Origin of the sequence: Bacteroides sp. K03 (assembly GCF_019734355.1) — a bacterium.
GTDB classification, from domain to species: Bacteria; Bacteroidota; Bacteroidia; order Bacteroidales; family Bacteroidaceae; genus Bacteroides; species Bacteroides nordii.
This window is the reverse complement of the sequence record NZ_JAASHC010000043.1, coordinates 1-43,488: the sequence shown is the minus strand read 5'-3', so window position 1 is coordinate 43,488 and position 43,488 is coordinate 1. Positions and strand designations below refer to the sequence as shown.

Genomic DNA, 43,488 nt, shown 5'->3' with positions numbered 1-43,488 from the left:
AAGGACATATCTTTCGTAGTTAACATTTATTAAAGCAATATTCTGCGGAAACATTTGGTTTTAATAGAGTATACGAGCAAAAACACTCATCTGTAACACGCTGACAATTAACAAATTAGAAAACGTCAAATTTGTTACTTTTTTTATAAAAAAATATATCGTATTTTCTTATTACCAAGTAAGGACTGCTAATCCAAAATAATTACATTTACAACATGCGAAAGAGAAATAATTTCAGATGATACAACAACATATACTCTTGTTAAATTGAAAATGATGACAGAAAGTTTAACATGCCAAAATAGGTTTTTAACAAAACACTTTCCATTGAATGCTGTTGTATTAAACAATAAACGAACAAAATAGAGATATAAACCTAAACAACTTAATTATGGAATGGATTATAAATCAACTAAGAGAGCACCCCGAACTAGCTATCTTCCTGACACTTTTCGCGGGCTTCTGGATAGGTCGGCTAAAAATAGGCAAATTCTCCCTTGGAACAGTGACAAGTGTACTGCTGGTGGGTGTGCTGGTTGGACAATTGAACATCACGGTAGACGGTCCGATGAAAGCTGTGTTCTTTCTGCTCTTTCTTTTTGCTGTAGGCTATAAAGTAGGACCACAATTTTTTCGCGGATTGAAGAAAGACGGTCTACCGCAAGTGGGATTTGCCGTATTAATGTGTATTGTCAGCCTTGTATCTGCCTGGGCACTCGCCAAAATAATGGGTTATCACGTAGGTGAAGCTGCCGGATTACTCGCCGGTTCACAAACTATCTCTGCTGTTATCGGTGTAGCTGAAGATACTATCAACGGGCTGAGCATCAGCGATGCACAAAAAGCAACTTTCATTAATGCTATTCCTGTAGCCTATGCCGTAACTTACATTTTCGGTACCGCTGGCTCTGCCTGGATTCTGGCTTCACTTGGACCGAAATTTCTTGGCGGATTGGAAAAGGTAAAAGCTGACTGTAAAGAACTGGAATCTAAAATGGGAAGTTCGGAAGCTGACGAACCGGGCTTCGCTCCTGCTTTGCGTCCCGTCGCATTCCGCGCCTATCAGATAACCAATGAATGGTTCGGAAAAGGAAAACGTGTAACTGACCTTGAAAGCTACTTGTACGAACAAGGAAAACGGCTCTTCGTAGAACGTGTTCGCCAGGAGGGTATTATAAAAGAAGTTACTCCAAATCTCATTCTGAAAGAAAAGGACGAAGTAGTACTCAGCGGTCGCCGAGAATTCGTGATAGGTGAAGAAGACTGGATAGGCCCTGAAGTAATAGACGCGCAACTACTCGACTTTCCAGCCGAGACACTACCGGTAATGATCACACGAAAAACATTTGCCGGAGAAACAATAAGTACCATCCGGGCACAGAAATGTATGCACGGAGTGAGTATTCGCAGTATCAAACGTGCAGGCATCAACGTCCCCGTACTGGCACAGACCGTAGTAGATGCAGGTGACATGCTCGAACTCACCGGAATGAAACGTGAAGTAGAACTTGCTGCCAAACAAATGGGATACGTAGATCGTCCGACCAATCAAACGGATATGATATTCGTTGGTCTGGGCATTCTCGTCGGAGGTTTAGTAGGTGCATTAACCATCCATTTGGGAGGTATCCCAATAAGTCTCTCTACCAGTGGAGGGGCACTTATTGCAGGATTATTCTTCGGATGGCTTCGCAGCAAGCACCCTACTTTCGGAGGCATCCCCGAGCCCTCTCTATGGGTATTGAATAATGTAGGTCTGAATATGTTTATTGCCGTTGTGGGTATCGCTGCCGGACCAAGTTTTGTCACCGGATTCAAAGAAGTAGGTGCCAGCCTGTTTATCGTCGGTGCACTGGCTACGGCTATTCCACTTATCAGTGGATTATTGATGGGAAGATATCTGTTTAAATTCCATCCCGCATTAACATTAGGATGTACCGCCGGAGCAAGAACTACCACAGCAGCACTAGGAGCTGTACAAGATGCGGTTGAAAGTGAAACACCCGCACTGGGATATACTGTAACCTATGCTGTAGGTAATACACTACTTATTATTTGGGGGGTATTTATTGTATTAATGATGTAATAATGTGCTAATGTGCCAATGTGCCAATTGGCTGCGCTATCGCCCGCACGGTAATTGGCACATTGGCATATTAGCACATTATTAATTGACACATTATTCATTGGCATATTATCTAAATTATTTAATTATGGAAAAGAAATCAAATGGCACAGCCATAACCAAAAGTTTTGCAAAAAAGATGGAGGGCATCAGTCCCTTTGAATTAAAAAACCGCCTGATCGACATGGCGGACGAGAGCGTAAAGAGAATGGCCCACACAATGCTAAACGCCGGACGTGGTAACCCGAACTGGATTGCTACAGAACCTCGCGAAGCATTCTTCCTATTAGGAAAATTCGGGCTCAGTGAATGTACCCGTGTTTCCTCTCTTCCCGAAGGAATAGCCGGCATCCCCCAAAAAGAAGGAATTGCCGCACGTTTTGAAGCCTTTCTGAAAGACAATATCAAAGAACCGGGCTCCAGATTATTAAAAGACAGTTATAACTATCTCCTCATGGAGCATGCCGCAGACCCGGATACACTTGTTCACGAATGGGCAGAAGCCGTCATCGGTGATCAATACCCTGTCCCCGACCGTATCCTACATTTCACCGAACTCCTTGTACAAGATTACCTGGCACAGGAATTATGTGACCGTCGCCCTCCGAAAGGAACTTTTGATCTTTTTGCTACCGAAGGCGGAACAGCGGGTATGTGTTACCTTTTTGACTCTCTGCAAGAGAACTTTTTGCTGAATCAGGGAGATAACATTGCCCTCCTGGTTCCGGTATTCACACCTTATTTAGAAATCCCGGAACTACGCCGATACCAATTCAATGTCACCGAAATCTCAGCCGATAAGATGACGGAAGACGGATTGCATACCTGGCAATATAAAGATGAAGACATTGACAAACTGAAAGATCCGAAAATAAAAGCACTCTTTATTACCAATCCGAGCAATCCCCCCAGCTATTCACTGAGTCCGGAGACAGCTGCACGTATTGTCAATATAGTAAAGAATGACAATCCGAATCTAATGATCATCACCGATGATGTATACGGAACGTTCATCCCTCATTTCCGTTCACTTATGGCGGAGTTGCCACACAATACCCTATGTGTATACTCCTTCTCAAAATACTTTGGAGCAACCGGATGGCGACTTGCTGTCATAGCCCTGCATGAGGATAATATCTATGATAAAATGATAGCCCGCCTCCCGGAAGAGCAGAAAGCGATATTAAATAAACGTTATTCCAGCCTTGATCTTCATCCGGAGAAGATGAAATTTATCGACCGTATGGTAGCAGACAGCCGTCAGGTAGCATTGAACCATACTGCCGGACTTTCATTGCCGCAACAGATGCAGATGAGTTTGTTTTCCGCCTTTTCTCTGCTCGATAAAGGTGATTACTATAAAACAAAGATGCAGAATATCATTCGCCGCCGCCTGAATGCATTGTGGGACAATACCGGTTTCTCATTGGTAGAAGATCCTTTACGTGCCGGATATTATTCAGAAATAGATATGCTCGTATGGGCACATAAATTTTACGGAGACGAGTTTGTAGACTATCTGAAAAAGACCTACAACCCTTTGGATATAGTATTCCGCCTGGCTAACGAAACCTCACTCGTTTTACTGAATGGCGGCGGGTTTGCCGGTCCGAAATGGAGTGTCCGCGTTTCTCTTGCCAATCTTAACGAAACCGATTATGTAACAATTGGAAAAGGTATTAAGAGAATACTGGATGAATACTATAAGCAGTGGACAGTGGACAATTGACAGTGGACAATTGACAGTGGATAGTTGACAGTGGATAGTTGACAATTGACAGTTACTATACAGTATTACAGCGCAGCTAACTGTCAATTGTCAATTGTCAACTGTCAATTAAATAACATTCTAAATCTCGTCCACCCGTCCGCATACGTACGGAGTGAGAACGAACATCCGTGACGCATCAGGACTTCACGGATAAATATCAGGCCGATTCCCTGCCCGTTCGGCTTGGTAGAAAAGAAGGGACTGAAGAGTTTAGCTTCAGTCTCTTTTGTTATACCTTTACCATTATCTGCCACCTCAATTCCGCCCGGGAAATAAGTACGTATCTTGATTTCTCCATTCTGCTCAATACTCTCAGCCGCATTCTTTATGATATTCACCAGTACCTGTTCGAATAAAGCAACGTCAAGTTTCACTTCTCCCAATTCCTCATCAATATCCAGTGTTATGGTAATATTACGGTCGGCACACATACCTTCCATAAAACGTTTACAGGAGAATACAAGATCATTGAGATTAACCGGAGCCAAGTGAGGTTCAGGTATTTTTACCACATCTGCAAAACGGGTAATAAAGCGGCTCATAGAGAAACAACGGTCTGTACATACACGCATCACCTCACAGATATCTTCCATCCCTTCCGACTCGGAAAGTGCCTGTTCTACGGTATCCAACGTAGAAGTTATACCTGCTGTTGTATTATTCACTTCATGCGCAATCATACGAATCACTTTCTCATACGCCTTTTTCTCAGCTTTCATCACTTCATCCGTCAGGCTTTCTATCAGGAAGAAAGGATGCTGGAATCCCCGGTCGATGAATGAAGAGTGCGTACATTTATAAATATTCGAATCATTCAAACGGACAGTTACTGTCTCTCCCTTAGCAACACGCCCCAATTCCGCAGCCAACGGAGAATCAATAGCAATCAGTTTTTTCCCCTGAACCTCTTCGGGACGAACACCCAGCATTTTAATAGCCATCGGATTTAATTGAGATATTTCATCATCAAGGGTAGTAATAATCACTCCCATTGGAGAAGCATTAATCATCAGATCGAGGAAATGATTCTGTTCCCGAAGCCGGAGACGCTCATTCTTCAACTGCTCCATCATTCTATTGAAAACATTGACCACGCGATCGGCCTCATACTGCCCAACAAGAGTCAAACGACTGCTGAAATCCTGTTCGCGTAATAGCTCCATACCACTACCAATCGTATCCAACGGTTTTATAATCTTGCGATAAAATAAAATCAAATATACCAACAGAAAAACGATCAGAACTTCCGAAATATATAACAAAGGCTTATACACCCATCCACCAAAGTAGAGTATCACTCCACCAAGAGCAGCCAGAAACAAAGCCAGTATAAAAAAATATCCTTTTAGACGCACGATAAATAGTGATTAGTGATTAACGATGAGTGATTAGTGATGAGTGATTAGTGATTAACGATTAGTGATGAGTAATGAGTGGTTAGTGGGCTGCGCTATAATCCGCATGGCACTAATCACTTATCACTAACCACTCATCACTAATTACTCATCACTAATTACTCATTACTAATAATTGATTCCATATTTTTCCAACCTCCGGTAGAGGGCAGCCCGGCTAATGCCTAAGGCGGTAGCTACCTGACTGAGGTTCCCTTTACAACGTTCCAGAGTCTGCAAAATAGTCTGACGTTCTATTTCATCCAGTGTCATTCCGGAAAGCGAAGTACCAGTAGCCTTCGGATCATCCTGACGAAGATATTGTGCATCAAAATCCGAAGCATCAAGAATAGCTTTTCCACTGACCAGTATGGTTCGTTCCACCAGATTTTTTAGTTCACGGATGTTCCCCGGAAAGGGCAAACGGCTGAGAAACTGAAGTGCATCAGCAGAAAATTCAGTACGGGGCAAATTATTAACTTCGGCCTGGCGATCGGCAAAATGACGGGCAAGTAACGGAATATCTCCCCTCCTTTCACGCAAAGCCGGAAGTTTAACTGTTATAAGATTGATACGATAGAATAAATCTTCACGGAAAGTATGTTCACTTACCATCTTACGCAAATCGGCATTGGTGGCAGATACCACCCGGATATCAGTCTTACGGGGACGGCTGTCACCCAAAACTTCAAACGTCTGGTCTTGCAGGACACGAAGCAATTTCACCTGGCAAGAAGGGTCCAGATCTCCTATTTCATCCAAAAATATAGTACCTTTGTTTGCCATTTCAAAACGCCCGATACGATCAGCACTGGCATCAGTAAATGCGCCTTTCTTATGCCCAAACATCTCACTTTCAAACAAGCTTTGAGAAATTCCACCCAAATTTACCTTGATAAATGGCTGTTTGGCACGTTGGCTATTTATATGAATAGCTTCGGCTATTAATTCTTTCCCCGTTCCACTTTCTCCGGTAATCAGAACAGAAGCATTGGTACGGGCAATACGGGCAATAGTATTCAAAACATCTGTTAACTCCTGACTCTTACCGATGATATGGTCGCGTTTCAAAGCATCACTCTGTTCTTGTGGTACTTCTGCAGGTGTAGCAGTCAGTTCCAAAGCTGTTTCAATGCGTTGCAACAAGGCAGCATTATTCCAGGGCTTTGTTATAAAATCAAAAGCTCCTGCCTGCATTCCCTGCACTGCCAATTGAATACTTCCCCATGCGGTCATCAGAATAACCGGAACATCAGGACGGAATATTTTCACTTGTCTGAGCAAAGTCAACCCCTCTTCGCCTGTTGTGGAAAGCGTAAAATTCATATCCATCAGAATAAGGGCGGGAGCTTCAGAACGTACTACATCCATAGCTTCACGAGGTCCGGGAACTGTTTGCACCTGATAGCCGGCACGTTTTAACATAAAACTGAGAGAGGAACGAACGGCACTGTCGTCATCAATGATCAATATCATAAGCGTGTGTTTTTATGATCGCAAAATTAATAATAATATAGCAAATAGTTATTAATAAGCGCATGATAAATGATAAACAGCACGCAATATTACAGCACAGTCTACTAATCACTTATCACTCTACCCATTAATCACTATTTTTTCACTACCTCTTCAAAGTCTGCTTCCAGTTCCGTATCCCTCTCGAAGTCCCACAGCGTAAGGCTGCGAATCTGATAGAAGTAAGACCAATAATTATACAGTTCTGATATATGTTTCTGCCGTGCCTGATCCTTTGAATTCTGCGCATCATTCAAGTCGAGTGTATTGATCTTACCTATCAGAAAAGTCTCAATACTGGTTTTATAACGCTGCTGAGCAATAATATCGGCCTCTTTGGCTATGCTTAGCTGTTGTGCCTGATTATTGAAATGCTCCACAAGCAAGAAGATATCCTGATTAAAGTTCATCTGTTCCTGACGAATTTTGGAAAGTACCACTTCACGATTACTCTTTGCCACACGTACCTTACCACGACGCTTTCCCCAATCCAGAATAGGAATCTTCACACCCACTTTCACTATCTGGTTATCGAGCAGATGATTGTAGGCAGAGGCAAACTCTTTGTCAAGCCCTGTATAGCCTACACTGGCAAAAAGGTCTACACTACGCAGATCGCCACGTGCGGTAGCTACCGCATAGTCCGATTCAAGCTGCCGACGACGAATATTCTGTGCAAAAGAGTTACGTTCCAAAGCTTTGCTAAGCACTTCGTTATATTCCATTCGTATGTCCGGTGCCGATTCGGGAACCACTGGTTCCAGCTTTTCATCCTCATCCATTCCCAGAAAAGCGCGAAGCTGGAACATATTGGCATTCAGATTACTCACTGCTTCTGTAGTAGCAGCCTTGGCATTCAGAGCAGAAAGTTTCAGTTGTAACAACTCATTTTCTGATATCTGCCCCATCTCACGCTTAGCTCCGGCTACCTTATATAAATGTTCGGCATTCAGCTCATTCTGCCGGGCAGTAGCCAACGTTTCCTTTGCCAACAGCAACTGAAAAAAGTAAGTAATGGTTTTACGCGTCACATCTTCCGTGGCAGAGATAAAAGCAGCCTTTGCCTCTTCATAGCGTACGGGTTCTATACGACGGTCCCACTTCAGCTTATTCACGCCAAAAACAGGTTGGGTCAGTTCCAGATTGATCGGTACGGACATGAACTGTTCTTTCCCGTTTCCCCCGAACTGCCTGATATAATCCAATGAAGTTGAGAGAGAAAGTTTACCACCTGTCAGCCATATATTCTGATCAATAGACAAGTCTCCGGATAGTTCCAGGTAGTTGTTACGGACAAACCCGTAAGTACCATCCGAATTTTGATAAGAGCTGTACGATTTTTTATAGTTTGGCAATGTCCCTGTTAGATTCACTTCGGGTAGAAGATCAGCACGAAAAGTACGATATTCCCAATAAGCTGTTTTCAGTTCATTCAAGGCCACCGCCGCATCTACGGATTGAGTACGTGCCAAGGCAATAGCCTCATTAAGAGTTATTTCCCGTTCATTCTGTGCCGTAAGTATTTGCGAAAAGGCAAAAGTCGCTAAAACAAGCAGTATATTCTTCTTTTTCATAAAAGTATTATTTTCTACAATTTAAGAAGTCCAAACGGCGTGCCAAAAAGATAAGTAACTAATTCTCCGATAATTAATACATTCGGTAAGTGTCCGAAAACGAACACTTTGTACACAAATGAACGTCTTTAACATCGTTTACTCACAAACATCCGGGATGCGTACAGTAAAACGTGTTCCCTTTCCTACTTCAGACGTAACACGGATCGTTCCATTAAGCCGCATCACGATTGTCTGACAAATACTAAGCCCTAATCCGGCTCCCTGCGTGAAATTATCCACTTTATAGAAACGTTCGAAAATATGATCCAATCCATCCTGAGAAATTCCCTTACCGGTGTCTTCCACAAATAAAGAGGTATAGCCGGGTTCATCTTCAGTATATCCCACTGTAATAGATCCACTTGTTGTGAACTTAGCAGCATTGTTTATAAGATTATTCACTACCTGCTGCAAGCGTACATTATCTGTCACCATATACTTCTTACTACCTGTCGGGATATCAAGTTTAAGTTCTACCCCCGATGGCATGTTCAACTGCTGGGAGTCATGTACGTTCTTCAACAGCAAAGGAAGACTATGACGGGCAAACTGGAAGTCCATCGTCCCCGACTCAATACGAGACAAGTCAAGAATATCATTAATTAATGCCAACAACAGACTACAGTTCTTATTAATTGTAGTAATAAACTGGGAAACCTCTTCTTCTGTGAAAGCACTTGTATCACTCAACAAGTCGGAGAAACCGACAATAGCATTCAAAGGCGTACGAATTTCGTGACTCATATTGGCTAGGAAGGCAGACTTTAACTTATCAGCCTGCAATGCCTTATCGCGGGCTATGGTCAACTCTTCCTCTGTACTTTTATAACGTTGAATACTCTGACAAACACCAAGAATACTATAAGGCTCATCTGATGTCAGTCCACTAAGCACGGAAGTACGATATTCCCACCACTCGTAATGCCCATCTGCATTACGCTGACGGAAACTCATCCGGGTATTCTGATGTACTCCTGTAAGGGCAGCATCAAATAGAGAACGTATGTGTTCCAACTCTTCCGGATGCACCATCTTTTCCATATTCTCACGCGTAATAGTAGTTGCCGATTCATCAAAACCAAATTGCCGGAGGAATCCTAACGGAAAAGTAAAAATGTTAGTACGAATATTAAATTGCCACGGATAGATAGAACTATCCTCTATTGCCAGGTCAAAAAAGCGTTTCCGCATCTCTTCATCAGATACATTGTGGCAGGAAAGGGCAACGCCGGTAATCTCTCCACGTGAATGAATAGGAACCATCTCTCCGGAAATCGGAAAGTAATTGCCACTATGTACTTCCTGCATAAAAGAGTTGGAAGGAATTATGCAGCTTTTGCCTTCTTTAATTACCTCTTTCAGCATGTCATGCAATACATCTTTACCCTTAGAATATATTTTGAAGATAGAACCGGCAGGCAATCCCTCGTAAGGCCGGACAGTAACATCGACCGGAAGATGCAACATACGTAGCAAAGAGAGATTAGTGAAATGAATACGAAAATCAGTATCATACGTTATTACTCCCTCGCGAATAGAATGGAAAATATTATCAAATTCATCACGCTGGGCCACTAAACGGTTTTGTACCAAAAGACGGGTTTGTGCATGCATTCTCCGGCGTGCCTCCCGTCGATTAGCACGTATCAGCCAAACAACAATAAATACCAATAGCCCAAGTATGGAAGCATAAAGCAAAATGAAAAAGAATTTATACTTCTCCCAATGGGGCTCATTAAGTATAATCCCCGGCTTCACCCGATCTTTTGCCACATGAAAAAAATCGAGTTGCTTATAATCATAATAAAAATCAATCGGGCTTTCAGTAATCCCTAAATCTGTCGGAGAAGTTCCTTTCAGCACTTTAGCTGCCCTCACACCTACCATCCGCGAAGAAGCATACGGATCAGCATCATAAGCACAAAAAACTCCGTTAGTCAACGCCAGGCTCTGGCAGGAAAAAAAAGGCGCTTTAGAGTTCTTGCCGATAAATGCCATAAAAGGAGACCATTTAGGTACTACCACAATACGCCCGTGGCTATTACGCGGGTAACATACAGAAGAGATAATACTATTTGTAGTTCCGGTTTGTACATTGTAAGTCTGCAATTTATAATCAGGATGACGCTTTACAAACTGTCCCCACTCATTCATAAAATCTTCTTTTCCTTTCAAACTTAAAAAGCTGTTATCATTCACACAAACAACCTCTTTACGTTCGGGAAATACCTTATTGGCCTGTTCCAGTAAAAGAAAAAAATCGGGATTGGAAGTGAAACCGCAAATATTAGGTAAAGTAGCCATAAGAGCTTCATCCGGATATTTGATACCGTAAAAAACAACCGGAATCTGACGTGGCAAAGAATCACCACAAGCAAACAATGTATGAAAAGCCTCATCACCAGACGTCACAATTAAGTCTACACCACGTCCTCTTGCCCGTTCGCAAATACGGCTCATAATAACTTTTTCTGAACTATATGCCCAGTAATCGGCATCCAGATATTCGGTGATAATATTAATCTTCAGTTTCTCTTCACCAAAGCCATCACGAAGTCCACGGGTCAGTTCACTATGCCAGGGAGTCTGATTAGTATAAGACTGTATAAAAAGGACATTATAATTCTGTTCAGCAGCAGTTATCGGTAGAAATACTGTAAATAACAGGAACAAAAGTGTGTTATAAAATCGTTGAGTCATAGAATTAAATACTGCGTTGTTTCACGATTGTGCGCACAAATATACGCTATTATCTTGAAAGCAACGCAGATATATAATTTAATTTTCACTCTTCATGCAAAGCTTCTGCCGGTTGAATACCCATTGCCTGCCGGGCAGGGAGCCAAACAGCTATAAATACGGTAATAGCCAACAAGATATAGGTAACGGACATACCTGCCAGAAAGCGAAGTAACGTAAACTCTACAGGATAGTTGGAAACAACTTCCGCAAAGCCCAAATTAGCTCCCACTATTATTGCCGGAATAAATGCCAGAGTCAACAAAATCAGTCCTTCACCTAAAAGGAGTTTACGCAGACTTACCCTGGTACTGCCTAATGCTACACGCAACCCCAGTTCCGCACGGCGTTGTTGGGTACGGAACCAAAAAGTACCCAGCACAGCAAGAAAAGCATTCATTAAAAAGAATACAGCCACTGAAAGATAGGTATACAAATCATTGCGAGGCTCTTTCAACTGTATATTTCTATAATCACTCATCGGGCGCATATCTCCAAGATAGAAATTTCCTATCATCAATTGTTCACGCATCTCTTTACGAAACTTACGAATAAAATCTTCTCCGTCGGAATCAGGACGTACCCGGATGTAAACACCTAAATAAGGAGCATCCAGATAATAGAAAGGATATTTTTTTGTGTAAATCAACGGAATATAAGTAGCCGACTGATGAGCGGTAAACTCATTGTACTTTTGGCTTTCACATACAGCCGCTATACGTACACTGTCTCCGTTTAAGTTATTCTTTACCCATTCGCCCACAGCAGGACGATCCGGAAAAAGTCTCCGGGCCAGATTATCCGTTATAATAATATCCGTAAAATTTGCCTTACCCGACAGTTGCTCCGGAGAACTCCCATCTGCTCCTTTCACTCCGAATACCCGGAAATAATCCGAACTAACGCCACGCATGTAACTATTACAGGTAATTGTATCATGCACAAGTGAAGCTGTTTGGTTCATCCAGACATAGTGTTTATGCATGTTTGTATAGCAAACAGATTCCACCGCCGGATGATGTTCCAAGCGGTCTATGAATGCATAGAAATCATCTGTAGCATTCTTTGTATGAAGACTGTCCGGAAGAAATTTTGCACTTTCAGGAGTAAGTACACCAATATTGAGAGCATATACATTGTGCCAGTTGAATCCCAAAGGACGGGTTTGATTAACGGTAATAACATAAACGTAATCTACCGCATACCACATGCAAGTGGAAATAACAAACAACCCGGCTATCAACCATCCATTATGCCGCCGGTTGTTCCATATTATTGTAAAGATGTGCTTGAACATATTGATTACCTTTCATTTAATGCATTGACAATGGTTGTACGAGCCACACGCTCTGCCGGAATCCCTGCAGAAAGTAAGTTGAGAACCAGACAGAAAAGAAGTGCCACAAAGAATATCCACGGACTTATCATGGAAGCATTCATTGTTGCCGTTCCACCATCCGACAACTCAGATGCCAACAACCAGTCTGCCAGTAACCAAAGAGCAAAATAAGAGAACAACAATCCTACTAATCCTCCGATCAGCGTAAGTAGCAAATTCTCGGTAAGAACTTGCCAGAGCAATCCCGAACGGGTAGCCCCGAAAGCTTTACGTACTCCAATCTCCGAAAGACGTTTACGCATCCGGCTCTGTGTCAGTCCTGACAAATTAATGGCGGGAACAAGCAGAATGACAATCACAATAATGATATAGCGGATTATGACTTCCTGTCCCGGAACACCACCATTTGCATACTTATGAAGCATCTGAACGAAAAAAGTATCGGGTTGTCCCAATAAATCCAGTTGCATTTCCTGATCATTGCTGTTCAGCTTAGCCAGGTTCACGTCTACTTCCTTGAGTATCTCAGGAAAATCGGCAGAGGAATGTGCCAGAATAAAACACTGAAAACCGCCTGTATGTCCTTTTGTCCATCCCGAAAGATCAATGTGGCTAATATCACTATTAGTAGTATAAGGTACCCATATTTCAGAATAACTCTGCTCAGCAAACTTACTCACATCACGTACTACCCCGCAAATGGTGAACTCTACAAAATTTAGTTCCAGACAACGTCCCACAGCTTCTTCTACTCCACCAAACAAGCGGCGGGCTACACTTTCGCATATTACGGCTTGTTTCAATCCGGACTTAAAAGCAGCCTCATCATAGGGTTTTCCGGCAAGAAACCCAAATTCAAATACACGCCAGAAGGCAGCATCGGTATAAAGTGACTGACAATTAATCTCCTCGCCCCCACCCGGAACAGCAGCCAACATACGTCCATATTCACAAATAGCTGTTACAGCTTCTGCGGTTGTCAGCGGATAAAATAGTTGTTGTATATCATAGAGAGATACCCGGCTATAATTGCGTGCATCTTTATTCTCTTTTTCATAAACACTGGACCATTTCACATACAACGTACGGTTACGGTTTGTTTCCGGTTCATAATTTGTTGTCTTAGCGTGCAACAAAATGATAATCACCATCACCACTGAAATAGCAAGTGCCGTACCGGCAATACTGATTGCAGAGAGCAGCTTATTCTCCAGCAGCAAATGAAAGGCTTGTTTGAAATGTTGTTTAAACATGAAATAATTTACGATTAGACGATTTACGATTAAACAATTGGGATTACTTTCAGTTATGGGGGGGAGAAAACCAGACGATTGAACGATTTACTCAGTAACTTCAATCGTAAATTGTCAATCGTCTAATCGTAAATTCCTTTATTCTTCCCTCAGTGCCTCTGCCGGCTGTATCTTCATCGCTTTACGTGCCGGAATACCAATACCTGTCACAATCATTAAGGTAATGAGAACAAATGTAAGAACTGTGGTAATTATGAAACGCCCGGTTTCAAGGGTAGTACCATTCATCCATGAGTTCAGTTCGGCATGTGCTAAATTCCAGTCGATAACAATGGCAGGTACAGTAGCTATCACAAGCAACAGCAATCCTTCTGTCAGCAAACGATTAAAGATTGTACGGTTTGTTCCTCCCAATGCCTTGTGCAGAGCAATCTCACTCCGGCGTTGTTGCGTACGGAACCAGAAGGTACCCAACAATCCCAAAAAGATATTCAGTAGCAGAAAAACCATGCCGAAAACATAATTACGCAACTCATTCATAGAGTTCTGTTCAAAATTGCGGCGAATGTCTGCAAAAGAGCGAATATCGGCAATGAAAACATTTCCCACACGTAACTGTTTCTCACTGTCAGCTTTAAGGCGATTGATAAAGTCTACATCCTGATTTTCCTTCACACGTATACATACTTCTAAATGAGTATCATACCAACTCCTCGATAACTGATAAAGCATACAGTAGGAGAACAAAGCCTGATCGTGATCCGAGTAGCGTATCGGTTTCAAAGAAGCAGCCAGATTGTAAGTTTTCGTAGTATCACCCCACAAATAAAACTGTTTACCTACCAATGAGGTTAATTTAATATTATATTTTCTCTCATACAGATTATCAGATGCCAGAAAGTTCTCTTTAGTCAGCATTTCTGCCAATTGCTCCGGTGTTTCTCCGCGTGTCCCCTCATAGCGGAATACCCGCAGGAAATCCGGAGTTACCAGACGACGCACTACATATCCATAGGATTGAAGTGTATCATACCTTATATCACTGCCGCTATTGCTTCCATTATAAGGATAAGAATTCTGGGACAAACTTACAGCTTCTACCTCCGGACGACGGGCGATACGGTTCACCAACTCTTCTATTTCATCGGCAATCAATGTGTCATTCGGAATAAAGTCAGGACTTTTATCTGTAAGTCCGCCCATGCTTACGAGATAGCAATGAGAGATGTCGAACCCATGCGGCTCGTTGTACACACGATACTGAACATAGATATAATCCACAACATACCACATCACCACACTTACCAATAGTAACTCTGTAGCTATCCAAAGATTGGAATGCCACTCATTTTTTATCTGTGTAAATAGTTTTTTATTCATCATTCATTCGGTTTAATGAGTTCTACCTCCCAAAGCATTTACAATACTGGTACGCGACGCTTTCCATGCCGGCAGGCCGGTACTCAGGAAGTTAAGTATAAAGCAGAAAAGCAATGCATACATAAATGTAGAAGGTTGTAGCAGGATAGAGGCATTTACTTCGGGTGGATTGAGCGTAGCACTATAGTCCTGAAACAGAAAACTGTTTCCCAGATAGGCAAACAATACACTGAAAAGTAAACCTGCCAGACCGGCAAACAGGGTTACTATCAAGTTCTCCATTACAATCTGCCCCATCATCTCCGTACGTGTACTTCCAAAAGCACGACGTACACCAATCTCAGAAACACGCTGACGCAAACGGCTCTGAGTCATACTACTCAGGTTAATGGCAGGCACCAACAGCAGGATAACGAAAATAGTAATCCGCTGTCGGCGGGCAGCCTTTACATCAGGCTCCCAGTTGGCAGCAAAAGCTATAGCCTGCTTCTCCTGATCGTACGGACGATTGCGATAAATTAACTCATAACCACTTTCGGCCAACAAATGATTATACTGCTGCTGCATTTTCTTAACCTCTTCACGAATGCGCTCAAAGTCGTCCCGGCTTTGTGCCAGAATCGTTACACTCATCATTCCCATATGACTATCACTCCATGTATCTTTGGCCAAATCTGTCGAAGTATAAGGGATCCACACTTGTCCGTATGAAGAACTTGCCAAAGTAGAAACATCTTTCACTATCCCCACTACTTTATAGGGAGCATGATTTAAAAGAAATTCATATCCAACGGATTCAGTTGTACCAAACAGAGCACGGGAAACACTCTCTGTCAACACTGCCACAGGCCGGCCGGAATCAAAAGTAGCCTGGTCATAAGGTTTACCGGCAACAAATGCAAAATCGAACACCTGCCAGAAAGTATTGTCAGTCTGTCGTAAGTCAATACTAACGGCAGGACTACCCGGCACAGAAACGGGAGTAGTTATTGCCGCACAACAATAAACAGTAACTGCCTCAGGGGTGGTAAGTGACTTAAAGCAAGCTTTTGCAGTTTGTTCGCTCATAGGCCCGTTGCTGGTACCGTCTCCCCACTCCTTGTTACCGATACTCATAAAAGCAAAGTGCAGGAAACGATCTCTGTTGCTTTCCGGAGAAAAAGGAGCTACCTTCACCTGCTGAATCATCACCACCAGCATTATGAGGAAAATAGCAAGCGCCGTACCCAGTACACTGACCAGACTTATAATAGGTTGCTGGCGCAATTGTGCCAACGCTTGTTTGAAATATAGTTTAATCATCTTGAAGATATTTACGATTAGACAAATTAGAATATTTACTAAATCTCCTTATCTTTTACTCTCCTGTTTCCAGATTCCGGGTATTTACCCCACCAATACCGTCTTTCGTAATTTTAGCAGTTTTGGCATATCCGGACAAAGTCATATGCCCTACACCATCAGCATTGGCTATGAGGTTAACGCAGTTTACATGCACATTCACCTTTCCTACTCCTTCAAGACGGGCACGAAGAGTTTTGCATTCCAGATCGGCTATATTTATAGAACCAACACCAGTCATATTCAACTCCAGATTCTTCAGTTTTAGTTTCTTCTCGCAGCGGAAAGAGCCAACACCCTCAACGTCAACGCAAGACAAGTCCGGAGCAGAGATATAATACTTTAACTTCTTTGAATCGTTATTTTTTTGCTTATAACTGAGGACGAGCTTACCATCCTTTGCTGTAACAGTAACCTTCTTCACATACTCCTCGGGGCCTTCAACGCGTAGAGAGTAATCATCCGACTGGGTAAAAAAGATATCGCCCACTGCCTGCAGGCGGATGGAAGAGAAGTCGGCAACCGCTTCATTGCGGATCACTTTTTTATTAGACTGTGCCCGTAAAGGAGAAAAAAGAATCCCCAGCATGAGTGCGATAGTAAATATGGATAGACTTGTTTTCATTGTCGTATATGATTTCTTTAAGTTATAAAAAGTAAGAATGCAGAATATTTAGTTAGGTCTCAATATCATTATAATGTCTATTGCACTTGTCTGCCGTCAAAGAAGCGAACCGTACGGGAAGTCTGTTTAGCCTGTTCTTCATTATGAGTAACCATCACAATAGTGCGTCCATCTTCTTTGTTGAGACGATGAAGAAGTTCCATGACTTCAGCTCCCATCTTTGAGTCCAGGTTACCGGTAGGCTCATCCGCAAGAATAATCTCTGGATTGCCGATTATAGCACGGGCTACAGCTACCCGCTGACACTGACCGCCGGAAAGTTGTGTAGGAAAATGATTCATACGATGGCTCAGCCCCACTTTCTCGAGCACTTCCTTTGCCAAGCGTTTACGCTCGCTACTGTTAACACGGCGATAAAGCAACGGAAGCTCTACATTATCCAGTACATTCAACGAGTTTATCAAATGGAAAGACTGAAAAACAAACCCAAGGGTCTTGTTACGAAATGCCGCCAGCTCTTTATCCTTCATCCCTTCTGTATGAGTACCGTTAATTTCAATCGTACCGGTAGAAGGCGTATCAAGTAACCCCATAATGTTCAGCAGTGTAGATTTTCCACATCCGGAAGGTCCCATAATGCTAAGAAACTCACCACGGGCCACGGTCAGATTCACGTTTTCAAGGGCTACCGTTTCAATCTCATTCGTACGATAGATTTTGGAAAGAGAAGTCAATGTTATCATAACTTAAGTATTTAATGGTATTAATTATTTCGCATTTTATCGGTGAAATATAGTCAAATCGTGTGCCAAAGAAGTAAATCACTTATTTCCTGATGATTAAACAAAAACTCTATTGTCCGAAAATGAACACTTTGCCCAAAGACGAACTATCAGGAGATACAAAAGTGAACATAAAACAGACGGGGTGTCTGTCATAAAATTGATCCAAATCAAAAACGTTCAGGCGGAACTATACCCTGACATTTTTTGTTTTACCTTTGCAGCCGGTAAAAGAAAATTAAGGTATTAGGTAAGGTTTTGTATGAAGAAGAGTCTGATTGCTTTGGCGTTCGGTACCTTAGGATTGGGTATCGCCGAGTTTGTAATGATGGGTATTCTGCCCGATGTGGCAAAGGATTTAAATATCAGTATTCCTGCGGCGGGACATTTCATTTCTGCTTATGCATTGGGAGTCTGCGTGGGTGCCCCTATCCTGACTCTTGCCCGGAAACATCCCTTGAAACGTATTCTGCTTGTACTCGTTGCACTAATTATGCTTGGCAATATTTGTGCAGCAATGGCTCCTAATTATTGGGTATTATTGTTGGCCCGCTTCATCTCCGGACTGCCACACGGGGCGTATTTCGGAGTAGGCTCCATCGTAGCCGAGAAAGTTGCCGACAAAGGAAAAGGTTCGGAAGCCGTATCTATTATGATTGCCGGAATGACCATTGCCAACCTATTCGGCGTTCCTTTGGGAACTTCTCTGAGTACGATGCTCTCATGGCGTTTCACCTTTCTTTTAGTAGGTGTCTGGGGAGTTGTTATCCTTTATTACATATGGCGTTGGGTGCCCAATGTAGAAGGACTGAAAGATACCGGTTTCAAAGGGCAATTCCGGTTTCTCAAAACTCCTGCCCCCTGGCTGATACTTGGTGCTACGGCTTTAGGAAACGGTGGAGTATTCTGCTGGTACAGCTACATCAATCCTATGCTGACCAATGTCTCCGGATTCTCCGCAGAAAGTATCACCCCATTAATGATCCTTGCCGGATTCGGTATGGTAATGGGGAATCTGATTAGCGGGCGTCTTTCCGACCGCTACACACCTGGAAAAGTGGGAATGGCTGCACAGGCGCTTATCTGCATCATGTTGCTTTTAATCTTCTTCTTCTCCCCGTACAATTGGCTGGCCGTCATCCTGATGTGCCTTTGCACAGCGGGATTATTTGCAGTTTCCAGTCCGGAACAGGTATTGATAATCCGCGTAGCCAAAGGTGGAGAGATGCTGGGAGCAGCCAGCGTACAAATAGCCTTCAATCTCGGTAACGCCATCGGTGCTTATGCAGGGGGACTGGTTGTAAGCAATGGCTACCGTTATCCGGCATTGGCCGGCGTACCGTTCGCCCTTATCGGCTTTACGTTATTCTTCATCTTCTATAAAAAGTATCAACCGAAATATATTTAACACTCCTGCACAACCTGAGAATCAATATTCCGGCAAGAATCTTCCGGCTCATGGCAACAGATAGTAACCGGCCGGTCCTATCACTGCATTTCCGACAAATATGCTGACAAAGGAATGTGGAATAATTGATTGTGAATGGAAAATATTGGTCATCCTCCATTTACAACAGATATTACACACGCGTTCATTGTAAAGCACGTAATATTGCAAAGAAATTCGGATAAGCTATAATTGAGATGCATATTAGCGCAAACGCCCACTGATTAGAGGAGTGTGCGCTATCATTGAAAGCCAATATTAAATCATTAATAAAATATAGAATGAAGAACATTATTCTCAGGAAAAACCTCCGGCAGCATGCCCTACTCGGATGCCTTATGCTACTTCCTCTTTCGTCTGTATGTTTACAGGTAAGTGCACAACAAATTGCTTTTCCGGGTGCCGAAGGCTGGGGACGCTTCGCGACCGGCGGACGTGCCACAGATCCTGCCATAGGCAGTAAAGTGTATTATGTGACAAGTTTGGAGGACTATCTTTCGACGGAAGAGCCCATTGAAGGAACCCTCCGTTGGGCACTGAGTACAGGAGACGATACCCCACGAACCATTCTTTTCAAAGTAGGTGGTACTATCGTCCTGAAAGAACGGTTGAAATGTCCCAGACCCAATGTAACCATTGCAGGTCAATCTGCTCCGGGTGGTGGTATCTGTATCTCGGGAGCCAATATCTACATTCACAGCAAAAACTTTATTGTACGCTACATACGCTTCCGTGCCGGTGACTTGTCGGGTAAAAACTACTCTTCATTAGGAATTGAAAATACGGAGAATGTTATCATCGACCACTGTTCCTTTAGCTGGTCAATGGAAGAAAACGTGACGATGTACGATAACAAGTACACCACCATGCAATGGTGTATCCTGAGCGAACCGCTCTATGTATCCAAACATGATAAAGGCGCACGCGGTTACGGTGCACAATGGGGTGGCGAGCATTCTACGTTTCATCACAACCTGTTTGCACATTGTGTAGGCCGTACTCCGCTGGTGAATGGTGCCCGTGACAAAGCTGCCAGCGGACACGATGCTTTTGTAGACACGGAGATTATCAACAACGTGCACTTCAACTGGGGAAACAAGGGCGCCTTATACGGTGGGCAACTGCATTCAATTATCGAAGGGGCTTATTCACGCACCAATCTTATCAACAATTACTATAAGCCGGGGCCTGCCACCAATACATTCCAGGAACGCTGGTTTGCCGACTGTTCTCATGATGCCGCCAGTGCTACCGGACTGGGAGAATGGTTTATTGACGGAAACTTATTTGAAACCAATGAATACAAAAACGATAAGAACAAAGGAGACCACTCGCAGGTGAATGCCGACAACTGGATATATGCAGACGGAAGCAACTCTAAGAAAGCAGTCAATCTGCGTGCGGGTACAAACCTTATCAACGATATAAAGCTGACTATCCCCTCGGCCAGCAGCGACCTCAATGTAGAAACGGCAGAAGAAGCCTACTATAAAGTCATCAGGCAAGCCGGAGCACAACTGCCGAAGCTCGACGAAGTAGACACACGCATCCTGGCCGAAGCAGCAGGAGAATCGGTACCCGTAGACAGAGGTGCTATCAAATGGAACAAGACAGAACCGGCATCTCCTACCGTAAAATTTGTTGGTATGATCAACTCTCAGGACGATCTGAAACCTGCCGATGCCAATGAAAACTGGACTCCCTGGCCTGATCTTACTCCAAAGAACGGTGAATCTGCCCCTATAGATACAGATGGCGACGGTATCCCCGACAGTTGGGAAGATGCTAACGGGCTGGATAAGAACAATCCCGCAGACGGAGGAGCAATCAGTGCGAACGGTTATTCCAATCTGGAAAACTACCTGAACAACCTGGCAGGAGGTGGCGGTACTTCTATCGAACGTCCTTACGCAACCAACAGTGAAGTGACTGCACTGTATATCACCAGCCTAACGGGTGCACAGGTATACTCTTCACATCCACAGGCTAAGAAAAATGAAATCAATCTGCCGGCATTACAACCAGGTGTATACATTATCACTTATATCCTGGCCGACGGAAACAGAGAAAACGAGAAAATCATAGTTACAAACTAACGCCTAAGAGCCTGTTTCAACTTTATTATGGACTAAAGTTGAAACAGACTCTTGCTTACTCAATAGATATTAAAATGAAAACCTGTAAAGTAATCTATCTTCTGATGCTGTTAACATGCCTGCCAGTCTCTACCCGGCTGGTTGCACAACAGCTTCCTGCTTTTCCCGGTGCCGAAGGGCATGGCCGCTACACAACAGGCGGACGGGGAGGAAACGTCTATCATGTAACCACTCTTGAGGACAGTGAGGCCAAAGGTACCTTGCGCTACGCTGTAAAGCAGAAAGGGGCACGCACCATTGTCTTCGATGTAGCCGGAACCATCTACCTGAAGAGTGATCTGAAAATCTCCAATGACAATATTACCATTGCCGGACAGAGTGCTCCGGGACAAGGAATCTGCCTGGCGGATTATCCGGTTATCATCTCGGCCAACGATGTCATTCTCCGTTACCTGCGTTTCCGGGTAGGAACAGCAAGCATAGCTACCGGTGGAGAACCGGATGGTCTGGGAGGTATGGATAAAAAGAATATCATTGTAGACCACTGTTCGGTCAGCTGGTCTATTGACGAATGCCTGTCCGTATATGGTTCTGAAAACACAACGGTACAATGGTGTCTTATCTCCGAAAGCCTGCGCACTTCCGGACACAGCAAAGGGAAACACGGGTATGGCGGTAACTGGGGAGGTGCCCATGCATCTTATCATCACAACCTGATGGCTCACCACGAAAGCCGCGTACCCCGCCTTGGCCCGCGTCCGGGAACACAGGAACGGGAATATATGGACCTGCGCAACAATGTATTCTACAACTGGGCAGGCAATGGATGTTATGGTGGTGAAGGTATGAAAGTAAACATCGTAAACAACTACTACAAACCAGGTCCCGCAACCCCTCAGAGTGCAGTACGTTACCGTATTGCCAAGATCGGCGTAAGAACTACGGCATACTGTACCAATGCCGACGGCACTCCTAATGCATGGAAGCCAATGGAACATGTATGGGGACAGTTCTACGTAGACGGCAATGTGATAGAGGGCAATGCGGCCGTCACTGCCGACAACTGGACAAAAGGTATCTATGAACAGATCAATAATAAAGAGTGCGACAACACCTTCAATGATCAGGTAAAGGCCGAAATGAAACTGGATACTCCGCTTGAAACCGATGTCATCACTACCCATACCGCCGAACAGGCATTCAAACAAGTATTGCTCTATGCCGGTTGCTCCAAAGAAAGAGATATTATAGACGAACGCATCGTGAAAGAAACAGAAACCGGAACGGCGACTTATCAAGGCAGCGTATCCGATGATGCTGCCAAAAAGCCCGGTCTTATCGATCTGCCCACCGATGTAATGCCCACAGGAGCTTCCAGTCCCTGGCCGGAGCTAAGTAAGGGGGGAGTTACCACCGACCAACTGAAAGATACGGATGGTGACGGTATCCCCGATGTATGGGAGATAGCCAACGGTCTCAACCCGAACAATGCCACCGACGGAAAAGCAACGACTTTGAGTCAGGAAGGATACACCAATTTGGAGGTATACCTCAACAGCCTTGTAGCCGATATCACAGAGAAGCAAAACGCTGATGGAAGTGGAACCGGTATCGGAAAGGAGTCTGAAGATGCAATTACAGTATATGCATCGGGCAATACTGTAATTGTAAACGGACTTTCAGGAAAGAGCAGTATAGAAGTATATACATATAGCGGTGTAAAGATCCGCCAAATAACGGTAAATACTGCGGAAACGTCATTCAGTCTGCCTTCGGGAAATTACATTGTCCGGACGGCAACTGCCCATACTACAAGCGTGAAGAAGATTCTGATTCTGACAGATTGACAAATTGTATTTTCTATACCCTTTTTATAACGCCATAGCGGAACCAACTCCCGGTTGGTGGAATTAAAGACATTACAGGCGCATCAGGAGAATGCAAAGAGTTTGCATTTGATTATTTTTTGCATCAGCACAAAACACAATCTTCTCCGCAACGATCCTTATGATCAAAAGCAGATAAAGAATAGTTCATTATGCTATTTTCTCCACGGTCATTTCCAGCTGCCTAATAAGTCAAATAAGCACATCAAAGGAGCTTCCGAAGCCCTCCCCGGAGCCGGGCAAATCACTCCCCGGAGCCGAACATGTTGCTCCCCGGAGCCGCGCACACTGCTCCCCGGTGCCGGACAGATCATTTCTCACCAACAAAAGCAGGCTTTTCCGGTAAGAATATGCGTATATTCTACCGGAAAAGCCCATTTATCTGCATATTCATGCAGCGTTTTCATGTAAAGTATTCTCAGATGGAGGGTTTCAACAAAAAGTTTAGTTAGCCGATTTCAGATATTCCTATCCTTTTGCTTCCAAAAAGTCTTCATCTCTATCTTTCTCTTTCTCTTTTTACTTCCACCAGATAACCTTCTCCCCCACCACTTTATAACCTTACAACTCTATAACCATCTAACTCCATAACCATCTACCTCCCCATGCAGAAAGCACTTAACGTGGGTTCTGTACCATATTCGGATTGGCATCTATCTCTGCTTGCGGAATAGGCAATGCTACCCGCAGATCAGACGGAGTAATAACCGCAGCCCCGGATACGGAAGGTAAATGCCAGCCACCGGTACGATTCACCGGCAAACCATTTCGCATGGCATCAAAGAAAGCATGCCCCTCTCCTACCAATTCCTTGCGACGCTCTTTCAGGATACGTTCCAGGCTAAGTTCTGATTCTTTCACCGACTTCACCGGATTGGCACGGCTCACAATGGCATTGAGGCAATCCAGAGAGAATTTCAGGTTTTCTGCCCCACCCAGCTTAAAGGCAGCTTCGGCAGCATTCAGATACACTTCGGAGAGACGGACAATGCAGATGTCATTGTCCTGCGGATTATCCCCCGTCTTGCCGGGATACTTATTCAGATACTTAGGATAGCCGGCAGAACCTTCGGGCAGTATATCTTCCGCCGGTTTTTCGGGCAAGCGATTCAACACGTGGCGCACATCATCCGGGTCTTCTCCCAACAGATCGAGGAAGGCTTTGGTGAGTACAAGGTTATTCCAATCCTTCACATTATCGGCATACACCATCGGAGCACCCTCACCTCCCGTTCCGCCATCCGGTTCGGAAAGGGTATAGTAAAACTCAAACAGCGACTCAGAACTGAAGTCTTTTCCCCACACGGTGGGATATTCTTCGTGTGTGAACAGTTTATAAAGCCCTCCGTTATCTATCACTTCTTTGGCCAGTGCGAGTGCCTGCTCATTATTATTCATATAAAGATACACGCGCGAAAGCAATGCTTTGACACTCCACACATTGAGATACCCGTCCTTCTTGTCAGTAGAGAGGGCCGAAAGATCCAGTGCCCCCGTCATATCGTCTATCACCTGCTGATAGCACTCGGCTACGGTGTTGCGGGCAGGCTGATGGGTAGGCAGTGTCGTTTTAATCTCGATAGGTACTCCTAAAGAAGCACCGTTGTCCAATGTATAGGGCATAGCAAACAGGCGGGTAAGATCGAACAAAGCCAGTCCGCGCAAGGCAAGCGCCTCGGCTTTGATACAGTTGAGGGCAGTGACATCATCCGTCGCCACTGCACCGGATTCAATTCTTTCCAACAGACTATTTACCTGGTGAATCACACTGTAAGGCTGATTCCATACACGCGTGATGTTCAAGGCATCATCTGCCGTAACGTTAAATTCATAATAAGGCGATACACGCTTTCCGGCTCCTTTGCTGATACGTGCCTGAACATCTTCGCCACGACAATCGGCATAATAGAGGTAATTATCACCATAGTAACTGTGCGAAGCAGCAATACGATAGATACCGTTCAAGGCTATTTGTGCCTCTTCGAGTGTACGGATAGCCTCCGGAGTAGTCACAGAAGTAGACGGATTCAGGTTCAGCCAGTCACCTGAGCAGGAAGAACAAAGAAGCGATGTGGCAGCAAATATATATATCAATGTACGTTTCATATATCTGAGTATTATAATATAAATGAGTAAAATCAAAAAGTTATCTCAACCCCAAAATTGAAGGTACGCATGGCGGGAGCTTCACAGAACACCTCACCGTTGACCGGTACTTCCGGATCATATTGTTTCCATTTGGCCCACGTCAGCAGGTTGCTGCCCGAGAAGTAGATACGTGCATTCTCTATCAGCGCTTTCTGTGTCCACTGTCCCGGTAGTGTGAAACCGATTGTCAGGTTCTTGAGGCGGATATGATCGGTACTGTGAATATAGCGGGAAGAGTTTTGCGGACCGGCACCTTGTTCCAATACAAAACGGGGTACGTCGGTTACATCTCCCGGTTTCTGCCAGCGGTCTAAGGCATATACAGGCAGATTGTATGACTTTTCTTTGCTACCGTCAGTCTCTATCATCGTACCTGCTTTGTCAAAGGAATAACCACCTAATGAATAGGTAAAGGTAAGTCCCAGGTCGAACCATTTGTAAGAGATGATGTTAGTAAAACCTCCCGAAATCTTCGGATCGGCAGACTTATACGGAATGGCTTGTGCCTTAGAAGCATCATCGGTCTTTTCTTTACTGTAAATCCCCTGTTCATCCTGCGTATTGAGATAGTAGAGGGCTTTTCCGGTCATCGGATCTACTCCGGCAAACTCTTTCACGTAGAAACTATTGTAAGGAAGGCCGATCTTATGGATAAACCAGGAACCTTCGATAGACTGCGTCATATCTCCATCCAGCGTTACAATCTTATTACGGTTGTGCGTCAGGTTCAACACCGACGTCCAGTTAAAGTCCGGACTGGCAAAGTTGATGGTACGCAGTTCAAATTCCACTCCCTTGTTGTTGAGCTGCCCGATATTTGCCAGGTAATTCAGGAAACCGGTAGTAGCACTGATAGGTCGATTGTAAAGCAGATCTTTGGTATCGCGGTTGTAATATTCGAGGCTCACAAAGATACGGTTGATAAAAGCTAAGTCGAGACCGATATTGAGATTGTAATTCTTTTCCCACTTCAAACCGGGATTGGCCTGAGCAGATTCATACGAACCTGCGGCTCCCATATAGTTCTGTCCGTAACTGTACAACCCCATATATCCGTAAAAAGCTCCCGGCTGATTACCGTTGACACCATAGGAAGCACGGATTTTCACATCATTCAATACCGGCTTCACAGCGTCCATAAAAGACTCGTTGCTCAGATGCCACATACCGGAAACAGACCAGAAATCACCCCACCGGCTTTCGGGAGCAAGACGGGAACTACCGTCACGACGGTAACTGCCTGCAATGTAGTAACGGTCGTCATAATCATAATTCAGACGGGAAAGGTAAGAAATCATCCTGTATGCCTGCGTAGAAGAAGCGAAACTTTTCAGCACAGCCGCATTATCCGGTTCGAGCAACACATCCGAAGGGAGCTTGGCTTTCTCTCCCATCGCCTTATCACTCTGATAGCTTTCCAGTTCATAAGCAGCCAATACATCAAGATGGTGCTTGGCGGCAAATGTACGGGCATAGTTGAGCGAAGTAGATGACAATAGCTTACCATATTCGGTAAATCCCTTTGAAGTCTGGGCATCGCTTCCGCTCTTGGGGCCTGCTCCGCTAAGAGGATTCAGATAACGTGAATCTTTCTGCACGGTATAATCATAACTCAGCGTCTCTTTCAGCTTCAATCCCTTGATAATATCTACGGAAGCATATCCGGTAGAGAACATACGCGTCATACGGCTACGGTTATAATCGGTACGGATGTCGCGAAGCGGATTCACATTGGTGCCGGCATAAGAGCCCACATAATTGCCCGAAGCATCGCGCACCGGCATAGAAGGCGTGGCAGACACAGCCACACAAAGAAATGGATTAATGTTAGAACCACGTTCTTCATTCATCTCCTGACTCATCTGGGTGAACATCATATTCCCCCCTATTTCGGCACGGCTACCTATTTTCTGTGTCATGTTCAGACGGGCAGAATAACGGTCCAGGCCGGAGTTCTCTACCAATCCTTCCTGACGGTTGAAACCGAGGGAAGCGTAGAAAGTAGTACGCTCGTTACCTCCCGAAGCAGATACTTCATAATTCTGATTATGAGCGGTACGCATCAGTTCTTTCCGCCAGTCGGTATATCCCAGTTCCGGTATCCCTGCATACGTATCAATATTGGCGTTGGCATACTCCACGGGAGATTCCAGTCCTTTGTCTACGGCAGAGTTGTACAGACCTTCGTAAATCATTTCGCGGCGCTGATCCCCGTTCAATGTAGGACGGAAGTTGACAGCTGCATTCGAAAAACCTCCGCTGGCACTCAAAGTAACTTTAGTACGTCCTACTGCTCCTTTCTTGGTAGTAATCAGGATTACTCCATTGGCAGCACGCGAACCATAAAGAGAAGCGGCGGCGGCATCTTTTATCACTGTGATATTCTCAATATCAGCAGGATTAAGCGTACTCATCACATTGGTTTTAGCATTGTTCATATAAGCAGCGTCGGCACCCGTACCGGCTCCCATACTACCGGAAGTAACCGGTACGCCATCAATGACAAAAAGAGGTTCATTGGATGCATTGAACGAACCCATACCACGGATACGGATACTCTGGTTGGCTCCTGGCTGACCGGAACCGGAAGTGATGTTCACTCCCGTTGTCATACCCTGCAACTTCTGTTCAACAGAGAGTACCGGCACGTTTTTCAGCATATCGGCCCGAAGCGTATTGGCCGATCCGGTAAAGGATGACTTTGAAAAGTTTCCGTATCCGGTCACTACTACCTCATCCAAGCTCAGTGATTCGGGGCGCAACATCACATTTAAAACGCCGTTCTTCGGCACTTTCACCTCAACCGTTTTCATCCCGACATAGGAAACAACCAGGAATTTATCCGATGCCTCCACATGCAAGGTATAACGACCATCCATATCTGTCACTACTCCCCGGCCCGGTGCTCCTTTTACAGAAACGGTAGCTCCGATAAGTGGCTGTTTGTCGTCTGATGATGTCACTACACCTTTTATTTCCAATTGCTGTGCCTGAACATGTATTGCACACAGGCAACCCAACACAAACAATACTACTTTAAAGTTTCTCATTGGTTAATTATTTTAAATCTACAAATACCTATTTATACTTATATACCCCAATAACTGTACCTTAAAGATGCCGAGGAAACAAATTAATTCTAAACAGCAGTAAATAAAAACATTAATTATCCAAGGAAAGCTAAGAAATGAAAAAAGGGCTGTAGAATTGGTCCACATATTTGTGGAATAATTCTACAGCCTGTTCTGCAAAAGGCTAATAATTCAATACTATCTAAAGATAGCGAACATCGCCTGCCGTACTTCCCCGTGCGGGAAGCACTATTTTAGTTTTAGTTTTGTTTTGTTCTTATATTGGCTCATATCGCTCACCACTACCCTGTCGCCCGGTTGCAAACCACTTATTACTTCTGCATATTCAAAGTTGGAATCGCCCAACTGTACTTTCCGTTTCACAATCTCATCCTCTGCAGTCATTACAAATAATTCATACTCGCCACGCCCCACATAATAAGAAGCATTGGCAATCCGCATCACATCTTCTTTCACAGCATTCATCACATACACATCTGTTTTCAGACCTGAACGCAAACGACGGTTGTTATCATCCACCAATTGTACGGAGAAAGAGATAACCCCGTTCTTTGACAGCGGTGTCACACTGCTAACCACTCCTTCCAGCTTTTCCGTACCAATCTTCACAATTGCTTTTCCGCCGGCAGCCACACGGTCACCGTAAGTATCGGCAATTTCACCTTCCACTTTGAAGTGACTCAAATCGGAAATAATAGCCAATTGCCCGCCTTGCGGTACCTGCGCACCCACCTGATTATTAATATAAGTAAGAATAGCCTTGCGCGGAGAACGAATCTGTGCATCGTCCAATGTACGCTTCATCTCGGCAAGGTTCTTACGGAAAATGTTGAAATCGAGCTCCTGTACCTGTAGTTCGGCAGCAGCAACCTGTTTCTCATTATTATATTGTTGTTTGAGTTGTTCATACTCTAACTGGGCTACATTATAGCTCAGTTCCGCCTGGCGTACTTTATCGGTAGTACCTGCACCAAGGCTATCCAGGTAATGTTCGTTGCGAAGCTCCACCTTCATACGGTTCAGCTTCATAGCCGACACCTTTATCTGCATGGCCATGTCAGAAAGTTTGGTCTGGTTGTTCACACGAAGCTGATCCAGTTTGTAACGGCGCATTTGCTCTTCGTCGAGCAATTTCTTGTATTCCGTCTCAGTACTTTGAAGGTCCAGTTTCAAAATAGGAGTACCGACATCTACACTGTCTCCCCCCCGGCGATAAACCTCTACAATGCGACTATTGATAGGAGAAGTTATAATTTCTTCAAAAGCCGGTGCCACCTTTCCCGATGCACTGACGCTGACCTCAATTGTACCTTTGTCAACAGTAGAAAGTACAAGATCCTTTTTCTGAACCCCTGTACGCATCAGGGAAACAAGTACACTGATAACCACAACGGCCGTAACCCCAATGGCTGAATAGCGAATAATCTTTTTATTACGTTCTTTGTTACGTACTTCTTTCGGAATTTCTCTGTCCATCTTATTTCTATTTACGATTTAGCGATTTACGATTGGAGATACTAAATCTGTGCCAAAGTACTAAAGTGCTGAAAACAAGGAACAAGACAAAAAAGAAGGGTGTCCGAAAACGAACACCCTGTACGAATTTAGCAAATGAAATGTTACAAACACTCAGGTTATCTCAACCGTAAACGATCTCCCACTTCCGGGATATAATCACCGTCTTTACGGTTCATCTTATAAAGATTCTTCAGTCGGATACCATATTTCTGAGAAATGGTATGCATAGAATCACCATCTTTCACAATATACACATTATATTGCTTGGGAGCTTTCTTCTTCTTTGCTTTCAGATAGATGATGTCACCCTGCGTCAGAGTATAGTCGCGTTGCAGGTCATTATACTTCACCAACTTCTTCCAACTGATATCGAACTCATCACCCAGTTCTTTGAAAGTATCTCCGTTACGGGCAACCACATAAGCAATGTCATTGGCTATATACACCGGATGCGGGTTCAACAACCACGGATGTTTACGCAACTTACGTTCCGAATAAATACCTTTGGAATCGTACTTATACAAATCATAATCCTCTATAATAGTAATCAAACGGTTGGCATAGGAAGGATCTGTGGCATACCCTGCCTTTTTCAAACCACGTGCCCATCCTTTATAATCGGTAATATTGAGCTTGAACAGAAAAGCATAGCGTGCCCCACGAGTCAGAAACGTAGAATGATCCTCATAAGAGTCTCTTGGATTTTTATAAGCCCGGAAACACTCCTGACGGGCATCATCATCATGCCGCACCGTACGTCCCTTCCAGCTTCCCCCGCACTTGATACCAAAATGATTGTTACTCTTACGGGCCAGTTCACTCATTCCGGCACCACTTTCAAGCAATCCTTGTGCCAGCGTAATACTGGCGGGAATCTTATGCTCTTTCATCTGCTCTATAGCAAGATCTTTATACTTATCAATATAATCTACATAACGGGAATTTTTGCGCTGAGCCTGTGCACCCACAGAAAGCATAAGTGCAAGGGTTATTACGACAAGTCTAAGTGTTTCCCGCACAGGGAGGTGCACCAAGAGATGATTAATTGAAACGCAGATGAACGCAGATTTTCGCAAAGAAAAACAAGGATAAGATAAAGAACAACAGTATTTTAATCTGCGTTTATCTGCGTTTATCCGCGTTTCATCTGATAAAGAAAGCTCTGTGAGACTCAGTGGTACTCTGTGGTGAGTTTGATTCATTATTGTCCAAATGTGAGTTAAATGCCACAAAAATCATAAAAATAATTGGGATTATCAATCTCTTTCCTAACTTTGTAACATTAATTGTAGAACAAAAACCCTTGATAAAGATGAAAGACCTGACGATTACCAGCATTATCAAAGTATACACATTTGATGAACTTAATAAAACGGACCAGGATCTGATGACAAGTGCAATGGAGGCAACTACGCGTAGTTACGCTCCCTATTCGAAATTCTCAGTAGGAGCTGCCGCCTTGCTTGCCAACGGAATTGTGGTAACCGGAACCAATCAGGAAAATGCCGCTTATCCGTCTGGTTTATGTGCAGAACGCACTACCTTGTTCTATGCCAACTCTCAGTATCCCGATCAACCGGTGCTGACCCTTGCCATCGCTGCCCGTACGGAAAAGGACTTCATCGATCTCCCTATTCCCCCTTGCGGTGCTTGTCGCCAGGTAATACTCGAAACGGAGAAACGCTACAAACAGCCCATCCGCATTCTGCTCTACGGAAAGAAAGAAATTTATGAGGTGAAAAGTATTTGCGATCTGTTACCGCTCTCATTTGACGCCTCAGCCATGAAAGAATAATGATACAACAATATAATACCAAACTAAAAGGAAAGCTCGTCCTTACCGATTCTTACCATACAGACAAAGCCTTGCAAAAGGAAAAGAGCCTTTATAAATTTATCTGGGTACGAAATGGCAGTATTACGCTGGAAATAGATCATCAGGAGGTAATACTTGTGCCGAATGAAGTTATCTCTCTGTCCAACCTGCAACATCTGGAATTCAAATCCATTGACGGAGACTACCTGACACTACTGTTCAATAGTAATTTCTATTGTATTTATGGCAACGACCACGAAGTATCGTGCAGCGGTTTCCTCTTCAATGGTTCATCACATGTGATCCGGTTCGTATTGGATGATGCCGAACAGAAACTGTTGAACGACATTGCCGATACACTCAGCAAAGAATTCTCCGTATCGGACAATTTACAGGAAGAGATGCTCCGCATCCAGCTCAAACGCTTCATAATCCAGTCTACCCGTATCGCACGCCGGCGCCTGAACATCACACAGGAAAAGGAATACAGTTTTGAAATTATTCGTCAGTTCTTTATTCTGGTAGATACACATTACCGGGAGAAAAAACAAGTACAGGACTATGCCGATATGCTGCATAAATCTCCTAAAACATTATCAAATATTTTTTCAGCCTGCAAACTCCCCTCCCCATTGCGCGTCATTCATGAGCGTGTGGAAGCCGAAGCCAAGCGATTATTACTATACAGCAATAAAAGTTCTAAAGAAATAGCCGACCTGTTGGGATTTGAAGACCAGTCCTCTTTCAGCCGTTTTTTCAAGAACATGACCGGACAAAGTACTGTACAATTCCGAAATTCATCCGAAGGGAAAAATTGACAAGCGATAAAGCTAAATTGCTATTTCCGGCAAATGGGAAAACCCCGACCTTTGCGTTTATAAGTTAAACCCATAAAAAGTTATAGCAATGAAAGAAAAATTAATCACTCTTCTGACCTTCACCTCCGGTCTTAAAAGTTTCGGTATCAAATTTATCCGTGTAGCCATTCTGGTTGTATTCGTCTGGATTGGCGGATTGAAATATTTTCACTACGAGGCAGATGGCATCGTACCTTTCGTGGCAAACAGTCCGTTTATGAGTTTCTTCTACGCTAAGGGAACTCCGGAATACAAAGAACATAAAAACGCCGAAGGTGCATATGTACCCGAAAACCGCGAATGGCACGAAGCCAATAATACATACACATTCTCTTACGGACTGGGTGCGCTCATTATGAGTATCGGTATCCTGGTTTTTCTCGGTATCTTCTTCCCTAAAGTTGGCATCATAGGAGATGCACTCGCCATCATCATGACACTCGGCACATTATCTTTTCTTGTCACTACCCCCGAAGTATGGGTACCCAACTTAGGAAGTGGCGAATATGGGTTCCCCTTGCTCTCGGGTGCCGGAAGACTGGTTATTAAAGACATCGTAATCCTGGCTGGCGCAGTAGTATTACTTTCCGACTCCTCGCAACGGGTATTGAAATCTTTGACAGCTACTACCCGGTAACTGAAACAAATCTCCCGCTTCGGATGTTATAAACCTACAGAATAACCCTTTAAAAGAATATAGATATGAAACAATATGATGCTATTATCATAGGTTTCGGCAAAGGTGGAAAAACATTGGCTGCCGAATTATCCAATCGTGGCTGGAAAGTCGCCCTCATCGAACGGTCTGATAAAATGTATGGAGGTACATGTATCAACATAGCCTGTATCCCTACCAAAGCATTGGTACATGAGGCCGGGATATCCGGACTGATGTACAAGGAAGACTATAAGCAACAAAGTGACTTTTATAAACAGGCTATTACCCGTAAAAATGAACTGACCTCTTTTCTCCGAGAAAAGAACTTCAGCGATCTGGATGGTCGGCCCAATGTTACAATCTATACGGGAATGGCTTCATTCACTTCACCCAACACGGTGAAAGTTGTTCTTCCAGACGAAGAGATAGAACTTCAGGGTAAAGAAATTTTCATTAACACCGGAGCTACAAGCATTATCCCTGCCATCGATGGAGTTAAAGAAAGCAAGCACGTGTATACCAGTACCAACCTACTGGATCTGGACATACTCCCACGCCACCTTATTATTGTAGGCGGCGGATACATCGGACTGGAATTTGCTTCCATGTATGCAGAGTTCGGAAGTAAGGTAACCATACTTGAAGGAGGAAGTGCGTTCATTCCGCGTGAAGACCGTGATATAGCAGACAGTGTACGTAAGGTACTTGAAAAGAAGGGAGTAGAAATTCGTCTGAATGCCCGTGCACAGTCCATACATGATACAGCAGATGGGGTGACTCTGACATATACAAACACCGCTGATGACGTCCCTTGCTTTGTTGAAGGCGATGCTATCCTACTGGCTACAGGCCGAAAACCAATGATAGAGGGCCTGAACTTACAAGCAGCAGGCGTAAAAGTAGATGCACACGGTGCTATTATTACGGATGTACACCTGCACACTACTACTCCACACATCTGGGCAATGGGCGATGTAAAGGGAGGACCGCAGTTTACTTATGTATCTCTGGATGATTTCAGGATTATCCGCAATAAACTGTTTGGTGATAAAGAGCGCACCACCGAAGACCGTGATCCGATAGCTTACTCCGTATTTATTGACCCGCCACTTGCCCATGTCGGTTTGACGGAAGATGAAGCTATCAAGAGAGGATATTCCTTCAAAGTATCCCGCTTACCGGCCACAGCTGTAGCACGTGCCCGTACTTTGCAACAAACAGACGGCATGCTGAAAGCTATTATTGATACACATACCGGAAAAATCATGGGATGTACCCTGTTCTGTGCCGAAGCATCAGAAATTATAAACATTGTCAATATGGCAATGAAAACCGGACAGCATTACAGCTTCTTACGAGACTTTATTTTCACACACCCAAGTATGAGTGAAGTATTAAACCAGTTATTCACATTTGATTGAAATAGATAGTTCTGATTTTTATTTCAAGTAACGCCTGTTAGAAATTAAAGTAAAACAGGCGTTATTTTTATCTTAACAACCAGGGGAGTGCTATATTTTTCTTACTTTTGTAACAACATTGCCCATAAAGAGTAAAACTCAAAATGAAAGAAAATCAAACTTATCAATCAAAGATTATGCCATTTACTTTTCGAAAAGCCACCACCGATGATGCAGCCAGAATATGGGAAATCATCCTGCAAGCCAAAGAACAAATGCTTCGGCAACAAAAGCAACAATGGGACGAAACCTATCCCCTACCCGAAAATATAACCAGTGACATTCGGAACGGTTATGCCTGCGTATTATGTAACGAGGGTGTCATAATAGCCTATGGTGCAGTCTCTTTTGATGGCGAACCGACCTATGAAGCCATCGAAGGTAAATGGTTAAGTGAACAGCCTTATGTAGTAGTTCATCGCCTGGCTGTGGCCAATGAAATGAAGCAAAAGGGCATAGCTACTCTGTTCATGCAAAAAGTAGAAGAATTTAGTCGCGGGAAAGGAATCTATAGTTTCAAGGTAGATACCAATTTTGATAACTTCTACATGCATAAGATGTTAGAACGGCTTGGCTTTGTATATTGTGGGGAAATAATATATGGCAGGGGAGTTAGGATGGCATACGAAAAGCTCTTATAATCCTTACCTCGCAAAAGTACGTATTTAAATATGAGTTAAATAGGTAATTAACAGCGACTTAAATACGTACTCTTATACCCTAAAAGTACGTACTTTTATAAGCATTGATTTACAAGATGTTAGCTGCATTATTTGTGCTATCCATACTCTTCATAATAATAGATATAATTAGCTGATATTCTAAAGGCTAAGAGTAAAAACTACTTCTTTGAAGAGTTCATTCTTCTCTTCTTTTTCTGTGAGGGCGTTAAAGGTTTCTCTTCTATTTTAAAAGTAATAGTCCCATTAATAGTAATTTTTACGTCTTCCTCTTCGTCCACCAACTGATAAGGTGCACAATCTGAAGAACCACCATACTTATGATTCCATCTTACAAATGGATAAATAATGGCAACAGCAATAAAAATTATAATGATAGGTATTAGCATGCGTTTCTTATTTGATTTACAAATATAACATGATAATAGGAATAATAGAAATTAATAGAGGTATAATTGATCTATCATTGTAAACTCAATCAATATTAACATTATCACTACAAAAAACAATCAATAATATACCATTCGGCCATAGGTTTATTTTTAATTAGTATCTTTGAAGCATTGGAAACAGCCCTTTGGCTACAAATGTCAATAGACGAAGCGTTGTGATTGGCTTTCAAATTAGTATCTTTGAACCATTGGAAACAGCCTATCTGCAATGTTCCGTTAGCAATAATCGTTGTGATTGGCTTTCAAATTAGTATCTTTGAACCATTGGAAACAGCGCGAGTCCTAATAAGTTCGTTTTAAGTGAGGTTGTGATTGGCTTTCAAATTAGTATCTTTGAACCATTGGAAACAGCTATTGTACATTAGAGGAGTGTGATAGATTCGTTGTGATTGGCTTTCAAATTAGTATCTTTGAACCATTGGAAACAGCTACTTAAAATGGGATATCAATACGACTACGTTGTGATTGGCTTTCAAATTAGTATCTTTGAACCATTGGAAACAGCTTTCTGCTACGTATGGTGAGGGAGACGATAGTTGTGATTGGCTTTCAAATTAGTATCTTTGAACCATTGGAAACAGCAGAAGGAGATTGCTGAAACAGTGAAGAGGAGTTGTGATTGGCTTTCAAATTAGTATCTTTGAACCATTGGAAACAGCGCGAGATTTATATTACGTATAAGATTTATAGTTGTGATTGGCTTTCAAATTAGTATCTTTGAACCATTGGAAACAGCACCATTTTGCGGTAACCGTACACAGTACAGTTGTGATTGGCTTTCAAATTAGTATCTTTGAACCATTGGAAACAGCTATTGATTTTGCCGCTTCTTGAAATGTTTTGTTGTGATTGGCTTTCAAATTAGTATCTTTGAACCATTGGAAACAGCAGGCTGCTTTATAGCCAGACACCCATGCTTGTTGTGATTGGCTTTCAAATTAGTATCTTTGAACCATTGGAAACAGCACGTAAGCAAACAGAATATATGTCTGATGCGTTGTGATTGGCTTTCAAATTAGTATCTTTGAACCATTGGAAACAGCTTTAGTGGAGCTATTAATTGTGCAAGTAGTGTTGTGATTGGCTTTCAAATTAGTATCTTTGAACCATTGGAAACAGCAATTAGCGATATCAAAGTAATCAACGAAGAGTTGTGATTGGCTTTCAAATTAGTATCTTTGAACCATTGGAAACAGCACAATCTCTACTATTCACTGAATACCAACCAGTTACATCTGATCACAGAAAATAAAAAAAGAGACTGTTTCCAAAAGAAAATCCCATATTTCTATGGGATTTTTTATTTTAAAATAGTTCCAACTGCTGTCCGGGAGTATTAACTCCCTGTATCTTCTTTCCATAAAACAGTTCTATATTTCCAAATTGTTTATCGGTTATACATAATATTCCCACCTGACCATGTTCCGGAAGAAAAGACTTAACCCTTTTTATGTGAACATCAGCATTTTCACTACTGGCACAATGACGCACATAAATAGAAAACTGAAACATAGTAAACCCGTCCTTTTGCAGATTTTTTCTGAAATCCGCATAGGCCCTTTTATCTTTCTTTGTTTCAGTCGGTAAATCAAAAAGTACCAGTACCCACATAATGCGATATTCACTAAAACGATCCATTACCTCTCCGGATAGATGATATGGCGAAGCTCCCCACTAAAACATTTATAAAGTGAGGCAGTAGTCTGCGAAACAGCTACCATTAACGGGCTTCTTTTACCACCTATTTTTACCTCCAACGTTGGAATTTCCAACAACTGAACCTTCAATTCTTTACTTAACTCACCATAATTAGCTCCATTATGTACAATACCAAAAACCAACTCATCCACATAAGGACGATAAGGCTCCATTATATCATCGGCCAAACAATAGGCATTATAACGATTATGATGATGAATGCCTAAAGTTGGTAAAAGCCCACTTATAACCAATGCACGTGCAACAACTGCCCGCAGAATAGCATAACCATAATTCAGTAAATTATTAGGTGGGACTCCTTCACGCTCTCTTGTAAAACCATCAATATCTGCAAACATACCTTTCCAATAGTATGCTGCAGCACGTGCTTCAAGATTCTCTGGATCTCCACTTTTCACATTATCTGCCCACACATGCATACACTTTACCTCTACACTTTTACATGCCTGCAATACTGAAGCTTGATTATTAATCTTCATTTTTATGGTTTGTTGCCAAAGTTGTTTTTTCAACGGAACCGAAGTATCCAATTGATAGCGAAAGCGTTCATTCTGAGTAGTGTTGCCATACAATGGAAGCATCAAACCAACAGGCATACTTCTACTATCGCACGTTATCACAGCACTATTATTTTCAAGCAACGCCTCCAAAACTCCGGATGTTATAGTTATTTGTTTATTATCCAACACTACAACTCCAATATCTTCAATAGGCTTCATTATCTCCGATTGTTGCTTAAAAGTGTCCGGTAAAGATTCATTTTTAACAATCTCAGGAAGTTTAATTACAAGCTGGGCATTGCGTAATGAAAGATAAACAGGATTCCCAAAATATAATGTTTTTTTAATCATAACTCAATCTATTATAATCCAACATTATCTTTTTCTTATTTTTGATTGTTTATTTCTGTTATACAACCCAACCTATCAACTCTAATCGGTACACAAACAGCCTTAATCATCTCATTATTCCATGATTTCTCCGCCTTATTATTTGCTCCCAATTCAATAACAGGAATTATAGCATTAGACACATTCTGAGGAATGAAGAAACACTGGGGCCCGGAACAGGAAATCATCTTATAGATTCTACCCTTATCTATATTATCCAACTTCATACCATTATTCAATTCATCTGCAGTAGGCACATAAACCAAGTCATTAGGTGACAACCAAAACAATAACTTATCACCGTTATTATTATTTTCGGGAACAGGAGTCCACCCCAACTTCTCTCTTTCAATAACAACATTCAACGGGATAGTCTCATAGTTCCGTTTACCATCTTCTGTTTGATAAACAGCAAAGAACAAATTTGTACCTTTGGCAGCTTCAACATATTTAGAAGTCTTATTTCCTGATGTCCCAACACTAAATTTGTTTCCTTGTGGCTCACATACGCGTACCTTATATATAGGTTGATGATATTTACCATCATTTAAAGCAGTAAGATTCCTATTCATCTTGTCTATGCCATCGGGCGAAAATGCCAGGTTAGGATCATCCTGATTATTACTCAAATGATTAAGAAGTATCTTTTGTATACCCGTATCTGTAACAGACTCCTTTATCTTCTTCGCATTAAAACTTGTATCCAATGGTTTGCGAACCGCTACTAAAGGCTCAGTAGAGTCATTCGTAAAATAATAAACAGCCACTTTTGACAAGTTCAAATCCTTCCAAAGAGATGCGTTTTCCTTAAAATACTTATCTATTCTTTTCTTATCATATTTATATGAATACAGCTGAAGTACTTTTTCCTTTAATTTTTTATCAACAATCATTTTCGGAGTATCCAAAGCAAGGCTAAGCCTGACTTCTTTCACCTTCTGAAGATTCACTTTACCAAAGACCGTATCTTTATGCATCGGCTTACGTATAGCCCAACTATCGCCATTTATCTGTTTCTCCAATACCTTCTTCCCACTTTCATCAAAATGTACATAATAATTAGTGGTTTTATTTATCACTCTCAAATTCTGCTTAAAACTTACAGTGATATTCTCCAATGCTTTTCGTATATCCTGAGTAAATGCCGGCCAGGGCTTTTTTACAATCCACTTATAACTGCCATTATCATCAGTCCGACATTTGGTACACAGCAAACGTTGCAAATCAGTACGAGATATTTTTGCTTTCTTACTTGCAGACTCATTACTCAAATAGTTAATATGATTCCGTGTAGCACACGCAATTACAATTGCATCCATTGCATGATGCCGATGATCAATACGCTTTTTACTGAACCCTTTCTGCATTTCAAGAGGTACTGCCGTTTGAAAAACACGCTTTCCTTCCTTATTTTCCCAACACCCGAATTGTTGACTTCCGGTTAATTCATTTAGTCGTTCAAACCGGGGATAGATAATCGAATTCCAAACATCATTTACTCCCCAATCCCTCTTTAGCCGATCTGTAACGCTGCCTGTACATACTATTACGTTCTTAGAAATAGCTTCCGGCTCATACTCTCCGTTCGAGTCCTTCTCACGTACAATATTTGATAACAAGCTTTTCACGACCTTACTAATGTAACGACTATCATTCAGCTGGCGTTCTATAAACGTTTCTGGTATATCATCCATTAGCAATCTCTTCATTTTACTGCCTATACCAGAATAATTGGCCTTCACAAACTTTTCATAAGCTTCTATAGAAAAAATCTGGACTACTTTACCAAAACCTATCTCTACATATTGTCCATGATGATTCTTAATAAACTCATATCCAAGCTCATTACTCTTCAGCTTATTCACTTCAGCCTCGCAAATAACCTTGTTACTAAAAGAATCATCAAAATAACGGGATTGGGGGATAATATGCTCTATCTCATAGGCCGACGTAAAGAGCTTCCCTAATGGAATAATGTCACCAGTATAAGGAGAACGATATTTCTGTTCCAGCCATAATTTATAGCGCAGAAACTCCGATTTCGTGGGACGTTTCTTTAAATCACTCTCTCTAAACTTCTTTAAAACAGCACTAATATCCTCCGGAATTTCTTCAACACTATTGAGCACCGTATCCTCATAGATTCTAAGTATTTCCTGCTGACCCGGCGAATATGGACGTACGTTCTCTATTTCGTACTCAGAGTTGATAAACTCCGCTAATAAAGCTTTAATACGTAAATTGGTGTTTTCATTTTCTACTATTTGAGCAGTCATCTTTGCCCGCTTATCAGCCGGATTCTTTATCTCACGCCCCAGTTCAACATGTATTTCATCAATCTGCCCTACACGTTTCCAAATATCACGGACAGTACGCAATGTTTCTGTAATAACCTGCTCTACAATAGGGTTTCGCAATGAATGTTGTCTGAACAACCGGAGATATGAGTCAATATCCTCAGGACTCTCCCACTTAGCAATAGCCCTGGCTTCAGAATGCCTGTTATACACAACATAACAAGACAACCACAACGGAAGTCCCTTAAAATCTGTTATATCCGACAGTTTTATAGCTTTTTCCCTCACTCTGTCATGGATATTCTCATCCCATTCACCTGTAATAATCTTATCAATCCGTTCCTTCGTTTTATCATCGATATTCGATAGTTCCCAATACTTCCCCATCCTCATCAGTGGCAAAAGCTTCTTGATTGCTTTAGCAGAGTATGCACCATATTCTTTTTTGAAAGGAGGCAGTTTCTTAAATACATCCGCAAAACGATCATCCAAATTATGTTTAGAAGCAAACTTCCGTAAAGCACTTTCAATCTCAATTTTATCTTCTACCGAATAGAGTATATGCCACAAAGCTTCTTCCACCTCCCGGGATAAGAAATCAGCAGCAACACCCACTTTTTGCAAACCATTCAATATAGCATTTCTTGTTTCATTGCACGGATATGATTTATCTTCTACGTAATTCCAGCGATATTCAGTAAAAGTCTTTTTCAAACCGAATTGCGGATTTTTCAGAAAAGCTTTCTGGTCTACCTCTTTCCGATCATTGAGCCATTCAAATAAAGTAGTATAATCGTCTTCTGTTTTAAGAAAATCAGGCGTCACATCCACATCCGTTTCCAACTTGCCATCATCCATAACCCTTTCTCTCTGATAAATCCGTATATTAGAGATAAACTGCCACAAACGAAACTCCTGAAAAAGAGGATGGGATTTTGCAATACATTTAATGGGTGCTTGCTTCACCTCTCCTGTTTCCCGATCCATATACTGATTCTCCTCATAAGGACAATTATCTATCAATGACTTTTTAGTTTTCAGAGGACGTTGATAAAAGATAATATCATCTATGAATAAATAAACAAAATCTCTACCGGAGATATTATTCTTATGTGCCTCATTACTGACATATAAGGCGTCGATACATGCTCTGTATAAATCCCGGTCCTGTAACTCCGGATGGAAGGATAGCTGCTTTTCTAAAATCAAACGCAACTCTTCCTTATAAAATTTACGTTCGACCGTCCGCACCAGTCTACCTTTTATTTTTTGATGCGGATTTTGTAACAAGGCATCATAGATATAACATCCCACCGTTTTATGGCTATTTGCAATATCAGACTCCGTCTTTTTCTTTATCAACGTCCAGTCATCTTCTTTCGGTGCACGGAAAGAACGCTTCACCTCTCCATATTTATCCAGTTTGGGCGTCCCATCTTCATTAAGATCTGTTGTCACAATGAATTCTTTCACTTTCCCTTCCCAGTCCAAAGGGATGTTACTGGTTCTACGATAAATCCACCCGTTCTCCAAATGAACATTATACCAGGTGTCTTTTCCTTTCTTGTCATCAGTAGCCTCCACCTTAACAACCCTCAAAGCATAAAACTCCACAAGCTTATTGGATTGTTCTTCCTCTTCTTCTCCACGTAACTGATAGTATCCACGCTTTTGATTAAAATTTAAAATAATCCATGCAAGCTCTTCTTTAGATATCATTTCTGTCAACGCCTTTTTGCGAAGATAATAGAGAGTCCAGTCATAAGGCACCTTTTTACCTTCGGAAACAAATACAGGCTGATGAGTAGCAAAATCAACTAACATAGCTTCAAACGAATCCTGAAATATAAATTCAAATTGTCCCATAGAGTTTTTCCTCCAAGGTAACTTCGGCTCTGTATTTTTCTTAATTTTACCAGGATGATTTTCAAAATCTATATCATTGACATAATGTTCGGGAAGAAAGCCTAATATCTGTAATACTTTATGCAACCGTTCACGACGCAATAATTGACGCTCACGCAACCGGCGAATACTTCGATAAGAAGTCCGCTCCGCTGTCTGAGATTTTGTAACTCCACTATCAAAATTTCCTAATACAGCAGCATCCATAGGAATAATCCTACTCCCGGCCAATTCTATATTTCTCTTTTCAACTGATTCATCTGCTACACTATTTATTACAGCCCACCCTATACTATTTGTTCCTAAGTCCAGTCCTAATATCTTTTTCATACTACATTAAATTTAAATATATACAAATATATAATTATTTATTGTAAAAAGAGTTTTATATTATTTTTTTCATTATATTTGCCACACTAATTTGAAAGCAAGTCACAATAAGGATTATTCCGTTGTGAAAACATTTAGGTTGCCCTCGTCCTTCTACGGGGGCTTTTATTTTGATTCATCCTACAAATGCGTAGTTCGTTAATAATGTTAATTCATTTTTTAACACCCTGATTTTGCTTTATAAGAATGTACATTTTAGCATATCAAAAGTGTACATTTTAGTGGTTCTTCTTCAATTTAGTTGAAAAAGACATGTTCCATCACCATCTTAATTCTTAGCAACTCTAATCCTGCCCT

The 43,488-nt window shown here is 42.4% G+C and carries 29 protein-coding genes and 1 CRISPR repeat array; of the genes, 11 read left to right on the top strand and 18 right to left on the bottom strand.

All coding sequences use genetic code 11. From position 1 onward, the window contains the following. The first annotated feature begins 391 nt into the window (after positions 1-391). Positions 392-2,086, top strand: coding sequence for an aspartate-alanine antiporter (gene aspT, locus HCG69_RS19655; RefSeq protein ID WP_221651423.1), 1,695 nt, complete (start codon positions 392-394; stop codon positions 2,084-2,086). 127 nt (positions 2,087-2,213) lie between these two features. Beyond that, a complete protein-coding gene (gene aspD, locus HCG69_RS19650) occupies positions 2,214-3,854 on the top strand; it encodes an aspartate 4-decarboxylase (protein ID WP_221651422.1) in 1,641 nt (546 codons plus the stop codon). A 104-nt stretch (positions 3,855-3,958) separates the two neighbouring features. Here the strand turns inward: aspD and HCG69_RS19645 are convergent, their stop codons facing one another. The 10 genes from HCG69_RS19645 to HCG69_RS19600 form a co-directional block, all read right to left on the bottom strand. After that, the gene (locus tag HCG69_RS19645; RefSeq protein ID WP_221651421.1) at positions 3,959-5,251 is read right to left on the bottom strand and encodes an ATP-binding protein; all 1,293 of its coding nucleotides are present in this window, start codon (positions 5,249-5,251) and stop codon (positions 3,959-3,961) included. A 168-nt stretch (positions 5,252-5,419) separates the two neighbouring features. Then, on the bottom strand, positions 5,420-6,766 hold the full coding sequence (locus HCG69_RS19640; protein ID WP_221651420.1) for a sigma-54 dependent transcriptional regulator: 1,347 nt from the start codon (positions 6,764-6,766) through the stop codon (positions 5,420-5,422). A 134-nt stretch (positions 6,767-6,900) separates the two neighbouring features. After that, a complete protein-coding gene (locus HCG69_RS19635) occupies positions 6,901-8,379 on the bottom strand; it encodes a TolC family protein (protein WP_221651419.1) in 1,479 nt (492 codons plus the stop codon). 138 nt (positions 8,380-8,517) lie between these two features. After that, positions 8,518-11,121, bottom strand: a complete 2,604-nt coding sequence (locus HCG69_RS19630; RefSeq protein WP_221651418.1) for an ATP-binding protein — start codon at positions 11,119-11,121, stop codon at positions 8,518-8,520. 85 nt (positions 11,122-11,206) lie between these two features. Then, a complete protein-coding gene (locus tag HCG69_RS19625; protein WP_221651417.1) occupies positions 11,207-12,457 on the bottom strand; it encodes an ABC transporter permease in 1,251 nt (416 codons plus the stop codon). 5 nt (positions 12,458-12,462) lie between these two features. Continuing rightward, positions 12,463-13,752 (bottom strand): ABC transporter permease, encoded by a 1,290-nt coding sequence (locus HCG69_RS19620; protein WP_221651416.1) that lies wholly within the window; start codon positions 13,750-13,752, stop codon positions 12,463-12,465. Between the two features lie 138 nt (positions 13,753-13,890). Beyond that, positions 13,891-15,132, bottom strand: coding sequence for an ABC transporter permease (locus HCG69_RS19615; RefSeq protein ID WP_221651425.1), 1,242 nt, complete (start codon positions 15,130-15,132; stop codon positions 13,891-13,893). A 12-nt stretch (positions 15,133-15,144) separates the two neighbouring features. Further along, positions 15,145-16,434, bottom strand: coding sequence for an ABC transporter permease (locus tag HCG69_RS19610; protein WP_221651415.1), 1,290 nt, complete (start codon positions 16,432-16,434; stop codon positions 15,145-15,147). A gap of 55 nt (positions 16,435-16,489) precedes the next feature. Then, positions 16,490-17,098 carry a GIN domain-containing protein gene (locus HCG69_RS19605; protein ID WP_221651414.1) on the bottom strand — a complete coding sequence of 203 codons (609 nt, stop codon included), beginning with the start codon at positions 17,096-17,098 and terminating at the stop codon, positions 16,490-16,492. Between the two features lie 77 nt (positions 17,099-17,175). Then, positions 17,176-17,841 (bottom strand): ABC transporter ATP-binding protein, encoded by a 666-nt coding sequence (locus tag HCG69_RS19600; protein ID WP_002561385.1) that lies wholly within the window; start codon positions 17,839-17,841, stop codon positions 17,176-17,178. Between the two features lie 301 nt (positions 17,842-18,142). Between HCG69_RS19600 and araJ the strand changes: the two genes are divergently transcribed. From araJ to HCG69_RS19580, 4 genes are all read left to right on the top strand, one after another. Continuing rightward, positions 18,143-19,288: an MFS transporter AraJ gene (gene araJ / locus HCG69_RS19595; RefSeq protein WP_221651413.1), complete on the top strand. Its 1,146-nt coding sequence runs from the start codon at positions 18,143-18,145 to the stop codon at positions 19,286-19,288. A 320-nt stretch (positions 19,289-19,608) separates the two neighbouring features. Continuing rightward, positions 19,609-21,423, top strand: a complete 1,815-nt coding sequence (locus tag HCG69_RS19590) for a T9SS type A sorting domain-containing protein (RefSeq protein ID WP_221651412.1) — start codon at positions 19,609-19,611, stop codon at positions 21,421-21,423. 104 nt (positions 21,424-21,527) lie between these two features. Next, positions 21,528-23,270 carry a T9SS type A sorting domain-containing protein gene (locus HCG69_RS19585; RefSeq protein ID WP_221651424.1) on the top strand — a complete coding sequence of 581 codons (1,743 nt, stop codon included), beginning with the start codon at positions 21,528-21,530 and terminating at the stop codon, positions 23,268-23,270. A 57-nt stretch (positions 23,271-23,327) separates the two neighbouring features. Beyond that, positions 23,328-23,720, top strand: coding sequence for a hypothetical protein (locus tag HCG69_RS19580; RefSeq protein ID WP_221651411.1), 393 nt, complete (start codon positions 23,328-23,330; stop codon positions 23,718-23,720). A gap of 207 nt (positions 23,721-23,927) precedes the next feature. Here the strand turns inward: HCG69_RS19580 and HCG69_RS19575 are convergent, their stop codons facing one another. The 4 genes from HCG69_RS19575 to HCG69_RS19560 all read right to left on the bottom strand — a co-directional run bounded on the left by HCG69_RS19575 (position 23,928) and on the right by HCG69_RS19560 (position 31,044). Next, positions 23,928-25,415, bottom strand: coding sequence for a RagB/SusD family nutrient uptake outer membrane protein (locus HCG69_RS19575; RefSeq protein ID WP_221651410.1), 1,488 nt, complete (start codon positions 25,413-25,415; stop codon positions 23,928-23,930). A gap of 32 nt (positions 25,416-25,447) precedes the next feature. Continuing rightward, positions 25,448-28,507 carry a TonB-dependent receptor gene (locus HCG69_RS19570; protein ID WP_221651409.1) on the bottom strand — a complete coding sequence of 1,020 codons (3,060 nt, stop codon included), beginning with the start codon at positions 28,505-28,507 and terminating at the stop codon, positions 25,448-25,450. Between the two features lie 270 nt (positions 28,508-28,777). Continuing rightward, positions 28,778-30,025, bottom strand: coding sequence for an efflux RND transporter periplasmic adaptor subunit (locus tag HCG69_RS19565; protein WP_221651408.1), 1,248 nt, complete (start codon positions 30,023-30,025; stop codon positions 28,778-28,780). Between the two features lie 158 nt (positions 30,026-30,183). Beyond that, the gene (locus tag HCG69_RS19560; protein WP_221651407.1) at positions 30,184-31,044 is read right to left on the bottom strand and encodes a glucosaminidase domain-containing protein; all 861 of its coding nucleotides are present in this window, start codon (positions 31,042-31,044) and stop codon (positions 30,184-30,186) included. A 335-nt stretch (positions 31,045-31,379) separates the two neighbouring features. On the opposite strand from HCG69_RS19560, the gene cdd reads away from it, so the two are divergent. The 5 genes from cdd (at position 31,380) to HCG69_RS19535 (ending at position 35,499) form a co-directional block, all read left to right on the top strand. Continuing rightward, positions 31,380-31,862 carry a cytidine deaminase gene (cdd, locus tag HCG69_RS19555; protein WP_122200811.1) on the top strand — a complete coding sequence of 161 codons (483 nt, stop codon included), beginning with the start codon at positions 31,380-31,382 and terminating at the stop codon, positions 31,860-31,862. Continuing rightward, positions 31,862-32,701 (top strand): AraC family transcriptional regulator, encoded by an 840-nt coding sequence (locus HCG69_RS19550; RefSeq protein ID WP_221651406.1) that lies wholly within the window; start codon positions 31,862-31,864, stop codon positions 32,699-32,701. The genes cdd and HCG69_RS19550 overlap by 1 nt, the downstream gene beginning before the upstream one ends. An 88-nt stretch (positions 32,702-32,789) precedes the next feature. Beyond that, complete coding sequence (locus tag HCG69_RS19545; RefSeq protein ID WP_221651405.1) at positions 32,790-33,377, top strand: DUF417 family protein; 588 nt, start codon at positions 32,790-32,792, stop codon at positions 33,375-33,377. Positions 33,378-33,442: 65 nt separating this feature from the next. After that, positions 33,443-34,819: an FAD-dependent oxidoreductase gene (locus HCG69_RS19540; RefSeq protein WP_221651404.1), complete on the top strand. Its 1,377-nt coding sequence runs from the start codon at positions 33,443-33,445 to the stop codon at positions 34,817-34,819. A 143-nt stretch (positions 34,820-34,962) separates the two neighbouring features. Further along, positions 34,963-35,499 carry a GNAT family N-acetyltransferase gene (locus HCG69_RS19535; protein WP_221651403.1) on the top strand — a complete coding sequence of 179 codons (537 nt, stop codon included), beginning with the start codon at positions 34,963-34,965 and terminating at the stop codon, positions 35,497-35,499. 200 nt (positions 35,500-35,699) lie between these two features. On the opposite strand, the gene HCG69_RS19530 is transcribed toward HCG69_RS19535, so the two are convergent. The 4 genes from HCG69_RS19530 to cas9 all read right to left on the bottom strand — a co-directional run bounded on the left by HCG69_RS19530 (position 35,700) and on the right by cas9 (position 43,131). Continuing rightward, a complete protein-coding gene (locus HCG69_RS19530; protein WP_221651402.1) occupies positions 35,700-35,927 on the bottom strand; it encodes a hypothetical protein in 228 nt (75 codons plus the stop codon). Positions 35,928-36,142: 215 nt separating this feature from the next. Further along, positions 36,143-37,187: direct repeats of the CRISPR family, unit length 47 nt; unit sequence GTTGTGATTGGCTTTCAAATTAGTATCTTTGAACCATTGGAAACAGC. Positions 37,188-37,295: 108 nt separating this feature from the next. Next, the gene (gene cas2, locus HCG69_RS19525) at positions 37,296-37,628 is read right to left on the bottom strand and encodes a CRISPR-associated endonuclease Cas2 (RefSeq protein ID WP_221651401.1); all 333 of its coding nucleotides are present in this window, start codon (positions 37,626-37,628) and stop codon (positions 37,296-37,298) included. Further along, positions 37,628-38,560 (bottom strand): type II CRISPR-associated endonuclease Cas1, encoded by a 933-nt coding sequence (gene cas1, locus HCG69_RS19520; RefSeq protein WP_221651400.1) that lies wholly within the window; start codon positions 38,558-38,560, stop codon positions 37,628-37,630. Before cas1 ends, cas2 begins: the two co-directional genes overlap by 1 nt. 35 nt (positions 38,561-38,595) lie before the next feature. Continuing rightward, positions 38,596-43,131: a type II CRISPR RNA-guided endonuclease Cas9 gene (cas9, locus tag HCG69_RS19515; protein WP_221651399.1), complete on the bottom strand. Its 4,536-nt coding sequence runs from the start codon at positions 43,129-43,131 to the stop codon at positions 38,596-38,598. Between the last annotated feature and the right edge of the window lie 357 nt (positions 43,132-43,488).

Coding starts and splice junctions, on each gene's coding strand:
- HCG69_RS19585 (WP_221651424.1), top strand. CDS start 21,528: ATGCTGTTAACATGCCTGCCAGTCTCTACCCGGCTGGTTGCACAACAG.
- HCG69_RS19635 (WP_221651419.1), bottom strand. CDS start 8,379: ATGAAAAAGAAGAATATACTGCTTGTTTTAGCGACTTTTGCCTTTTCG.
- HCG69_RS19560 (WP_221651407.1), bottom strand. CDS start 31,044: ATGCTTTCTGTGGGTGCACAGGCTCAGCGCAAAAATTCCCGTTATGTA.
- HCG69_RS19565 (WP_221651408.1), bottom strand. CDS start 30,025: ATGGACAGAGAAATTCCGAAAGAAGTACGTAACAAAGAACGTAATAAA.
- araJ (WP_221651413.1), top strand. CDS start 18,143: ATGAAGAAGAGTCTGATTGCTTTGGCGTTCGGTACCTTAGGATTGGGT.
- cdd (WP_122200811.1), top strand. CDS start 31,380: ATGAAAGACCTGACGATTACCAGCATTATCAAAGTATACACATTTGAT.
- HCG69_RS19550 (WP_221651406.1), top strand. CDS start 31,862: ATGATACAACAATATAATACCAAACTAAAAGGAAAGCTCGTCCTTACC.
- HCG69_RS19630 (WP_221651418.1), bottom strand. CDS start 11,121: ATGACTCAACGATTTTATAACACACTTTTGTTCCTGTTATTTACAGTA.
- aspT (WP_221651423.1), top strand. CDS start 392: ATGGAATGGATTATAAATCAACTAAGAGAGCACCCCGAACTAGCTATC.
- HCG69_RS19590 (WP_221651412.1), top strand. CDS start 19,609: ATGAAGAACATTATTCTCAGGAAAAACCTCCGGCAGCATGCCCTACTC.
- HCG69_RS19545 (WP_221651405.1), top strand. CDS start 32,790: ATGAAAGAAAAATTAATCACTCTTCTGACCTTCACCTCCGGTCTTAAA.
- HCG69_RS19570 (WP_221651409.1), bottom strand. CDS start 28,507: ATGAGAAACTTTAAAGTAGTATTGTTTGTGTTGGGTTGCCTGTGTGCA.
- HCG69_RS19620 (WP_221651416.1), bottom strand. CDS start 13,752: ATGTTTAAACAACATTTCAAACAAGCCTTTCATTTGCTGCTGGAGAAT.
- HCG69_RS19535 (WP_221651403.1), top strand. CDS start 34,963: ATGAAAGAAAATCAAACTTATCAATCAAAGATTATGCCATTTACTTTT.
- HCG69_RS19605 (WP_221651414.1), bottom strand. CDS start 17,098: ATGAAAACAAGTCTATCCATATTTACTATCGCACTCATGCTGGGGATT.
- cas1 (WP_221651400.1), bottom strand. CDS start 38,560: ATGATTAAAAAAACATTATATTTTGGGAATCCTGTTTATCTTTCATTA.
- HCG69_RS19640 (WP_221651420.1), bottom strand. CDS start 6,766: ATGATATTGATCATTGATGACGACAGTGCCGTTCGTTCCTCTCTCAGT.
- cas2 (WP_221651401.1), bottom strand. CDS start 37,628: ATGGATCGTTTTAGTGAATATCGCATTATGTGGGTACTGGTACTTTTT.
- HCG69_RS19610 (WP_221651415.1), bottom strand. CDS start 16,434: ATGATTAAACTATATTTCAAACAAGCGTTGGCACAATTGCGCCAGCAA.
- cas9 (WP_221651399.1), bottom strand. CDS start 43,131: ATGAAAAAGATATTAGGACTGGACTTAGGAACAAATAGTATAGGGTGG.
- HCG69_RS19575 (WP_221651410.1), bottom strand. CDS start 25,415: ATGAAACGTACATTGATATATATATTTGCTGCCACATCGCTTCTTTGT.
- HCG69_RS19625 (WP_221651417.1), bottom strand. CDS start 12,457: ATGTTCAAGCACATCTTTACAATAATATGGAACAACCGGCGGCATAAT.
- aspD (WP_221651422.1), top strand. CDS start 2,214: ATGGAAAAGAAATCAAATGGCACAGCCATAACCAAAAGTTTTGCAAAA.
- HCG69_RS19600 (WP_002561385.1), bottom strand. CDS start 17,841: ATGATAACATTGACTTCTCTTTCCAAAATCTATCGTACGAATGAGATT.
- HCG69_RS19530 (WP_221651402.1), bottom strand. CDS start 35,927: ATGCTAATACCTATCATTATAATTTTTATTGCTGTTGCCATTATTTAT.
- HCG69_RS19540 (WP_221651404.1), top strand. CDS start 33,443: ATGAAACAATATGATGCTATTATCATAGGTTTCGGCAAAGGTGGAAAA.
- HCG69_RS19615 (WP_221651425.1), bottom strand. CDS start 15,132: ATGAATAAAAAACTATTTACACAGATAAAAAATGAGTGGCATTCCAAT.